Source organism: Pseudomonas sp. 43(2021) (genome assembly GCF_017490805.1).
In the GTDB taxonomy this organism is placed as follows: domain Bacteria; phylum Pseudomonadota; class Gammaproteobacteria; order Pseudomonadales; family Pseudomonadaceae; genus Aquipseudomonas.
Genome location: NZ_JAFGYJ010000029.1, coordinates 1 through 56,697, shown reverse-complemented (window position 1 = coordinate 56,697; position 56,697 = coordinate 1). Strand labels below are relative to the sequence as shown.

General features: G+C 59.8%; 52 protein-coding genes, 1 tRNA gene and 3 pseudogenes (1 of these 56 only partly in view). 36 read left to right on the top strand and 20 right to left on the bottom strand.

The window, feature by feature from the left end; translation table 11 throughout:
- From J5M71_RS22135 to J5M71_RS22110, 6 genes are all read left to right on the top strand, one after another.
- Positions 1-470: the end of a sugar ABC transporter ATP-binding protein gene (locus J5M71_RS22135; protein ID WP_207836974.1), read on the top strand. It extends 1,084 nt beyond the left edge of the window; the window shows 470 of its 1,554 coding nt (coding positions 1,085-1,554); the start codon falls outside the window, past its left edge; the stop codon is at positions 468-470.
- Positions 467-1,462 carry an ABC transporter permease gene (locus tag J5M71_RS22130; protein WP_051097705.1) on the top strand — a complete coding sequence of 332 codons (996 nt, stop codon included), beginning with the start codon at positions 467-469 and terminating at the stop codon, positions 1,460-1,462. The genes J5M71_RS22135 and J5M71_RS22130 overlap by 4 nt, the downstream gene beginning before the upstream one ends.
- A 4-nt stretch (positions 1,463-1,466) precedes the next feature.
- The gene (locus J5M71_RS22125) at positions 1,467-2,489 is read left to right on the top strand and encodes a LacI family DNA-binding transcriptional regulator (protein WP_207836962.1); all 1,023 of its coding nucleotides are present in this window, start codon (positions 1,467-1,469) and stop codon (positions 2,487-2,489) included.
- Between the two features lie 15 nt (positions 2,490-2,504).
- Positions 2,505-3,413, top strand: a complete 909-nt coding sequence (gene rbsK / locus J5M71_RS22120) for a ribokinase (RefSeq protein WP_207836960.1) — start codon at positions 2,505-2,507, stop codon at positions 3,411-3,413.
- On the top strand, positions 3,410-3,808 hold the full coding sequence (rbsD, locus tag J5M71_RS22115) for a D-ribose pyranase (RefSeq protein WP_016711344.1): 399 nt from the start codon (positions 3,410-3,412) through the stop codon (positions 3,806-3,808). The genes rbsK and rbsD overlap by 4 nt, the downstream gene beginning before the upstream one ends.
- A 148-nt stretch (positions 3,809-3,956) precedes the next feature.
- Positions 3,957-4,958: a nucleoside hydrolase gene (locus J5M71_RS22110; protein WP_207836946.1), complete on the top strand. Its 1,002-nt coding sequence runs from the start codon at positions 3,957-3,959 to the stop codon at positions 4,956-4,958.
- On the opposite strand, the gene J5M71_RS22105 is transcribed toward J5M71_RS22110, so the two are convergent.
- A complete protein-coding gene (locus J5M71_RS22105; RefSeq protein WP_063912423.1) occupies positions 4,930-5,142 on the bottom strand; it encodes a hypothetical protein in 213 nt (70 codons plus the stop codon). The two genes, J5M71_RS22110 and J5M71_RS22105, sit on opposite strands and share 29 nt — an antisense overlap.
- Positions 5,143-5,418: 276 nt before the next feature.
- Here J5M71_RS22105 and J5M71_RS22100 point away from each other — a divergent pair, with 276 nt between their 5' ends.
- The gene (locus J5M71_RS22100) at positions 5,419-5,730 is read left to right on the top strand and encodes an I78 family peptidase inhibitor (RefSeq protein WP_063912422.1); all 312 of its coding nucleotides are present in this window, start codon (positions 5,419-5,421) and stop codon (positions 5,728-5,730) included.
- A 223-nt stretch (positions 5,731-5,953) separates the two neighbouring features.
- Here J5M71_RS22100 and J5M71_RS22095 read toward each other — a convergent pair whose 3' ends face one another.
- A complete protein-coding gene (locus tag J5M71_RS22095) occupies positions 5,954-6,166 on the bottom strand; it encodes a cold-shock protein (RefSeq protein ID WP_003250656.1) in 213 nt (70 codons plus the stop codon).
- Between the two features lie 162 nt (positions 6,167-6,328).
- Positions 6,329-6,634, bottom strand: a complete 306-nt coding sequence (locus tag J5M71_RS22090; RefSeq protein ID WP_207836943.1) for a hypothetical protein — start codon at positions 6,632-6,634, stop codon at positions 6,329-6,331.
- A gap of 337 nt (positions 6,635-6,971) precedes the next feature.
- Between J5M71_RS22090 and thrS the strand changes: the two genes are divergently transcribed.
- The 11 genes from thrS to J5M71_RS22040 all read left to right on the top strand — a co-directional run bounded on the left by thrS (position 6,972) and on the right by J5M71_RS22040 (position 17,085).
- The gene (thrS, locus tag J5M71_RS22085; RefSeq protein ID WP_207836940.1) at positions 6,972-8,894 is read left to right on the top strand and encodes a threonine--tRNA ligase; all 1,923 of its coding nucleotides are present in this window, start codon (positions 6,972-6,974) and stop codon (positions 8,892-8,894) included.
- Positions 8,894-9,445 (top strand): translation initiation factor IF-3, encoded by a 552-nt coding sequence (gene infC / locus J5M71_RS22080; protein ID WP_013972005.1) that lies wholly within the window; start codon positions 8,894-8,896, stop codon positions 9,443-9,445. The genes thrS and infC overlap by 1 nt, the downstream gene beginning before the upstream one ends.
- A 61-nt stretch (positions 9,446-9,506) precedes the next feature.
- Positions 9,507-9,701 (top strand): 50S ribosomal protein L35, encoded by a 195-nt coding sequence (gene rpmI / locus J5M71_RS22075; protein ID WP_003250667.1) that lies wholly within the window; start codon positions 9,507-9,509, stop codon positions 9,699-9,701.
- A 27-nt stretch (positions 9,702-9,728) separates the two neighbouring features.
- Positions 9,729-10,085, top strand: coding sequence for a 50S ribosomal protein L20 (gene rplT, locus J5M71_RS22070; protein ID WP_003250671.1), 357 nt, complete (start codon positions 9,729-9,731; stop codon positions 10,083-10,085).
- Between the two features lie 109 nt (positions 10,086-10,194).
- Entirely contained in the window at positions 10,195-11,211 is a 1,017-nt protein-coding gene (pheS, locus tag J5M71_RS22065; protein ID WP_013972006.1) for a phenylalanine--tRNA ligase subunit alpha, read from the top strand.
- Between the two features lie 31 nt (positions 11,212-11,242).
- Entirely contained in the window at positions 11,243-13,624 is a 2,382-nt protein-coding gene (pheT, locus tag J5M71_RS22060) for a phenylalanine--tRNA ligase subunit beta (protein WP_013972007.1), read from the top strand.
- A 4-nt stretch (positions 13,625-13,628) separates the two neighbouring features.
- On the top strand, positions 13,629-13,931 hold the full coding sequence (ihfA, locus tag J5M71_RS22055; RefSeq protein WP_003250679.1) for an integration host factor subunit alpha: 303 nt from the start codon (positions 13,629-13,631) through the stop codon (positions 13,929-13,931).
- Positions 13,912-14,268, top strand: a complete 357-nt coding sequence (locus tag J5M71_RS22050) for a MerR family transcriptional regulator (RefSeq protein WP_003250681.1) — start codon at positions 13,912-13,914, stop codon at positions 14,266-14,268. The genes ihfA and J5M71_RS22050 overlap by 20 nt, the downstream gene beginning before the upstream one ends.
- Before the next feature lie 114 nt (positions 14,269-14,382).
- Positions 14,383-14,459, top strand: a tRNA-Pro gene (locus J5M71_RS22045).
- A gap of 715 nt (positions 14,460-15,174) precedes the next feature.
- Positions 15,175-15,300, top strand: coding sequence for a hypothetical protein (locus tag J5M71_RS29575; RefSeq protein ID WP_279382374.1), 126 nt, complete (start codon positions 15,175-15,177; stop codon positions 15,298-15,300).
- 420 nt (positions 15,301-15,720) lie between these two features.
- Entirely contained in the window at positions 15,721-17,085 is a 1,365-nt protein-coding gene (locus J5M71_RS22040; protein ID WP_207836930.1) for a site-specific DNA-methyltransferase, read from the top strand.
- Here J5M71_RS22040 and J5M71_RS22035 read toward each other — a convergent pair.
- Positions 17,054-17,944 carry a hypothetical protein gene (locus J5M71_RS22035; RefSeq protein WP_207836927.1) on the bottom strand — a complete coding sequence of 297 codons (891 nt, stop codon included), beginning with the start codon at positions 17,942-17,944 and terminating at the stop codon, positions 17,054-17,056. The two genes, J5M71_RS22040 and J5M71_RS22035, sit on opposite strands and share 32 nt — an antisense overlap.
- Before the next feature lie 150 nt (positions 17,945-18,094).
- Positions 18,095-18,235 (bottom strand): annotated as a pseudogene (locus J5M71_RS22030) (DNA binding protein); the annotation flags it as partial.
- A 127-nt stretch (positions 18,236-18,362) separates the two neighbouring features.
- On the opposite strand from J5M71_RS22030, the pseudogene tnpB reads away from it, so the two are divergent.
- Positions 18,363-18,722, top strand: a pseudogene (gene tnpB / locus J5M71_RS29665) (IS66 family insertion sequence element accessory protein TnpB).
- A gap of 18 nt (positions 18,723-18,740) precedes the next feature.
- A pseudogene (locus tag J5M71_RS22020) lies at positions 18,741-20,272 on the top strand (IS66 family transposase).
- Positions 20,273-20,574: 302 nt separating this feature from the next.
- Here the strand turns inward: J5M71_RS22020 and J5M71_RS22015 are convergent.
- Genes J5M71_RS22015 through J5M71_RS22005 form a run of 3 tightly spaced genes read right to left on the bottom strand, consistent with a single transcriptional unit; the run spans position 20,575 to position 24,160 of the window.
- The gene (locus J5M71_RS22015; RefSeq protein ID WP_207836924.1) at positions 20,575-20,826 is read right to left on the bottom strand and encodes a DNA-binding domain-containing protein; all 252 of its coding nucleotides are present in this window, start codon (positions 20,824-20,826) and stop codon (positions 20,575-20,577) included.
- Positions 20,799-22,082 (bottom strand): McrC family protein, encoded by a 1,284-nt coding sequence (locus J5M71_RS22010; RefSeq protein WP_207836913.1) that lies wholly within the window; start codon positions 22,080-22,082, stop codon positions 20,799-20,801. The genes J5M71_RS22015 and J5M71_RS22010 overlap by 28 nt, the downstream gene beginning before the upstream one ends.
- Entirely contained in the window at positions 22,079-24,160 is a 2,082-nt protein-coding gene (locus J5M71_RS22005) for an AAA family ATPase (protein WP_243434301.1), read from the bottom strand. The genes J5M71_RS22010 and J5M71_RS22005 overlap by 4 nt, the downstream gene beginning before the upstream one ends.
- Positions 24,161-24,545: 385 nt before the next feature.
- Between J5M71_RS22005 and J5M71_RS22000 the strand changes: the two genes are divergently transcribed.
- A complete protein-coding gene (locus J5M71_RS22000) occupies positions 24,546-25,511 on the top strand; it encodes a hypothetical protein (protein ID WP_207836896.1) in 966 nt (321 codons plus the stop codon).
- Positions 25,512-25,635: 124 nt separating this feature from the next.
- Here J5M71_RS22000 and J5M71_RS21995 read toward each other — a convergent pair whose 3' ends face one another.
- The gene (locus tag J5M71_RS21995) at positions 25,636-25,899 is read right to left on the bottom strand and encodes a DUF3077 domain-containing protein (protein ID WP_003256566.1); all 264 of its coding nucleotides are present in this window, start codon (positions 25,897-25,899) and stop codon (positions 25,636-25,638) included.
- Positions 25,900-26,063: 164 nt separating this feature from the next.
- Complete coding sequence (locus J5M71_RS21990; RefSeq protein ID WP_207836893.1) at positions 26,064-26,306, bottom strand: hypothetical protein; 243 nt, start codon at positions 26,304-26,306, stop codon at positions 26,064-26,066.
- A 542-nt stretch (positions 26,307-26,848) separates the two neighbouring features.
- On the opposite strand from J5M71_RS21990, the gene J5M71_RS21985 reads away from it, so the two are divergent.
- The gene (locus tag J5M71_RS21985) at positions 26,849-27,517 is read left to right on the top strand and encodes an HD domain-containing protein (RefSeq protein ID WP_207836891.1); all 669 of its coding nucleotides are present in this window, start codon (positions 26,849-26,851) and stop codon (positions 27,515-27,517) included.
- A gap of 547 nt (positions 27,518-28,064) precedes the next feature.
- Here the strand turns inward: J5M71_RS21985 and J5M71_RS21980 are convergent.
- Entirely contained in the window at positions 28,065-29,102 is a 1,038-nt protein-coding gene (locus tag J5M71_RS21980; RefSeq protein WP_207836885.1) for a sensor domain-containing diguanylate cyclase, read from the bottom strand.
- Positions 29,103-29,315: 213 nt separating this feature from the next.
- On the opposite strand from J5M71_RS21980, the gene glsB reads away from it, so the two are divergent.
- A complete protein-coding gene (glsB, locus tag J5M71_RS21975; protein WP_085592323.1) occupies positions 29,316-30,224 on the top strand; it encodes a glutaminase B in 909 nt (302 codons plus the stop codon).
- A gap of 39 nt (positions 30,225-30,263) precedes the next feature.
- Here the strand turns inward: glsB and J5M71_RS21970 are convergent, their stop codons facing one another.
- Positions 30,264-30,986, bottom strand: coding sequence for a FadR/GntR family transcriptional regulator (locus J5M71_RS21970; RefSeq protein ID WP_135001983.1), 723 nt, complete (start codon positions 30,984-30,986; stop codon positions 30,264-30,266).
- A gap of 1,039 nt (positions 30,987-32,025) precedes the next feature.
- Complete coding sequence (locus J5M71_RS21965; protein ID WP_207836883.1) at positions 32,026-33,759, bottom strand: IlvD/Edd family dehydratase; 1,734 nt, start codon at positions 33,757-33,759, stop codon at positions 32,026-32,028.
- A gap of 183 nt (positions 33,760-33,942) precedes the next feature.
- Here J5M71_RS21965 and J5M71_RS21960 point away from each other — a divergent pair, with 183 nt between their 5' ends.
- The 3 genes from J5M71_RS21960 (at position 33,943) to J5M71_RS21950 (ending at position 38,052) form a co-directional block, all read left to right on the top strand.
- Entirely contained in the window at positions 33,943-35,250 is a 1,308-nt protein-coding gene (locus tag J5M71_RS21960) for an MFS transporter (protein ID WP_207836880.1), read from the top strand.
- Positions 35,251-35,278: 28 nt separating this feature from the next.
- The gene (gene araD1 / locus J5M71_RS21955; RefSeq protein ID WP_207836877.1) at positions 35,279-36,268 is read left to right on the top strand and encodes an AraD1 family protein; all 990 of its coding nucleotides are present in this window, start codon (positions 35,279-35,281) and stop codon (positions 36,266-36,268) included.
- A 209-nt stretch (positions 36,269-36,477) separates the two neighbouring features.
- A complete protein-coding gene (locus J5M71_RS21950) occupies positions 36,478-38,052 on the top strand; it encodes an aldehyde dehydrogenase (NADP(+)) (protein ID WP_207836857.1) in 1,575 nt (524 codons plus the stop codon).
- Positions 38,053-38,471: 419 nt separating this feature from the next.
- Here the strand turns inward: J5M71_RS21950 and J5M71_RS21945 are convergent, their stop codons facing one another.
- The gene (locus J5M71_RS21945) at positions 38,472-39,380 is read right to left on the bottom strand and encodes a LysR family transcriptional regulator (RefSeq protein ID WP_063915112.1); all 909 of its coding nucleotides are present in this window, start codon (positions 39,378-39,380) and stop codon (positions 38,472-38,474) included.
- Positions 39,381-39,517: 137 nt separating this feature from the next.
- On the opposite strand from J5M71_RS21945, the gene J5M71_RS21940 reads away from it, so the two are divergent.
- Both J5M71_RS21940 and J5M71_RS21935 read left to right on the top strand, forming a co-directional pair.
- Positions 39,518-40,342, top strand: coding sequence for a phytanoyl-CoA dioxygenase family protein (locus J5M71_RS21940; RefSeq protein WP_207836854.1), 825 nt, complete (start codon positions 39,518-39,520; stop codon positions 40,340-40,342).
- Between the two features lie 80 nt (positions 40,343-40,422).
- Positions 40,423-41,814 carry an amino acid permease gene (locus J5M71_RS21935; protein ID WP_207836844.1) on the top strand — a complete coding sequence of 464 codons (1,392 nt, stop codon included), beginning with the start codon at positions 40,423-40,425 and terminating at the stop codon, positions 41,812-41,814.
- Positions 41,815-41,900: 86 nt separating this feature from the next.
- Here J5M71_RS21935 and J5M71_RS21930 read toward each other — a convergent pair whose 3' ends face one another.
- Complete coding sequence (locus J5M71_RS21930) at positions 41,901-42,344, bottom strand: Lrp/AsnC family transcriptional regulator (RefSeq protein WP_207836819.1); 444 nt, start codon at positions 42,342-42,344, stop codon at positions 41,901-41,903.
- Positions 42,345-42,456: 112 nt separating this feature from the next.
- Between J5M71_RS21930 and J5M71_RS21925 the strand changes: the two genes are divergently transcribed.
- Positions 42,457-43,095 (top strand): LysE family transporter, encoded by a 639-nt coding sequence (locus J5M71_RS21925; protein ID WP_207836809.1) that lies wholly within the window; start codon positions 42,457-42,459, stop codon positions 43,093-43,095.
- Here the strand turns inward: J5M71_RS21925 and J5M71_RS21920 are convergent.
- The 3 genes from J5M71_RS21920 to J5M71_RS21910 all read right to left on the bottom strand — a co-directional run bounded on the left by J5M71_RS21920 (position 43,070) and on the right by J5M71_RS21910 (position 46,273).
- On the bottom strand, positions 43,070-43,651 hold the full coding sequence (locus J5M71_RS21920) for a GNAT family N-acetyltransferase (protein WP_207836795.1): 582 nt from the start codon (positions 43,649-43,651) through the stop codon (positions 43,070-43,072). The genes J5M71_RS21925 and J5M71_RS21920 overlap by 26 nt on opposite strands.
- 436 nt (positions 43,652-44,087) lie before the next feature.
- A complete protein-coding gene (locus tag J5M71_RS21915; protein WP_025338571.1) occupies positions 44,088-45,365 on the bottom strand; it encodes a bifunctional O-acetylhomoserine aminocarboxypropyltransferase/cysteine synthase in 1,278 nt (425 codons plus the stop codon).
- Between the two features lie 107 nt (positions 45,366-45,472).
- Entirely contained in the window at positions 45,473-46,273 is an 801-nt protein-coding gene (locus J5M71_RS21910; protein WP_207836793.1) for a hypothetical protein, read from the bottom strand.
- Between the two features lie 227 nt (positions 46,274-46,500).
- Here J5M71_RS21910 and J5M71_RS21905 point away from each other — a divergent pair, with 227 nt between their 5' ends.
- The 7 genes from J5M71_RS21905 (at position 46,501) to J5M71_RS21875 (ending at position 54,709) form a co-directional block, all read left to right on the top strand.
- Positions 46,501-47,319, top strand: coding sequence for a hypothetical protein (locus tag J5M71_RS21905; protein WP_233686833.1), 819 nt, complete (start codon positions 46,501-46,503; stop codon positions 47,317-47,319).
- A gap of 103 nt (positions 47,320-47,422) precedes the next feature.
- Entirely contained in the window at positions 47,423-48,232 is an 810-nt protein-coding gene (locus J5M71_RS21900) for a ubiquinol-cytochrome C chaperone family protein (protein ID WP_207836791.1), read from the top strand.
- A gap of 27 nt (positions 48,233-48,259) precedes the next feature.
- Positions 48,260-49,408, top strand: coding sequence for a hypothetical protein (locus J5M71_RS21895; RefSeq protein ID WP_207836789.1), 1,149 nt, complete (start codon positions 48,260-48,262; stop codon positions 49,406-49,408).
- Positions 49,409-49,862: 454 nt separating this feature from the next.
- On the top strand, positions 49,863-50,705 hold the full coding sequence (locus J5M71_RS21890; RefSeq protein ID WP_233686831.1) for an ATP-binding protein: 843 nt from the start codon (positions 49,863-49,865) through the stop codon (positions 50,703-50,705).
- 21 nt (positions 50,706-50,726) lie between these two features.
- A complete protein-coding gene (locus J5M71_RS21885; RefSeq protein WP_207836778.1) occupies positions 50,727-51,998 on the top strand; it encodes a hypothetical protein in 1,272 nt (423 codons plus the stop codon).
- Complete coding sequence (locus tag J5M71_RS21880) at positions 51,995-54,028, top strand: hypothetical protein (protein WP_207836776.1); 2,034 nt, start codon at positions 51,995-51,997, stop codon at positions 54,026-54,028. Before J5M71_RS21885 ends, J5M71_RS21880 begins: the two co-directional genes overlap by 4 nt.
- A 12-nt stretch (positions 54,029-54,040) precedes the next feature.
- Positions 54,041-54,709 (top strand): OmpA family protein, encoded by a 669-nt coding sequence (locus tag J5M71_RS21875; protein WP_207836773.1) that lies wholly within the window; start codon positions 54,041-54,043, stop codon positions 54,707-54,709.
- Positions 54,710-54,847: 138 nt separating this feature from the next.
- Here J5M71_RS21875 and J5M71_RS21870 read toward each other — a convergent pair whose 3' ends face one another.
- Together J5M71_RS21870 and J5M71_RS21865 are read right to left on the bottom strand one after the other, a co-directional pair.
- Positions 54,848-55,834, bottom strand: a complete 987-nt coding sequence (locus tag J5M71_RS21870; protein WP_207836770.1) for a 5'-nucleotidase — start codon at positions 55,832-55,834, stop codon at positions 54,848-54,850.
- Between the two features lie 62 nt (positions 55,835-55,896).
- The gene (locus J5M71_RS21865; RefSeq protein ID WP_207836768.1) at positions 55,897-56,388 is read right to left on the bottom strand and encodes a DUF1543 domain-containing protein; all 492 of its coding nucleotides are present in this window, start codon (positions 56,386-56,388) and stop codon (positions 55,897-55,899) included.
- Positions 56,389-56,697 lie beyond the last annotated feature (309 nt).

Sequence of the window (56,697 nt, the reverse complement as noted above, 5' to 3'; positions counted from 1 at the left end):
ACCTCGGCGCGGTATCGCGGGCCGGTGTGCTCGATGGCGAGGCCGAAAGGGCCTTGGCCGAGCGCCAGATCCAGGCCATGCGCATTCGCAGTGCCGGCCCGCAGCAAGTGGTGGGCGAGCTGTCTGGCGGCAACCAGCAGAAGGTGGTGATCGGCCGCTGGCTGGAGCGCGACTGCCAGGTGCTGCTGTTCGACGAGCCCACCCGTGGCATCGACGTTGGCGCCAAGTTCGACATCTATGGCCTGCTGGCCGAACTGGCGCGCCAGGGCAAGGCCCTGGTGGTGGTGTCCAGCGACCTGCGCGAGCTGATGCTGATCTGCGACCGCATCGCCGTGCTGTCGGCCGGCCGCCTGATCGACACCTTCGAGCGTGACCATTGGAGCCAGGACCAGCTGCTGGCCGCGGCCTTTGCCGGTTATCAGAAACGTGACGCACTGCTGCATGACGCAGCTCCCAGGATGGATGCATGAAAACCACCCCGCTCGACAGCCAAGGCGCCGCACCGGTGCGCCGCAGTGGTACCTATTTTGGCCTGGGTACCTACCTGGGCCTGGCCGGCGCCTTGCTGGCGATGATCGTGCTGTTCTCGTTCCTCAGCAGCCACTTCTGGTCGTACAACACCTTCAGTACCCTGGCCAACCAGATCCCCGACCTGATGGTGCTGGCGGTGGGCATGACCTTCGTGCTGATCATCGGCGGCATCGACCTGTCGGTGGGCTCGGTGCTGGCGCTGGCAGCCTCCACGGTCAGCGTGGCGATCCTCGGCTGGGGCTGGGGCGTGCTGCCTTCGGCCCTGCTGGGCATGGCCGTGGCCGCGCTGGCCGGCAGCATTACCGGCGGTGTCACCGTGGCCTGGCGCATTCCGTCGTTCATCGTCTCGCTCGGCGTGCTGGAAATGGCCCGCGGCCTGGCCTACCAGTTCACCGACTCGCGCACCGCCTATATCGGCGATGCCTATGCCTGGTTCTCCAACCCCATCGCGTTCGGCATCTCGCCGGCGTTCATCATCGCCTTGCTGGTGATCGTGCTGGCCCAGTTGGTGCTGACCCGCACGGTATTCGGCCGCTACCTGATCGGCATCGGCACCAACGAAGAGGCCGTGCGTCTGGCCGGTATCGACCCGCGCCCGTACAAGGTGCTGGTGTTCGCCCTGATGGGCCTGCTCGCCGGCCTGGCCGCGCTGTTCCAGATCTCGCGGCTGGAAGCGGCCGACCCCAATGCCGGCTCCGGCCTGGAGCTGCAGGTGATCGCCGCCGTGGTAATTGGCGGCACCAGCCTGATGGGCGGGCGTGGCTCGGTCATCAGCACCTTCTTTGGCGTGCTGATCATTTCGGTGCTGGCTGCCGGGCTGGCGCAGATCGGTGCCAGCGAACCGACCAAACGCATCATCACCGGGGCGGTGATCGTCATCGCCGTGGTGCTCGACACTTACCGTAGCCGGCGTGCAGGCCGGCGGAACTGAGAACATGGCAACCATCAAAGACGTCGCGGCACTGGCGGGTATTTCATACACCACCGTGTCCCATGTGCTGAACAAGACCCGGCCGGTGAGCGAGCAGGTGCGGCTGAAAGTCGAAGCCGCCATCGCCGAACTCGATTATGTGCCCAGCGCCGTGGCCCGTTCGTTGAAGGCGCGCAGCACGGCCACCATCGGCTTGCTGGTACCCAACAGCGTCAACCCGTACTTCGCCGAACTGGCGCGGGGCATCGAAGACGCCTGCGAACGCAACGGCTACTGCGTGATCCTGTGCAACTCCGACGACAACCCGCAGAAGCAGCGCAGCTACCTGCGCGTGCTGCTGGAAAAACGCATCGACGGCCTGGTGGTGGCCTCGGTGGGCCAGGACAGCGACCTGCTGCAAAGCCTGGCTGGCGTGCGCACGCCAATGGTGATCGTCGACCGCGAACTGGACGGCGTCGATGCCGACCTGGTGCGCATCGACCACGAGCAGGGCGCCTACCTGGCCACCCAGCACCTGCTGGAGCTTGGCCACCGCGACATCGCCTACATCGGCGGCCCCGCCGAGACCGGGGTTACCCAGCTGCGCCTGAGCGGCTTCCGCCGCGCCATGGCCGAGGCCGGCGCAGCGGTGCTGGGCAACCGCGTGCTGCACTGCGACTTCACCAGCCCGGGCGGCCATGCAGCGGCAACCCGGTTGCTGGAGGGCAAGCGGCCCACGGCGATTTTCGCCGGCAACGACATGATCGGTTTCGGCGTGCTGCGCGCCGCGGCCGAACGCAACATCAACGTACCCGCCGAGCTGTCGGTGATCGGCTTCGACGACATCGAACTCAGCCGTTATGTGTACCCGCCGTTGACCACGGTGGGCCAGTCGATCCGCGCGTTGGGCGAGAGCGCCGCGTCGCTGTTGCTGGCGCGTATCGGCACGCCTCGGCAGGGCGCGGCAGAGCAACGTATCGTCGCCCCGCGCATCGTGCTGCGCGAGTCCACCGGGCCGCGCCCGGACCTGTTCAACGATTACCGCTAATGCTAAGGAAATGTCATGAATGCCAAGGTCGTGGTAGTCGGTAGCCTCAACATGGACCTGGTGGCCCGCGCCCAGCGCCTGCCCCGGGCCGGCGAAACACTCCCCGGCGAAAGCTTTTTCACCGTGCCGGGCGGCAAGGGGGCCAACCAGGCGGTGGCCGTGGCGCGCCTGGGTGGCAGCGTGGCGATGATCGGCAACGTCGGCGACGATGATTATGGCCGGCAACTGCACCGGGCCTTGTATGTGGAAGGCATCGACTGCCAGGGCGTTACCACCTGCTCGGGCGTGTCCAGCGGTGTGGCGCTGATTACCGTGGATGCCGCCAGCCAGAACTGCATCGTCATCATCCCCGGTGGCAACGGCCTGCTGACGCCGCAGTCGGTGCAGCGTTTCGATGCACTGCTGCAGGCGGCCGAGGTGATCATCTGCCAGCTGGAAGTGCCGGCCGACACCGTGGCCTGGACCCTGGCCAGGGGGCATGAACTGGGCAAGCGGGTGATCCTGAACCCGGCGCCGGCGACCGGCCCCTTGCCGGCGGACTGGTTCGCCCACATCGACTACCTGACACCCAACGAAAGCGAGGCCGAGGCCCTGACCGGCGTGGCAGTGGCCGACCTGGACAGTGCCCGGCGCGCCGGCGAGCGCTTGCTGCAGCTGGGCGCGGGCAAAGTGATCATTACCCTGGGCGCGCAAGGGGCCTTGCTGGTCACGGCCAAGGGCCACCAGCATTTCCCTGCACCGGTGGTGCAGCCGCTGGACACCACTGCAGCCGGCGACACCTTCATCGGTGGCTTTGCCGCTGGCCTGGTACGCGGCCTGGGGGAGGGCGAAGCCATCACCTTCGGCCAGCGCGCCGCAGCCCTGTCGGTCACCCGCGCTGGTGCCCAGCCGTCCATTCCCTACCTGGCGGAGCTTGCGCCATGAAGAAAACCCCACTGCTGAACGTCGCCCTGTCGCGGACCATTGCCGGCATGGGGCATGGTGACATCCTGGTGATCGGCGATGCCGGCCTGCCGGTGCCGCCGGGGGTAGAACTGATCGACCTGGCCGTTACGCCTGGGTTACCGGATTTCGCCAGCGTGTTGCGGGCCGTGCTGAGCGAGTTGCAGGTAGAGCGCCATGTGCTGGCCGAAGAAATGCAGAAAGTGGTGCCGCCGGCGCTGGTCGAAATCGAGCGGCTGAAGGGCAAGCTGGGCAAGCGTGAATGGCTGAGCCATGAAGATTTCAAAGTACTGTCGCGCAGTGCCCGTGCGGTCGTGCGCACTGGCGAATGCCAGCCCTACAGCAACATCGCGCTGATTTCCGGCGTGACTTTCTAGCCCGTCGCCCCCTGTGGGAGCGGGTTCACCCGCGAACACCGGCGAAGCCGGTGCCATCCACCGCGCTGCCTCCTTCGCGGGTAAACCCGCTCCCACAGGGATTTGCGGTGTACCAGGAATACCAATCCAGGCAACAGGAGTGCCGCCCATGCTCAAACCCCTGCTACAAGGAATCGCCCTCATGGCCGCAGCCACCACCCTCCAGGCCGCCCCCATCGACCTGATCATTGACACCGACCCCGGCGCCGACGACGTGGTCGCGCTGTTCCTGGCCATGGCCTCGCCCGACGAGCTCAAGATCCGCGCCATCACCACCGTGGCCGGCAATGTGCGCCTGGACAAAACCTCGCGCAACGCCCGCCTGGCTCGCGAATGGGCCGGCCGCGAAGACATCCCCGTATACGCTGGCGCTGCGCGCCCGCTGGTGCGCAAGCCGATCTACGCCGCCGAGGTGCACGGCGAAGAAGGCCTCACCGGCATCCAGGCTCACGAACCGAAAGCGCCGCTAGCCCAGGGCAACGCAGTTCAATACCTGGTCGACACCCTGGGCGCCGCCCAACCCCACAGCATCACCATCGCCATGCTCGGCCCGCAGACCAACCTGGCCCTGGCGCTGATCCAGCGCCCGGACATCGTCAAAGGCATCAAGCAAGTGGTGGTCATGGGTGGCGCCCATTTCAACGGCGGCAACATCACCCCGGCGGCGGAATTCAACCTCTATGCCGACCCGCATGCCGCCGAAGTGGTGCTGGCCAGCGGCGTGCAGCTGACCTACCTGCCGCTGGACGTCACCCACAAGCTGCTGACCAGCGACGCCCGCCTCAAGCAACTGGCAGCGGTGAACAACCAGGCCAGCAAACGGGTAGTGGATATCCTCAACGCCTACATCACCCACGACATGGACCTGTACGGCATGCCCGGCGGCCCGGTGCACGACGCCAGCGTGATCGCCTACCTGCTCAAGCCCGAGCTGTTCAGCGGCCGGCGCATCCATATGAGCATCGACAGTCGCGAAGGCCCCAGCTTCGGCCAGACCCTTGCCGACTGGTATGGCGTGCTAAAGCAGCCGGCCAATGTGATGTGGGTGGAGCAGGGCGATGCCCAGGGCCTGTTCGACCTGCTCAGCGCCCGTTTGGCGCGATTGGAATAGCCGTGTGCGGCGCGAAGCGCTCGAACACCTGGTCGATGAAGCTGCGTGCCGCCTCGGCGCCGCGATCGCGCACCAGCAGGTCGATGGCAATCAACAGCAATTCTTCCGGTGTGCCAGGGCTGTACGCGCTCTGGCCCTCGGCCCATTTGACCTTGATATCGGCATCGATGCTGTGGCTGCTCATGAAAGGCTCTCGCTTGGGGCCCAGGACGAAGGGGCGAACACCTGACCCTGGTGTTCGATGGAGGCGGGGTGCGCTCCACTTCTGGCACTAAATCATGACTTTGCGTCAGTGACGTTGCGGCTTAAGCATATGGCAAACGCAGCGGGTTGTGCAAAATCCGGTCACGATTGCGTTTTCGCCTCTGCTGGCGAGTTCAGGCAGACTTGGTCGGTTTTGCAACAAATGATGAGTGGAACTGTCGGATCAGACAGTTCCCGGACCGATTTAGGAGGCTTCATGTTCCGTACCCGTGCTTACCTGGCAACCCTGGCGGTGGCTGCTGTCCTGGCTGGTTGCAGCACTGGTGGCAATTCTGCTGGTGGCGCTGCGCCGGCAGGCAACGACGGCCGCTGCGAAGCCAGTGGCGCCGATTTTGCCATTGGCAAGCCAGCCAGCGCCGAGCTGCTGGAGCAGGCGCGCAAGGCCAGTGGCTCGCAGATGGCACGCATTCTCAAGCCGCACGACGTGGTCACCCTGGAGTACCGCTCCGAGCGCCTGAACCTGAATGTGGACGAGCAGGGCAAGGTGATTCGCGTCAACTGCGGTTGATACGCGGTCCTTGTGGGAGTGGCCTTGTGTCGCGATAGGGCCGCAAAGCGGCCCCGGCCATTGATGCTGCGAAGCTGAAAACCTTGGGGCCGCTACGCGCCCCTTTCGCGACACAAGGCCGCTCCCACAAAAAAAGGCGCGCCTGCATGGCCTACCCCGTCAGCCCATGCAGTACCCATAAAAAAACCCGCCACAAGGGCGGGTTTTTTTACAGCTATCCGAATTACTCCGGACGAACCTGTGCAGCCTGCATGCCCTTCTGGCCGCGCTCGGCGACGAAGGAAACAGTCTGGCCTTCTTTCAGGCTCTTGAAGCCGTCAGATTCGATGGCCTTGAAGTGAACGAACAGGTCGTCGCCGCCGCCTGCTGGGGTGATGAAGCCGTAGCCTTTCTCATCATTGAACCATTTGACGGTGCCTTGTTGGCGATTGGACATGGGTGAATCTCCAGAACATTTAGTTTTTTCAGTGGTGCAATGCGGCCGAGGCTACGGAGCACGGGACACATCATAGTCTAATTCTGCGCATCTAGCGCCTTTTACCTTCGCAGGATATTGATCCAGCGCAAAGAATGGCTGGCCTGCTCTGGCTTTAAGGTTTCAGCTCTTCGGTGCGCAGGCCTGTTTCACGACCGTCTGGGCCTTCTGCATCAGCTTGGCGTCCACGCCATCGTTGCTGTCGAGGTCGGCAATCTCCGCGTCGGTGAAATTCTTTTTGATGGTTTGCGCACCACAGTCGCAGTGTTTTTTCGCGGCCGCAGCATCAACGCCCTGGCCTTGAGCCACTTGCGTGCACTGGGTCATGTAGGCGGCTTCCTTCCCGGCCGGGAAGTTGCCGGCGTTCGCAGCCATGGGCAGCAGCAGGGCCGCAGCGGCTGCCAGGGTCAGAAGAGATGGAACTCGCATAACCAGTTACTCCTTGGGTTAAGGTCACATCAAGAGTAGGTTGCTTCCCAAGGTCTGATAGGAATTTTTCCGTGTAAGTTCAGCCGAAGTCTGTAATTTCCAAATATTTCTGCCTGCCACGCAACCTGCGTGCTAGCATGCCCGGCTTGCAGCTGACAACGTGCAGCCTGCAGCAATCTTTTTTCTTTCCAGTCACTCTGGTTCGTCCCTGACAAGCCGAAAGGCTTCTGCCACTGTGAGGCAGGCTTCCCACCGAGGAAGGCAGGTCGGATCTTGTACTGGCTCATCCCAACCCACGTGACCTTTGGTAGGGGTCACCACTAGGAGAGGAGGCGCCATGCCCGTTATTACTCTTCCCGATGGCAGTCAACGTTCGTTCGATCACGCCGTATCCGTAGCCGAAGTCGCCGCTTCCATCGGCGCCGGCCTGGCCAAGGCCACCGTGGCCGGCAAGGTCGACGGCAAACTGGTCGATGCCTGCGACCTGATCAGCAACGACGCCACCCTGCAGATCATCACCCCTAAAGATGAAGAGGGACTGGAGATCATCCGTCACTCGTGCGCCCACCTGGTCGGCCACGCGGTGAAGCAGCTGTACCCGACCGCCAAGATGGTGATCGGCCCGGTCATCGACGAAGGCTTCTACTACGACATCGCCTACGAGCGCCCCTTCACCCCTGAAGACATGGCCGCCATCGAAAAGCGCATGATGGAGCTGATCGACAAGGACTACGACGTCATCAAGAAGATGACCCCGCGTGCCGAAGTCATCGACGTGTTCAAGGCCCGTGGCGAAGACTACAAGCTGCGCCTGGTCGAAGACATGCCGGACGAGCAGGCCATGGGCCTGTACTACCACGAAGAATACGTCGACATGTGCCGTGGCCCGCACGTGCCGAACACCCGCTTCCTCAAGGCGTTCAAGCTGACCAAGCTGTCCGGCGCCTACTGGCGCGGTGATGCCAAGAACGAGCAGCTGCAACGCGTGTACGGCACCGCCTGGGCCGACAAGAAGCAGCTGGCGGCGTACATCCAGCGCATCGAAGAGGCCGAAAAACGCGACCACCGCAAGATCGGCAAGCAGCTCGACCTGTTCCACCTGCAGGAAGAAGCCCCGGGCATGGTGTTCTGGCACGCCAACGGCTGGACCGTGTACCAGGTACTCGAGCAGTACATGCGCCAGGTCCAGCGCGTCAACGGCTACCAGGAAATCAAGACCCCGCAGGTTGTCGACCGTATCCTCTGGGAGCGCTCCGGCCACTGGTCCAACTACGCCGAGAACATGTTCACCACTTCGTCGGAAAGCCGTGACTACGCGGTAAAACCGATGAACTGCCCGTGCCACGTGCAGGTGTTCAACCAGGGCCTGAAGAGCTACCGCGACCTGCCGCTGCGCCTGGCCGAGTTCGGTGCCTGCCACCGTAACGAGCCGTCCGGCGCCCTGCACGGCATCATGCGTGTGCGTGGCTTCGTGCAGGACGACGCGCACATCTTCTGCACCGAAGAACAGGTGAAGAAAGAAGCCGCCGACTTCATCAAGCTGACCCTGGATGTGTACAAGGACTTCGGCTTCACCGACATCGCCATGAAGCTGTCGACCCGCCCGGCCAAGCGCGTGGGCTCCGAAGAGCTGTGGGACCGTGCCGAAGGTGCACTGGCCGACGCCTTGAACGAATCGGGCCTGGAGTGGGAATACCAGCCGGGCGAGGGCGCCTTCTACGGCCCGAAGATCGAGTTCACCCTGCGCGACTGCCTCGGCCGTAACTGGCAGTGCGGTACCCTGCAGTACGACCCGAACCTGCCAGAACGCCTGGATGCCAGCTATATCGCCGAAGATAACAGTCGTGTTCGCCCGGTCATGCTGCACCGCGCCATCCTCGGTTCGTTCGAACGCTTCATCGGCATGCTGATCGAGCACTACGCTGGCGTGTTCCCGGCCTGGCTGGCACCTATCCAGGCCGTGATCATGAACATCACCGACAAGCAGGCCGATTTCGCCCTCGAGGTGGAAAATACCCTGAACGGTAGCGGTTTCCGTGCCAAGTCGGACTTGAGAAATGAGAAGATCGGCTTTAAAATCCGCGAGCATACTTTGCTCAAGGTCCCGTACCTTTTGGTTATAGGGGATCGCGAAGTCGAAACGCAGACCGTCGCAGTACGCACCCGTGAAGGCAAAGACCTCGGCTCCATGCCGGTGGCTGAATTCACGCAGCTGCTCAACAGCGCTGTCGCCCAGCGCGGTCGCCTAGAATCGGAGTAATGACTATTAAGCGTGAAATGAGAAACGATAAACGAACTGCACCGAAAGCCCCGATCAACGAGAATATCTCGGCACGCGAGGTTCGGTTAATTGGCGCTGACGGCGAGCAGATTGGCATCGTCTCGATTGATGAAGCGCTTCGTATCGCTGATGAAGCGAAGCTGGATCTGGTGGAGATCTCCGCCGACGCGCAACCGCCCGTCTGCAAGGTGATGGACTACGGCAAGCACCTCTTCGAGAAGAAGAAGCAGGCCAACGAAGCCAAGAAAAACCAGAAGCAGATCCAGATCAAAGAAATCAAGTTTCGTCCAGGGACGGAAGAAGGGGATTACCAGGTAAAACTACGCAACCTGGTACGTTTCCTTACCGATGGGGACAAGGCCAAGATCTCTCTGAGATTCCGTGGCCGTGAGATGGCCCACCAGGAGCTGGGCATGGAGCTGTTGAAGCGGGTCGAAGCCGACCTCGCCGAATACGGCTCCGTTGAGCAGCATCCGAAGATGGAAGGACGCCAGCTTATGATGGTCATCGCCCCCAAAAAGAAGAAGTAATCTCCCGGGCACGGCAGGCCTGATGATTATTGTGTAATTTTATCGAATGCGGAGTTCCAACATGCCAAAAATGAAAACCAAGAGCGGTGCTGCGAAGCGCTTCCTGAAGACCGCTTCCGGCTTCAAGCACAAGCACGCTTTCAAGAGCCACATCCTGACCAAAATGTCGACCAAGCGTAAGCGTCAACTGCGCGGTGCCAGCCTGCTGCACCCGTCTGACGTGGCAAAAGTCGAGCGCATGCTGCGCGTACGTTAATTCTGGTTTAGATAGAGGAAGTTACTCATGGCTCGTGTTAAGCGTGGCGTCATCGCTCGTAAGCGTCACAAGAAAATTCTGAAACTGGCTAAAGGCTACTACGGTGCACGCTCGCGCGTATTCCGCGTTGCCAAGCAGGCTGTCATCAAGGCAGGTCAATATGCCTACCGTGACCGTCGTCAGAAGAAGCGTCAGTTCCGCGCACTGTGGATCGCTCGTATCAACGCCGGTGCCCGCACCAACGGTCTGTCCTACAGCCGTCTGATTGCTGGCCTGAAAAAGGCTTCGATCGAAATCGACCGTAAGGTTCTGGCCGATCTGGCAGTGAACGAAAAAGCGGCGTTTGCTGCGATTGTCGAGAAAGCTAAAGCCGTTCTGGCTTAAGTACCCGCGACAATCACCCGGCGGCGCTAGCGCCGTCGGGCATTGAACGTCATCGATAGGGGAAGAGCCTTCAAAGCTCTTCCCCTATTTTCGTATCTGGAGTCTGTACATGGAAAACCTGGATGCGTTGGTCTCCCAAGCCCTAGAGGCCGTGGAGCGCGCTGAAGACATCAATACCCTGGAACAGATCCGGGTGAATTATCTCGGCAAGAAAGGCGAGCTGACCCAGGTGATGAAGACCCTGGGCAACCTGCCAGCCGAAGAGCGGCCGAAAGTCGGCGCGCTGATCAACGACGCCAAAGAGCGCGTCACCGTTGTGCTCAATGCCCGCAAGGCCGCCTTCGAAGAAGCCGAGCTCAGCGCTCGCCTGGCTGCCGAATGCATTGACGTCACCCTGCCAGGCCGCGGCCAGGCCACCGGTGGCCTGCACCCGATCACCCGTACACTCGAGCGCATCGAGCAGTTCTTCACCCATATCGGCTACGGCATTGCCGAAGGCCCAGAGGTGGAAGACGACTACCACAACTTCGAAGCGCTCAACATCCCCGGCCACCACCCGGCCCGGGCGATGCACGACACCTTCTACTTCAATGCCAACATGCTGCTGCGCACCCACACCTCGCCGGTGCAGGTGCGGACCATGGAGTCCACCCAGCCGCCCATCCGCATTGTCTGCCCGGGCCGCGTATACCGTTGCGACTCGGATATCACCCACTCGCCGATGTTCCACCAGGTCGAAGGCCTGCTGATCGATCGCGATATCAACTTCGCCGACCTCAAGGGCACCATCGAAGAGTTCCTGCGCGTGTTCTTCGAAAAAGAACTGGCGGTACGTTTCCGCCCATCGTTCTTCCCCTTCACCGAGCCGTCCGCCGAAGTCGACATCCAGTGCGTGATGTGTTCCGGCAAAGGCTGCCGCGTGTGCAAGCAGACCGGCTGGCTGGAAGTGATGGGCTGCGGCATGGTGCACCCGAACGTGCTGCGCATGTCCGGCATCGACCCTGAAGAGTTCCAGGGCTTCGCCTTCGGCATGGGCGCCGAGCGCCTGGCCATGCTGCGCTACGGCGTCAACGATTTGCGTCTGTTCTTCGATAACGACCTGCGGTTCCTTGCCCAATTCCGCTAGGCCCAATCGACGCACATTCTAGGAGAACAGCATGAAATTCAGTGAACAGTGGCTGCGCGGTTGGGTAAACCCGCAAGTCTCCCGTGACGAACTGGTCGCCCGCCTGTCCATGGCCGGCCTCGAAGTCGACAGCGTTACCCCCGCTGCCGGCCAGTTCAGCGGCATCGTCGTGGGCGAAATCCTCGCCACCGAACAACACCCGGACGCCGACAAGCTGCGCGTGTGCCAGGTAAGCAATGGCCAGGAAACCTTCCAGGTCGTGTGCGGCGCCCCTAACGCCCGCCCAGGCATCAAGATCCCGTTCGCCATGATCGGCGCCGAACTGCCGGGCGACTTCAAGATCAAGAAGGCCAAGCTGCGCGGCGTCGAGTCCTTCGGCATGCTGTGCTCGGCTGCCGAGCTGCAGATCAGCGAAGAGAACGACGGCCTGCTCGAGCTGGCTGCCGACGCCCCGGTTGGCGAAGACATTCGCCAGTACCTGAGCCTGGACGACGCCAGCATCGAAATCGGCCTCACTCCCAACCGCGGTGACTGCCTGTCCATCGCCGGCCTGGCCCGCGACGTCAGCGCCCTGTACGACACCCCGGTCACCCGCCCGGTAGTGCCAGCCGTACCGGCTGCCCACGACGAAGTGCGCCCGGTCGAAGTCAGCGCCCCGGCTGCCTGCCCACGTTACCTGGGCCGCGTCATCCGCAACGTCGACCTGAGCAAGCCGACCCCATTGTGGATGGTCGAACGCCTGCGCCGCAGCGACGTGCGCAGCATCGACGCCGCCGTCGACATCACCAACTACGTGATGCTCGAACTCGGCCAGCCGATGCACGCCTTCGACCTGGCAGAAATCAACGGCGGCATCCGCGTACGCATGGCTGAAGAGGGCGAGAAGCTCGTCCTGCTCGACGGCCAGGAAGTGGCCCTGCGCGCCGACACCCTGGTGATCGCCGACCACACCCGCGCCCTGGCCATTGCCGGCGTCATGGGTGGCGAGCACAGCGGTGTGAACACCGAAAAAACCCGCGACCTGTTCCTCGAAAGCGCCTTCTTCGAGCCGATCTCCGTCGCCGGTAAAGCCCGTTCCTACGGCCTGCACACCGACGCCTCGCACCGCTACGAGCGCGGCGTGGACTCGCAGCTGGCCCGCGAAGCCATGGAGCGCGCCACCCAGCTGCTGCTGGACATCGTCGGCGGCGAAGCCGGCCCGGTCGTCGAAGCCGTCAGCGAACAGCACCTGCCGCAAGTGGCCCCGGTTACCCTGCGCGCCGAACGCATCACCCAGATGCTCGGCATGGAAATGGACCCAGCCCAGGTCGAGCAACTGCTCAACGCCCTGGAACTGACCACGACTCGCGATGGGGAAGGGCAGTGGACCGTCAACGTCCCAAGCCACCGCTTCGACATCAGCCTGGAAGTGGACCTGATCGAAGAGCTGGCCCGCCTGTACGGCTACAACAACCTGCCGGTTCGCTACCCGCAAGCCCGCCTGGCCCCACAGGGCAAGCCGGAAACCCGCGGTGACCTGCCGACCCTGCGCCGCCTGCTGGTTGCCCGCGGCTACCAGGAAGCCATCACCTACAGCTTCATCGACCCGAAACTGTTCGAACTGTTCAGCCCGGGCGTAGAGCCGCTGTTGCTGGCCAACCCCATCTCCAGCGACATGGCCGCCATGCGCGCATCCCTGTGGCCGGGCCTGGTCAAGGCACTGCAGCACAACCTGAACCGCCAGCAAGACCGCGTGCGCCTGTTCGAAAGCGGCCTGCGCTTCGTCGGCCAGCTCGGCGACCTGAAGCAGCAGCCGATGATCGCCGGCGTTGTCACCGGCAGCCGCCTGCCAGAAGGCTGGGCCAACGGCCGCGACGGCGTCGACTTCTTCGACGTGAAGGCCGACGTGGAAGCCCTGCTGGGCTACTCCGGCGCCCTGAGCGACTTCACCTTCAGCGCCGGCAAGCACCCAGCCCTGCACCCAGGCCAGACCGCCGCCATCGAGCGTGACGGCAAGCTGGTCGGCTACCTCGGCGCCATCCACCCAGAGCTGGCCAAGGCCCTGGACCTGGACCGCCCGGTGTTCCTGTTCGAGCTGGTGCTGGGCGACGTGGTCGAAGGCCGCCTGCCGAAATTCAGCGAGCTGTCCAAGTTCCCGGAAACCCGCCGCGACCTGGCTTTGATCGCAGGACGTGATGTAGCTTCTAGCTCGGTGCTTGAAGTAATTCGTGACAATGCAGGCGAATGGCTTACAGACCTCAGGCTGTTTGACGTCTACCAAGGTAAAGGCATTGATCCTGATAGAAAAAGCCTTGCCGTTGGCTTGACCTGGCAGCATCCATCGCGCACTCTTAACGACGATGAGGTGAACGCCGCACTGCAAAACATCCTCACCTCGCTCGAACAAAGGTTGAACACCACGTTAAGGAAATAACGGCATGGGTGCTCTGACGAAAGCTGAGATGGCCGAAAGGCTGTACGAGGAGCTGGGGCTTAACAAGCGTGAGGCCAAGGAGCTGGTCGAGCTGTTTTTCGAAGAAATTCGGCACGCACTTGAAGAGAACGAGCAGGTCAAGCTGTCCGGTTTCGGCAACTTCGACCTTCGCGACAAACGCCAGCGGCCGGGCCGCAACCCCAAGACAGGGGAAGAAATCCCGATCACCGCACGGCGTGTCGTCACCTTTCGTCCAGGGCAGAAGTTGAAGGCCCGGGTTGAGGCCTATGCTGGAACCAAGCCATAACGACGAACTGCCCCCCATACCGGGCAAAAGGTACTTCACCATTGGTGAGGTGAGTGAGCTTTGTGCGGTGAAACCGCACGTGCTGCGGTATTGGGAGCAGGAGTTCGATCAGCTCAATCCCGTGAAGCGGCGGGGGAACCGGCGGTATTATCAGCGGCAGGATGTGCTGATGATTCGCCAGATTCGTGCGCTGCTTTATGACCAGGGGTTCACCATTGGGGGGGCTCGGTTGAGGCTTTCCAGTGATGAGGCCAAGGATGAGTCTAGCCAGTACAAGCAGCTGATTCGGCAGATGATTGTCGAGTTGGAGGATGTGTTGGTGGTTTTGAAGAAGTGACCTGAGTTGCTGGTGAATGGAAAATTTTTTGAGAAAAAGCTTTCATTTATCAGGAGGTTAGGGTACATTCTTCAACGTTCTCGGTAGTATTGAGAACATGCTTCAAAGCCCAGTCGGGGCGTAGCGCAGCCCGGTAGCGCACTTGCATGGGGTGCAAGGGGTCGAGTGTTCGAATCACTCCGTCCCGACCAAATAAATCCAAAGAATCCAGTCATTTAGCAGTGACTGGATTTTTTCATGGCTAGTTATTTAAGGGGCGTGATATTTAGGGGCCACATAGGGTCCATCATCCGTTAGTGGCCGGGCGTTGAATCAGTGGCCACCGATCATGCGCCCATTCCAGTCCTGGCGGGGGTTCCGGCGTGTTCACATAGACCCTTTGCTGTTCACCTTCTCCGATCACTAGTCCCTGAATAAGCTGGCCATCTGCTAGCTCGAACCTGTGACTCGTTTTTCTTCGTCCTTCTCCATAAATTGCTGAGCTGGGATGCGCACCTGAGCCGGCCCGTATTTCTCCCAACGACCCTCTTCGATTGAGCTGTGTCGCGTCCATCCACCACAGGTCCTATCCCACCAGTCTGTTCACGCCTGCGCCTCCATCGCACCCACACCCCATCACCGTCGCCACCCAGGGCGGGAAGGGCTGCGCTAGGATTCGGGAAATAGATCTTCAACCTCACCAGTCCTAGTGTATCGCTCCGAAATTTCAACGCCGCCGCACATCGTTGCCCCCTCGGCTGTCAGAAAAATCTTAATACACTGGTTATAAATACAGTATTTTATAGCGTCTTCATGAATACAGTATTTTCGACCTCAGGCCGCCCCATCGAGCGCATGTGCCTTTCTTCCGAAAAACTGAAGATCACAGGCTTTCGATCGCCTGCAGGTGATCACGGGCAAGGGCCGTTGAGCATCGACGAATTCGTCGGCCTTGGCGCCCCGCACATCTGGTTGTGGATCTCTGGCAGCGATGCGCTGGCAGGCCTCGGGATCCACCAGCACGATGTACTAGTCGTCAACCGGGTTGGCTAGGCTGCTCCATCCTGCCCCATCCCACCAACGACACACTGCTCATGACGCAGGCGGCGAACCAAGCCCTGTCACGCATTTTCAGGAATGGGTGCGCGTATTCGAAAGTCGGGGTTTTGCTGAGAAACCTGGTGCAAGCGTATGGGTACACGCCGGATCCGTTTGCGGAGCCGCCGCGTCGGAACAGTGCGAAGCTCATGGAGACGATTGATCTGCTCAGCAAGCGGTTCGGAAGGGAGTATTGAGGGTAGGGGTCGTGTGGCTTGGCGGAAGGGCATGGGAGATGAAAGGGAGATGCTGTCGCTTGCGTATACGTCCAGCTGGCGGGAGCTGCCGAGGGTGGGCTAAGGAATTTTAGTTTGATCCCCGATCTTTGTGCAGCTAGAATCAATTTTTAGGTATCCTGGTTACCGGAATTTAATCATGGCAGTGGGACTGAACAAAAAAGAAATCGGTGGGCCTGACGCTCGGAAAGCGGAGGCGTGCGAGCTTACACCAGCTCTCCCACCTAGAGGGGCTCGGGTGACATTTAGCTATCCAGGAAGGATGGATGAAGAAGATATTCTACAACCTCGTGATGTTCCCTTTGTGAAGGTTGATGAGAATGGTGCCCTTGAAGAGGCACCGATTCAGGAAAATAGTTTCGTCTGGTCTGACAACTGGCTTGCGCTTAATCGTCTTGTGCAAGATGGAGTAAAAGCGAAGCTGATTTATCTCGATCCGCCCTATGCGACTGGGTTAGGCTTCGCGTCGCGCTCAAGTGAGCATGCATACAGCGATTCTCTAACGGATGCCGCTTACATTGAGTTTATGCGTCGCAGGTTTGTTTTGCTACGTGAGTTGCTCGACGATGATGGCAGTATATACGTTCACATTGGACATCAAATGGTTAGTGAACTGAAGCTCATGCTTGATGAAGTGTTCGGTAGGGAGAACTTCATCAATCTAATTACTCGCAGAAAATGTAGTAGTAAAAATTTTACAAAAAATCAGTACTCCAATCTGAATGACTATATTCTTTTCTATGGTAAGGGTAAGAATTATATCTGGAACAAACCGGCTAAAAAACCAGATCCCGAGTGGATTGCCAAAGAGTATCCTAAAGTCGATGCAAAAGGACAATTCAAGCTGGTACCTGTACATGCCCCAGGCGTGAGGCATGGTGCCACAGGTGGCGAGTGGCGTGGGATGATGCCTCCTCCTGGTAAGCATTGGCAGTATGTGCCAGAAAAACTCGAGGCATTGGATGCGAATGGTGAGATTCACTGGTCTAAGAATGGAAATCCCAGAAGGAAAGTCTACCTCACAGAGTCCAAGGCCATTGGGTATACCGACTACTGGGAGGAGTTTCGAGATGCACACCACCAAGCCATTCTCGTTACCGGCTACCCTACTGAAAAGAATTTCGACATGATGAAGTTAATTGTCGAGGCGAGTAGCAATCCCGGTGATTTGGTTATTGATCCATTCTGCGGTTCAGGGAGCACTATCCATGCAGCTAGTGTTCTGGGAAGAAAATGGATTGGTATAGATGAGTCTTTCACGGCAGCGAAAACCGTGATTGGACGGTTAAAGAAAGGCCGAGCGCCTATGGGGGACTTTGTCCAGAGGGACAAGGCTATACAGGAAGAGCTGCCGCTGTTCAGTGAGCCAGCGGCAGAGAAACACGAAGAAACTTTGGAGAGCATGAATCTCTACATTGATGCTTCGACTGCCACAAGGGCCAAGGGTGAGGTGTTAGAGCTATTCAATGCCCTCAACTGCGCCCCAATAGCCACTCGGACGTAATGCGCTCAGGCGCGGTTTTTAGGGTGGTTACCCTGACCGCGCCATTCCATGCACCATCTAGCTTGCAGGCTTCGTACCAGGTATCTCGATGGGCAAGGCCTGGGCCGTCGGCGAGGAAAACGAGTCGAAATTGATGACCGAACTCTTGGCAGAACGCCATTGCTTTTGCAACCTTGTCAGAATTACCTCCAGTGCGATCATCTGACTGTGCCCCACCACGGGTTGAGTCATAGCGGGCAAAGCCAATCGCACATACGTGGCCACTGGTGTCCTTTATTACGAAATCACAAGGATAGTCGCCATCAAAGTTTTGGAAAATAGAGCTTAGTTCGATGTCGCGACCAGCTCCACGAGGCCCCTCGATAGTGAACCCTCCATGGAATGTGTTCTCAAACCACGAGAAAAAGCGGTCAGTGAGCTTGTAGCCTAGTTGGCCGCGAGTGTCGTATTCGCCAACCAGCGCTGCTAGAGCTGCTTCTTCAAGTGGCGTGAAAGAGTTGAACTGGTCGCGAATGGTCTCGATGTGTTTGAAAGTGTCGCCGTAATTGTCAACCAGGGTAGAGGTCGGAACACGTATCTTCCTGGCCATTTCTGTGTCAATGATGGGAGACACACAGCGCCGGAAAATCTTAAGTAACGTTATGCGCTGGGTAGCGTTGAACTCGCTAGTTCGAATCCGGGCTAAGAGGTCATAGGTCGAACTGGCTTCGTTTGCAAGCTGCTTGAAGAGCGAGATGTCGCTTTGATAACGCGACTGACTATTGCTGAGCACCTCCGGGAAGCGAGCTGCTAGGTCAATGGCTGTGATGATGCTGTGAGGCGACTCGATATGAGTCAGGAATTTGTGATCGCCAGACATGCTGTCCTCCGTTTCAGATGCTGGAAGAGGATAACAATAATTTCTGGCAAATGGCCATTAAACGTTTGTGGTACTGACAATGGCCTTGTCGAGAGGTGCCTGGTCTGCAAGGGGGCAAAAAATCACCGGCCTTGACCGGTGTCGGGGAGGCTACTGGAGCCAGGATTCTACGGTTTCGGCGCCATACTGCGATTTCCAGGCTTTCAGCAGTTTGTGGTTACCGCCTTTTGTTTCAACCCGCTCGTTGTGGTGCGGATTGATGTAAACCTTCAGTTGGCTCTCACGGCGCGGCTGGCGGACAGCAACTGGAACGGTTCAACGCTGAGATCAAACGTAAGCGCTCCATGAACCCCACATTCAAAGCGCTTACCTGATCCCTGATGCTGTGCTCCCGATTTCTTTCTGGAGCTCGCCGACCATGATGCGACCCGACGCCAAAGTCGAAAAAGTGTACCTCTATCCCAAGTCCGTCGACTTTCGAAAATCCATCGATGACCTGGCCGCGCTGGTTGAACTCGATATCAAGGTGGCGGTGTTCGACCCGGTGCTTCTCGTCTTCCTCAACAAACCACGCAACCGCGTGAAGATCCTGTATTGGGAGCGCAACGGCTTTTGCCTCTGACTCAAGCGCTTGGAGTCCGAACGTTTCAAAACCTCGCCGGATGTCACTGACGAAGTCATTGTCCTGACCGTCCAGGAACTGGACTGGCTACTCGATGGCTTCGACCTCTGGCGTAACCGTCCGCATCAGGTTTTGACGCCTCGATACGTCGCCTGATTCGGTATAATCCGCGGCATGATTTCCATGCCCGAAGACCTCCCTGACGATCCTGTTCTGCTCAAGCAACTGCTTGAGCAGATGATCAACGAGCGCGCGTCTGACAAGGACAAGATCGTTCATCTCGAAGAGGAAGTTGCGCTGTTGCACCAGCGCTTGTTCGGACGTAAGTCTGAGCAGTCAGCTGATCCGCTGACGCCGCAACTGGCCCTGTTCAATGAAGCGGAGAGTGTTGCAGAACCGGCCGCCGAAACGATGGAAGAAGAAGGCGTTGCACCAACAGCGCGACATGGAAAGCGCAAACCACTGCCCGCAAACCTACCACGCATCGAAGTTGTTCATGAGCTGCCTGAGCATGAATTGACCTGCACCTGCGGTTGCCGAAAGCACACCATCGGCGAAGAGCTCAGTCAGCAGCTTGAGATCGTGCCGATGCAGATCCGCGTCATCAAGCATGTGCGCAAGGTTTATGCTTGCCGTGATTGCGAATCAGCGCCGGTGACAGCAGACAAGCCAGCTCAATTGATCGAAAAGAGCATGGCCAGTCCGAGTGTCCTGGCGATGCTGCTGACCACCAAGTATGTGGATGGTTTACCGCTGCATCGTTTCGTGAAGGTGCTGGGCCGCCACGGTATTGATATCCCTCGGCAAACCTTGGCTCGCTGGGTGATCCAATGCTGTGATCACTTCCAGCCGCTGCTGAACTTGATGCGTGACAACCTACTGAGCGGCCCCGTTATCCACTGCGATGAAACCCGCGTTCAGGTATTGAAAGAACCTGGCCGTGAGCCGGGTAGCCAATCCTGGATGTGGGTGCAAACGTGCGGTCCACCTGAAAAGCCGGTAATTCTGTTCGACTATTCCAGCAGTCGCGCGCAGGAGGTACCCACACACCTGCTTAGAGGCTATCGCGGCTACTTGATGACTGACGACTACGCCGGTTACAACGCTTAGGGTGCACAGGCCGGCATTGAACGTCTGGGTTGCTGGGCGCATGCACGGCGTAAGTTTGTCGACGTGCAGAACCTGCAGCCGAAAGGCAAGACGGGGCGTGCGGATATCGCCTTGAAAATGATCGGTAAGCTATATGGCATCGAGACCGCTTACCGAGAAAAAGACGATGGACAGCGGAAAAAAAACCGCCAGGATATGAGTGTCAACGTCATGGGGCAGCTCAAAGCCTGGATGGAAAAAAAGCACTTCCGTTCGTGTCTACCCAGAATGCACTGGGTAAAGCGGTTACCTACCTGGCAAACAACTGGAGCAAGCTGGAGCGTTATGCCGAGGAGGGCTACTTGCCCATCGACAACAACGCTGCCGAGCGTGCTATACGCCCCTTTGTGATTGGCAGAAAGAACTGGTTGTTCAGCGCCACACCTAAAGGCGCTGTGGCCAGTGCGCAGCTTTACAGCCTGGTTGAAACGGCCAAAGCCAACGGCCAGGAGCCCTATGCGTGGCTACGCCACGCCCTGGAGCGCCTGCCACTTGCTTCGTCGGTTGAAGATTACGAAGCGCTGTTGCCGTGGAACTGCAAACGGGGGAAGCCATAGTAAGCCACGGCCCCATCCTACGGCAGGTGGGGTTTATGGATCGCTTACCATGCTTTTGACGATTTGAAGCTTAGGGTAAGGCCAATTTCCAGACGTTCGTACGTGCAACCTGGCGTAAACGAGGCTTCATTGCTGAGCGTCGCCTCGATGCAATGGTGCGACTGACCGGAGCGCTCATACCTGACGGGGTAGGTGCTCTGTTGCCATTTCCAGCTCGTTTAGCACTTCACTCAACCTGAGGGGCCAGTGTTCCCACAGTTGCCCTTTCGACTATGATGGCATGTCGCGACCATAGGGCAGCGTTAAGTGTTCTTTAAAATTGACATGGTCAACGAGAGAAATGGGTTATCAACAGGCGGTGCATTGGCAAGGCATTTCGCTTCGCGCAGAAGGTACCCGTTGAGTGAGCTGGTATTGCGCAGTCCTTGTGCTTTACAAGCCCAAATGTTCCGTCCATTAGGCATCTTCTGATGTAGATTCAGCTTCTCAAAATGACGTTGAACTTTTCGCCAAGGTTCGGTCGTACCTAGTTTGGCATCCGAATGGGAACACAATGCCGCTCATCCACGACCAACCGCCCGGCTTCCAGGTCAAACGGCAATACCCACAACCGCAAGCCTCCCCCGTAATCGAAAGCAGGAAGCCCCACCTGCAGACCCGACCAACACGGGTAAACTAAAAAGAGGTTAGGTACGCCCTCATCTGTCCGGTACTGATGGCCGTAGGCAAAAAGCTGATAAAAATCCGCTTGGCTCAGATGATAGTTTTTCTCGTGTTTCCCCGCGTCGATCCGCTTCCACTTCGTATCCAAAATCCACCGCTGCGCAGGCAGATCGATCAAAATATCTGGTCGCAGGCAAAACATCTGCCGATCATCATGCTCGCACAGATATTTGCTCCGCGATTGGGCGGTCATCTTGGCTTCAAGTATGAGGTTACGTTGTAGCCAATCCTGCACATAGCGCTCGAATAGCCGTTCCATTGGGAACAGCAAGCTCATGCCGGCGGTTCGACCAACCAGTGCTAGGGGAACGTGCTGACTAAGGATCAGTTCGCACCAGGGTTTAACCGGTCTGTAGTGACTCATCAACCGATCATCGCTCCAGGCCCGTAGGTCTTGAGCGATATTGCGGCTACCTCGAATGCTTGCCGTGAATGCCTGTAGTTCAGTTGCAAGTCGCCAGTTTCGGGGGCTAGTCGTGAGTTTCGCAACCTGGTCCAGCGCAAGCTTAAGCAGGCGGTTCTCAGCACGGTCCGGTAAGAATATGTCATGGCGAATCTGAAAGTGGTGCTGTCGCCCCGGTGGCTGGCGCATTTGCGCTACCACATTCAACTGACCTCTGAGGTAACGCTGCTCTTCCTCGACCCGTTCGTAATCAAAGCGTATGCCGCGCTTGAGCAACAAATCGAGCTCGTTTAGGAACTGCTCCATCACCCACTCGCTGAGTGGTGCATCAAACGTTTCGACGTTTGCAGCTCCTGCTTTTCGCGGTTTCAGTTGAAGCGCGTTTTGAATCAGCTTACGTAGCAACTGGCGACTTTTTGCTACGCAGCCATCCTCCTCGTGATGCTTAGGGAGGATTTCCAAACGGGTGCCACAGGGGGTTTCCAGCACCCCGACATACGAGTCCCACTTCAAAGTGCGCCGATTTGTAAGCTTTAGGACGCTTGCGCCACTGGCTTCCAAGCACCCGCTGAAGTCACACAGCCAATCGAACGCGCTTTGTGAAACCTGGGCTAAATCGAGCGAAGGCTGCACTTCTTGTGTCGTGAGGCGTGCGTATTCGCGGATCGTGACGGTTGTTTTCACGATTCTTGATTCTGCAGGTGGCTAAGTAGCTGACGCCCCAAGCGACGGGTGTTTAATCTATTGCCGGTCTCTCCGTGCATGCTCAACCCGATCGTGTTCGCCAATTCCCGTAGCGCTGGGTATGTGGGTTGTTGTCGCTGTCCTTGGCGTAGTACTTCGATGGAGCCACTGGCGAGTTCTCGCAAGACCAAATCGCCCGATGAGGCTTCGCGCTTTACGGCTTGTACGCTGCTCGGCAGCTGGGCGTCGAGAATGCTGAGGTAGGCTTCCAAGCGTTGAAAGGCTTCGTCGTTTAATTCCCAAGACGCTTTCTCAAGGCCGAGAGCGATTTCGCTACCAAACAAAGCTTCCGCTTGGCTCGGGCGCTGTTGGACGAATTGATCACAGCTTGGCTTGCGATGGTCATTGAGGACCCAGGCTATGCGTTGCCAGTCCTCGAAGAAGTACTCCTGCAGCAATGGAAGAATCTGATTGTGAAAAATCTCTTCCAGCCGCGTGATCGAATTGTCGTTTTGCAACGGCATGAAATAGGCATGACCCAAGCGGTGATCCCTATCCAGCAGCGCTTCTATCCGCTGGTTCATCACGCGCAGCAGTTGTCCGATGTTCAGCTGATCATTAATCACCACATCGTCTAGCAGCTCGGGTTTGGGTGGCATTTCTCGGAAAATAAAGCGGCGTCGTAGAGCAATATCCAAACCTGCCAGCGAGCGATCGACAGTGTTCATTGTGCCGATCAGAAACAGGTTGCTGGGGACGCTGAACGGTTTTTTCGAATACGGCAGTATCACGGAGAGTGCTTCATCGGCATCGGCTCGCTTGCTCGGCTCGATCAAGGTGATGAGCTCGCCGAATATTCGAGACATATTGCCGCGGTTGATTTCATCGATAATGAGCACTCGCGCATGGTTGAGCCTTGGCGCCTCGGTCGGCTGAAGCAGGCGCTCAACCAGCGCCGCGAAAAGGTTCTGATAGCCGTTGACGAGGTACTTCTCTAGGTCGGACTCGGCTACCCGCTCGAATACCCGTTTCTGTCGAATGTCCTCAACCGTTATGCGGCCGTCCTGAACGTAGGTGAGGAGTTGGCGGATGATGCTCAACGGCAATGGCAGGCTGCCCCCGCTAGGCTTATCGAATTCGATTTGTTCGCTGCCAACTTTACGCACTACATAGCTGCCGAAACGTTGATCGACTTGCAGAGCGAGCTCTCCGCTACTGGCTACGTTACCGAGAAGCCCGGCCAGCTTGTCCCGGTCCAAGGTGGTGCTGCTCATCTCATACAAGGTCATTTGGCTGAACTGGCCGTTGAGCAACTCGGTGTGCGGCAGAGAAGGGGCGTACTCACGCAGCCACTTCACTGAGCGCATCTGCGAGTAGCCGGCATCGAACTCTGGGTGAGGCTTGTACTGGTAATCGCCGGTCACCTCTGCGATCGCGCGGAATTTGAAGTTGCCATCGGATACGACGATCAAATCACCAATCTTCATTCGAGTAACGAAGGCTGTAACGCTGGTGATGCCATAGTCATTGGCCGGGTTGGCGGGCATTACGCCAGCTGAAGCGAAACGTTGTTGCACGTCCAGGCGGCTGGTACACCCGGAAAAATCAATAGCCTCGCCATACCCGAGCAGCACGTAGCCGCCCTGTAGGCACTCCTGATAAACGTGGGAGTCATCCCCTAGTGTATTTCCGAGGGACATCTTCCAGACACGTCGTCCCCTAAGGTCACTTGGGCCTTGAGCTTGGTGCGTCACCTTGGCTGCTGCGGCTTCACAGATTGATTTGAAAACACCATCCACGACTTCATAGCGCAATTGTTGGGTGTTTTCATCGGTCGTGGCGCGCAAGCCCTCTACGAAGTCTTCGTAGCTGAAGCTTTGGTGGAATGTGACGAAGCGAATCCGTTCTTGCTGGACGAGTTCATCGAACCGTCGCTTTAGGGCGGCGCGGTTTTTCGAGTGCTCCTGCAGCGTCTCAGGGTCCAAAATCTCCAGAGCTAAGTCGATAGTCGCATAGGTTTTCCCGGTACCGGGTGGACCAAAGAGGATCTGGTTAAGTGCCACGCCGCGTTGCTTCAATGCAAATACTCCATGCCAGTGGATCCGCTCGAGAGCGCGCCGAACGCTGGCGTTCTCCGAGACCTTCGACCCAGATGCGATGGCGAGCGCCGTGGTTTGCTGCTCTGTAGCGCGGGGTGAAGGCGTAAGGTGTGCCAATCCTACACCGGGATCGGCCCTTTCCTACAGACGTAGGTTTGCATTGGATGGGGGACGCGCCGAAGATGAACAGCCTGACCTTAATCCAATCCTCCATGAGCCTGCTGCTAATGCATTCCTGATCATCACTGAAAATTTGATGGAGGCGTAAAGGCAGGGCGAGTCTTGTGCGAACCGCTTATGTTTTGAGGTCTAACTAGGTAAGCTTGGCGGTTGGGTTGAAAAACATAGGAAAGGAGTGCAAGGGATGTCTGAGCAGAATAAGGAGTTGCTGGATAAGATTCACCGCCAGCTAAGCGGGACTGAATCGGATCTGTCGTCAAACGGGAGGAAATCGTTAAATTATCATATATCTAACATTGCTGCTGATCTTAGGAAATGGTCGCGGGAGCGTAGGGATGATCGTGATAGTCGGACAGAAACCACTACGTGGGCGCTGGGTATTCTGGCCATATTCGCGTTTGCTCTGATTCAGCTTGGCGGGCAGGAAACTTCTGACTTCGAGTGGGTGCAGCAGAACCGAATCGCAATTAAGATTTGGGGTGTAGTACTGGCCGCGGTTTACATTGGTGTGTCGGTCGAGCGTTCAGAGTTGGTGAAGTCGATCTGGATGTTCTCATTTACCAAGCTCGTTGCCTCCCTTGCGGCTTCAGGGTTGATCGTATATTCGACGGGTAAGGCTGCAAGCGCTATCAATGGTGTGTTTGGCGTTGATGCCTCGGTGTTCCCTGTCACGCTAGTTTTTACGACTGCAATTATCCTATTTCATTTGGTGGCGCCTTTTTTACTTGGCATTGCAGTGGCAGCGCTTGTTCATCTTTTCAATTTTATCGGGTGGGTCAAAGCACAATTTGATGGCCCGAATTATCGGTTGCCTCCTTTTCACTCAGCCATGTTTCTGGTGGTTGCTGTTATTCTTATGTTTCAGGGGTGGGCGTGGTCGAAGAATGAGCTGAGCATGGAGCGACTTCCCGAAAAGATCTATCTAATTGCCTACAAGCTAGATTTTAACGAGAGGCATCAGTGTGGTGACTTGAAGAAAGATGTGTCTGTCGTCTATTTAGGGGCAGATCAGCAAAGCGTGCTTGCGAACCCTACAAAACTGAGGGATTTTGATTTTTCTGACTTTTTCTCAGCGACGGTTAACGTGCCAGCACATTTCTTTAAGATGAAGTGTGAATATCCTAGCTATGATCAAGCTGAGAAGACCTAAAGCCATGGACCCTCTACCGACGCTCTTCACCGACCGCCTCCCCTTCTGAAGATGAGTAGCTGGAGCGCCTTCAAAACGGGGGATGGAGTTAGGCTTTAAAGGCGTCCAGTGAGGGGAGGGTGATTCAGCGCATCATGCCCAGCTCGGCATCATCCATCAGCGCCTTAGCCAATGCGCAGAGGTAATGTGAAGCCCAGATCAGCTGGGGTTTGTCTTCCATCAAGCCGTCCAGGGTCATATCCCGTGCGTAGCCCATAAGCTCCGAGGCTTGTTCGCGGGCGCTCTGGCAGGGGATGCCTGCTTCGATGCGGAACAGCGGATGGGTCTGGTTTTCACCTTGGTAGAAGGTGGTTTTGCCGACGGTGAATTTGGTTTCTTCTGTGGTCATTGTTCAATCTCCCCGAAATCTCTAGTGCCTGGCCTGGCCTCATCGCCGGCAAGCCAGCTCCCACAAATACCGCATAGGCCTCGAGATCTGTGTGCAGCTCAGATCCATGCGGGAGCCCGGCTTGCTGGCGATAGGGGCAGCCCAGGCGACACATAAATGAAGCCTTAGTGCAAAGTCCTAGGCTCAGTGGGCATCTGCACCTGGATCAGTGCGGACTCAAGCAAAGCTCGCAGCGTCTCCAGCTCATGCATCGAGGCCATCATCAGAATCGACGCTGGCGACTTGGGCTGCAGCAGTATCGCCTGATGCACAACGGTCGCCGCGCATAGCGCGTAATCCGTGGCCTGGATCAGGGTGTCTTCAAGGGATAGAACATTGTGGGGTGGATCAGGGACTATCTTCAGCATAAACCCTCTCAGTGCCTTAAAGGGCTGCCGCAGATCCGCTGTCAAACGGAAGGGTGGCAGCTGTTTGTGGGTTGACAGACCGGGGGCACTGAGAATCCCGGCGCACACAAAGGTGCCCCACGCACAGCTGCCATAACTGGCATTGCACATGCTCTCAGTGAACCACGGCCTGTCAAAACCGTGCCGCCAATTGGTAGCGGCAGGTCGAGACTATGGTTCACGATTTCCATGTGCAACGAAAAACAGGCGCAGGGAGTATCTTTGGGAAATGGCCTACAAGGAAGGGGCTAATTCTGACTTTTTGTGCCCATTCACCCTCACAGCATGCAACGCCGGCTGCTCTGTTAACGGTTTGTGGCTCACAAAAAGCTTTCCACTCACGAATCCCTGTATCCAGTTATGTCGCGATGCCAACAAACGGTCCAGCATGGACTTTCACCACTCAAGCCTTGAAACTGACCCGCTCGCATCTGGACCAAGGCTGGTCACGGGCCCGCCCCCTGCAAAGGACGCCAAGTAACAGCCCATGGAATGCACCGAAGATGACTATCGAAGCTTTTGCCCCTTTCCAGCGCTTTGCCACTGACCTGCTGAAGTATCTACCAGCTGACCAGCCAGATGGCTCCCACGACCTGTCCCACATCCATCGCGTATGGGTCAACGCGCAACGTATACAGCGCGTAGAAGGCGGCGACCTGGAAGTGCTGCTTGCAGCGACTGTGCTGCATGATTGTGTCGCAGTAGAAAAGAACTCGCCCTTGCGTGGGCAGGCGTCAACGCTATCCGCACAAAGGGCGGCGTCGATCCTGGCTGATATGGGCTGGCCATTGCAGCGCATCGAACAGGTGGCGCATGCAGTCAAAACCCACAGCTACTCGGCTGGCTTCGAACCACTCACCCTTGAGGCCAGGATTCTTCAGGACAGCGATCGCCTGGACGCCATAGGTGCAGTGGGTATCGCCCGGTGTTTTTACATTTCCGGGCGAATGGGGTCGGCGCTGTACGATTTCGAGAACCCCGCGGCGTGGGGGAGGGAGTATCAGGACAAGGCGTATGCGGTCGAGCACTTTCATACCAAGCTGCTCAAGCTTGCGTCAGGTTTTAAAACTGCTGAAGGGGCTCGGCTGGCTGCTGAACGCCATGCTCGGCTTGAAGTGTTTCTTGCGGATTTCATGGATGAGGTCGGGGCTGGCGGGGTAGGGATGCAGTGACGGGGCTTGGGGCGATTGGCAGGTCGTTTTGGGCGTTGGCTAGTTGTCCTGGAACTGCATATGGCTGATCGATTTGGCAGGTGCCTTTGGGCAAGGTGCCAGGCCTTGGGTTTTGGAGGCGGGTAGCTGTGGTCTCATGGCCCTGATTATTGCGTTTGGGCGGGGAAGAATCTGGCGTGGGCATGGCACCGGCTGCGCCGGTGTTCGCGGCTGAAGCCGCTCCTACAGGGGGGAACTGCTAGGTCATGGAGATGTGGGCAGTTTTGAGGGCGGATTTGTTCGTGGAGACTTTTTGTATGCGGTTCTGCTTATTGATGAGTGGCTTGCAGCTTTTTTAGCGGGTTTATCGTGGATGGCACGGGCTGCGCCCGTGTTCGCGGGCGCGCCCGCTCCCACAGGATGCGTGCAGGGTTTGAGCGCTGTGTTGGGGCATTCAGATAATCCAGCATTGGCGGAACGGGAGTGTCGAGCGGGGCGGGGTCTGGGGCAATGAATAGGCGGGCTGAGAGGCGAGAAGAGATGCCGCACAGCCCGGATCGTGCTCGTCTCAGAGAGGTGGCGCTATGTAGACAACCCGGTTTCGTCCATTCTGTTTGGCGTCGTAAAGCCCTTTGTCAGCGCGTTCCAGTGCGTCATCCAGCGTTTCTCCCTTGGCAAACAGGGTGCACCCGATGCTCAGGGTTACGTTCAACTGGCCACAGGGCAACTGCATCGGTCCGGCACCCACCTGTTCGCGAATCCGCTCAGCAATCCGGGTCAGCTCTTCGCTGTCCTTCACCTGCAAAATTGCAACAAACTCCTCACCCCCATGGCGCACCACCAGGTCATCGGGGCGCAGTGCAGCGCGCAGGCGACGGGCAGTTTCGCAAAGCACTTTGTCACCGCCGCCATGGCCGTACTTGTCGTTGATGGCCTTGAAGTGATCCAGGTCGGCATAAACCGCACCCAGTTGTAAGCCGTTCACCTCTGCCAATCGCCGTTCATGGTCTTCAAACGCCGTCAGCGCGCCGCGATTCCATAGTTGCGTCAAAGGGTCGAGCAGGGCCTTGCGCTGCTCGCGATCCATTTCAAGCCGCAGATCGCGGTTCACCTGTGCCAAGGTGCGCAGCTGCAGATACCCCTCGGCGAGCGTGGCCAGGTCCCTGAAGTTCGCTTGCTGAGCCTCGCTGAGCACGCGGGGACGCGGGTCGAACATGCACAGCGTACCGATGGCTTTACCGTTCCCGGCGCGCAGGGGGTGGCCGGCGTAGAAGCGGATATAGGGCGCGTTCAGCACGAGCGGGTTATCGACGAATCGCCCGTCGCACGTGGCGTCGGGCACCATCAGGGTATCCTCGCCGAGAATGGCGTAGCCGCAGAAGGAAATACTGCGCGTCGTCTCGCTTGCCTCAAGCCCTATGCGGGCCTTGAACCACTGTCGGTCCTGGTCGATGAGGCTGATAAGCACAGTATCCACATGAGCCAGGTCCTGGGTGAGCCGCACCAGGGTATCGAGGTAAAGCTCGGCTGGCGTATCGACCAGGTTCATGTCATCGAGCGTGCGCTGGCGAAGCGCTTCGTCAGCGGGAAAAGGGCAAGCGGGCATTCTTGATACTCCGGTCCTTGGTTAGTTGCTTCTGCACCTGGCGGGTGCATGTACTCTATCTGTCAAAGCAAGCACAGCATAGGTGATGGCGAGAAGCCACGGGTTACAGGATTGGCTGGGCATTTCTTGCCGAGTGTGTGATTTCTTCCGCTCAAGCTTCGTCAAGAATGCTACCCCTTAGCCGTCGTCTTGGGGACTGATACAGGGCCTTCCATGCAAACGCTGTTGAACGAGATTCTCGAAGAAGTACGTCCCTTGATCGGCAAGGGCAAAGTGGCTGACTACATTCCTGCGCTGGCCGATGTGCCGGCGAACCAGTTGGGCATCGCGGTCTATGGCAACGATGGCAGTTATTACTGCGCAGGCGACGCGCTGGTGCCGTTCTCGGTGCAGAGTATTTCCAAGGTGTTCAGCCTGGTACAGGCGATTGGGCACTCCGGGGAAGCCATTTGGGAGCGGCTTGGCCATGAGCCATCCGGCCAGCCGTTCAACTCGCTGGTGCAGCTGGAGTTCGAGCGTGGTCGGCCGCGCAACCCGTTTATCAATGCGGGTGCGTTGGTGATCTGCGATATCAACCAGTCGCGCTTTGCGGCACCCACGTTGTCGATGCGCGATTTCGTTCGGCGGCTATCGGGCAATCCGCACATTTCCATTGATGCCCGCGTTGCCGATTCGGAGTATCAGTTCCGCGCGCGCAACGCGGCCATGGCTTACCTGATGCAGTCGTTCGGTAACTTCCATAACGAGGTGGAGACGGTGCTGCGTAGCTATTTCAGTTACTGCGCGCTGCAGATGAACTGCCTTGATCTGGCTAGGGCATTCTGCTTCCTGGCTAACGATGGGTTCTGCAAGCACAGCGGTGAGCAGATTCTGACCCGGCGCCAGACCCAGCAGGTGAACTCGATCATGGCTACCAGCGGGCTGTATGACGAAGCAGGGAATTTCGCCTATCGGGTGGGGTTGCCGGGCAAGAGCGGCGTGGGGGGCGGGATTGTGGCGATCGTGCCGGGGCAGTTCACCGTGTGTGTGTGGTCGCCAGAGTTGAATGCTGCGGGTAACTCCCTGGCTGGGATGGCGGCGCTTGAGTTGCTCAGTTCACGGATTGGGTGGTCGGTGTTCTGATCGGCGGGCTCGGTGGCTGAGGTAGGCCCGGTTGATACCTCAGCTCGTCGGGTCCTGCCCCAACACCTTGGCCAGGGCCACCCGGGCATCTTCAAGCTGTACCAGTGAAGCATGCCGTGCCCCCAGCGCGTCGCCGTTCTGGATAGCGGTCAGAATCGCCTTGTGCCGGGGCAGGGCGAGTTCGTCGAAATTCGCCCGCTGGTTGGAGTAGCGCACCGACTCGCGCAGCGCCATCGACAGCATGTTGCACAGGTAGGCCAGCAGGTCGTTGTGGGTGGCGTCGGCGATGCGGGCGTGGAAGTCCAGGTCGGGTTGCAGGCGTTCTTCGTGGTTGCGTGCGGCTTCCATGCGCTGGTAGGCCTCGGCGATCGAATCGACGTCGTCGGCGCTGGCGTTGGTGGCGGCCAGTGCGGCGGCGGCGGGTTCGATGACCCAGCGTACGCTGCTCAGCATGTTGAAGAATTCTTGCTGTGGCGTGGCCTGCATCAGCCAGTGCAGTACGTCCGGGTCGAGCATGTGCCAGTCATGGCGCGGCCGAACCAGGGTACCCACCCGCGGGCGGGCCTCGACCAGGCCCTTGGCAGTCAGGGCGCGCATCGCCTCACGGAACACCGGCCGGCTGATCGCGTAGGCTTCGCACAGGCTGGCCTCGGAGGGCAGCTTCTGCCCGGGTGCGAGTTGGCCGGATACGATCTGTACGCCAAGGTCCTGGACCAGGGTGGCGTGCATGCTCTTGCGCGTGGTGGGTTGGCGGTAGTTCATGTGGGGCGGGGCGGATCCTTCGGGCGGGGGCAGCATCATAGCATTAGCGCGTTGACGCGGTGCATGGCACCGGCTGCGCCGGTGTTCGCGGCTGAAGCCGCTCCCACAGGTGTAGTGTCAACTCGAAGCCAGCGCAGTACCTGTGGGAGCGGGCGTGCCCGCGAAGCAGGCGACGCGGAGGATGGCACCGGCTTTGCCGGTGTTCGCGGCTGAAGCCGCTCCCACAGGTGTAGTGTCAACTCGAAGCCAGGGCAGTACCTGTGGGAGCGGGCGTGCCCGCGAAGCAGGCGACGCGGAGGATGGCACCGGCTTTGCCGGTGTTCGCGGCCACGGCCGCTCCCACAGGTGTAGCGTCACCTTGAAGCCAGCGCAGTACCTGTGGGAGCGGGTTTACCCGCGAAGCAGGCGACGCGGAGGATGGCACCGGCTTTGCCGGTGTTCGCGGCCACGGCCGCTCCCACAGGTTTAGCGTCAACTCGAAGCCAGCGCAGTACCCTGTGGGAGTGGGCGTGCCCGCGAAGCAGGCGACGTGGAGGATGGCACCGGCTGCGCCGGTGTTCGCGGCTGAAGCCGCTCCCACAGGTGTAGTGTCAACTCGAAGCCAACGCAGTACCTGTGGGAGCGGGTTTACCCGCGAAGCAGGCGACGCGGAGGATGGCACCGGCTTTGCCGGTGTTCGCGGCCACGGCCGCTCCTACAGGTGTAGCGTCACCTTGAAGCCAGCGCAGTACCTGTGGGGGCGGGTTTACCCGCGAAGCAGGCGACGCGGAGGATGGCACCGGCTTTGCCGGTGTTCGCGGCCACGGCCGCTCCCACAGGTGTAGTGTCAACTCGAAACCAGCGCAGTACCTGTGGGAGCGGGCATGCCCGCGAAGCAGGCGACGCGGAGGATGGCACCGGCTTTGCCGGTGTTCGCGGCCACGGCCGCTCCCACAGGTGTAGTGTCAACTCGAAGCCAGCGCGGTACCTGTGGGAGTCCGGCTTGCCGGCGATGGGCTGCGCAGCAGCCCCAATGAGGCTAACCGAAAGGCTTCAGGCCTTAGTGCGAGTGCTTGGGCACCGCCGCCCCGCGGCATCCGACCAGGAAGTCGAAGTCGCAACCTTCGTCGGCCTGCATGACGTGGTCCAGGTACAGCCTGGCGTAACCACCGCTGATCAGCTGCGGCGGGGCTTGCAGGTCGGCCAGGCGGCCGGCCAGTTCCTGGTCGGAAATGTCCAGGTGCAGGCGGCCTTCCTTGCAATCCAGCTCGATCCAGTCGCCTTCGCGCACAGCGGCCAATGGCCCGCCAGCTGCCGCTTCCGGCGCCACGTGCAGTACCACGGTGCCGTAGGCAGTGCCGCTCATGCGGGCATCGGAAATGCGCACCATGTCGGTCACGCCCTGGGCCAGCAGCTTGGCCGGCAGGCCCATGTTGCCGACCTCGGCCATGCCCGGGTAACCCTTGGGCCCGCAGTGCTTCATCACCAGCACGGAACTGGCGTCCACCTCCAGCTCGGGGTCGTTGATGCGTGCCTTGTAGTCGTCGAAGTTTTCGAAAACCACGGCGCGGCCACGATGCTGCATCAGCGCCGGGGTGGCGGCTGACGGCTTGAGCACAGCACCCTTGGGCGCCAGGTTGCCGCGCAGGATGCAGATGCCGCCATCGGCCACCAGCGGCTTGTCGATCGGGCGGATCACCTCCTCGTCATACAGCGGTGCGGCCTGGCAGTTGTCCCACAGGCTCTTGCCGTTGGCAGTCAGCGCGGCAGGGTTGGGCAGCAGGCCGTGTTCGCCCAGGCGGCGAATGACCGCAGGCAGGCCGCCGGCGTAGTAAAACTCTTCCATCAGGAAACGGCCCGAGGGCTGCAGGTCGACCAGGGTTGGCGTACCGCGGCCGATGCGGGTCCAGTCTTCCAGCTGCAGGTCCACGCCGATGCGCCCGGCAATGGCCTTGAGGTGAATCACCGCGTTGGTCGAGCCACCGATGGCGGCGTTGACGCGGATGGCGTTCTCGAAGGCTTCGCGGGTGAGGATTTTCGACAGGCGCAGGTCTTCGCGCACCATGTCGACAATGCGCATGCCCGACAGGTGGGCCAGCACGTAGCGGCGTGCATCCACCGCCGGAATGGCGGCGTTGTGCGGCAGCGAGGTGCCCAGCGCTTCGGCCATGCAGGCCATGGTCGAGGCGGTGCCCATGGTGTTGCAGGTACCTGCCGAGCGCGACATGCCGGCCTCGGCCGAGAGGAACTCGTTGAGGTCGATCTGGCCGGCCTTGTAGGCCTCGTGCATCTGCCAGACGATGGTGCCGGCGCCAATGTCCTTGCCTTTGTGCTTGCCGTTCAGCATCGGCCCGCCGGTAACCACGATCGCCGGCACGTCACAGCTCGCCGCGCCCATCAGCAGCGCCGGGGTGGTCTTGTCACAGCCGGTCAGCAGCACCACGGCGTCCACCGGGTTGCCACGGATCGCTTCCTCCACATCCATGCTCGCCAGGTTGCGGGTGAGCATGGCGGTGGGGCGCAGGTTGGACTCGCCGCTGGAAAACACCGGGAACTCCACCGGGAAGCCGCCAGCCTCAAGCACCCCCTTCTTGACGTGTTCGGCAATCTTGCGGAAGTGCGCGTTGCACGGGGTCAGCTCCGACCAGGTGTTGCAGATGCCGATGATCGGCTTGCCCTGGAATTCGTGGTCCGGAATGCCCTGGTTCTTCATCCAGCTGCGGTACATGAAACCGTTCTTGTCAGCGGTGCCGAACCATTGGGCGGAGCGCAGAGGGCGTTTGAGATCAGACATGGGGATACCTAATTAGTATTACTATTTGTCGTTGTGTTGTCGAATGTACTGAGAAAAATGGCCTATGTGAAGGCTTGTTGATTTAAATAGTAATACTATAAGATCGTTCACCCAGGTCAGAGGTCTGCCAAAAAGTCCCCGGCCGGTGCTGTACCCATTACAAGAACAATTGGAGACATCGCCATGATTCAGGAGCAGCGGCTCGTCCGCCTGATCACACTGAAACTCATCCCTTTTCTGGTACTGCTTTACCTGGTGGCCTATGTCGACCGTTCCGCGGTGGGCTTCGCCAAGCTGCACATGGGCGCCGACATCGGCCTGGGTGACGCTGCCTACGGCCTTGGTGCCGGGCTCTTCTTCATTGGTTATTTCCTGTTCGAGGTGCCGAGCAACCTGTTGCTCGACCGCTTCGGCGCGCGCCGCTGGTTCGCCCGCATCCTGGTCACCTGGGGCGCGATCACCGTCGGCATGGCCTTCGTCACCGGGCCCAACGGCTTCTACGTGATGCGCTTTCTGCTGGGGGCGGCCGAGGCGGGCTTCTTCCCGGGCGTGCTGTACTACATCACCCAGTGGTACCCGGTGCGCCATCGCGGCAAGATCCTCGGCTTCTTCATCCTCTCCCAGCCGCTGGCAATGCTGATCACCGGGCCGCTCTCGGGCGCGCTGCTGGGGCTCGATGGCATCTACGGCCTGCATGGCTGGCAATGGCTGTTCATCTGCATCGGTACCCCGGCAGTGCTGCTGGCCTGGCCGACCTTGCGTCTGCTGCCGGACAGCCCGGCCAAGGTGCGCTGGCTCAGCGACGAGCAACGCAGCTGGCTGCAGGAACAACTGGCCAACGACCTGCGCGAGTTCGGCCAGACCCGCCATGGCAATCCGCTGCATGCCTTGAAGGACGGCCGGGTGTTGCTGCTGGCGCTGTTCTATCTGCCGGTGACCCTGAGCATCTACGGCCTTGGCCTTTGGCTACCCACGCTGATCCATCAGTTCGGCGGCAGTGACCTGGTTACCGGTTTCGTTTCGGCCGTGCCTTACCTGTTCGGCATCATCGGCCTGCTGATCGTGCCGCGTAGCTCCGACCGCCTGAACGACCGCTACGGCCACCTCGGCCTGCTTTACGCCCTGGGTGCAATCGGCCTGTTCCTCAGTGCCTGGTTGAGCGTACCCGCCATGCAGCTGGCGGCGCTGTGCCTGGTGGCGTTTGCGTTGTTCTCCTGCACCGCCATTTTCTGGACCTTGCCGGGCCGGTTCTTCTCCGGGGCCAGCGCCGCAGCCGGCATCGCCTTGATCAACTCGATCGGCAACCTCGGCGGCTACCTGGGCCCGTTCGGTATCGGCGCGCTCAAGGAGCACACCGGGCAACTTTCGTCGGGGCTGTATTTCCTGGCCGTGGTGATGCTGTTCGGGCTGTTGCTCACCGGGGTTGTCTACAACCGCCTGGAGCGCCGCCAGCGCCTGGCTTCCACGCGGGCAGCCGAGGCCTCCCGCTAATTTCCGCAACCGAGAAGCGAGCACAAACATGCGATTGATTCAATTTGAAACCGCCACCGGCGAGCGCTGCGTGGGCGTGGTGGAAGGCGATTACGCCCTGCAAGTGCAGGGCGCTGGGAGCACCCGCGAGCTGGCCCTGCAAGCCATTGCCGCCGGCCGTGACCTGGCCGCTGAAGTGCAGGCTGCCGGCCTGGGCGAGCGCCACGATTACCTGGCCCTGCTGGCCGAAGGCCGCGTGTTGCCGCCACTGGACCACCCGGACCCGGCACACTGCCTGGTCACCGGCACCGGGCTGACCCACCTGGGCAGCGCCGCTACGCGCGACAAGATGCATCAGCAGCAGGCCGAAGGCGCGGTGACCGACAGCATGCGCATGTTCCAGTGGGGCCTCGATGGCGGTCGGCCGCCGGCAGGCGAAGAGGGCGCCCAGCCGGAGTGGTTCTACAAGGGCGACGGTGGCATCGTCGTGCGCCCTGGCGCCGACCTGCCGCTGCCGGCGTTCGCCGAGGATGCCGGCGAGGAGCCGGAGCTGGTCGGGCTGTACCTGATCGGTGCCGACGGCACGCCCTACCGCCTTGGCTACGCATTGGGCAACGAGTTTTCCGACCATGTGATGGAGCGGCGCAACTACCTGTACCTGGCCCATTCCAAGCTGCGCGCCTGCAGCTTCGGCCCAGAGCTGCGCCTGGGTGCGCTGCCGGCCCACCTGGAAGGCACCAGCCGCATCCTGCGCGACGGGCAGGAGCTGTGGCGCAAGCCGTTCCTGTCGGGCGAGCAGAACATGTGCCACAGCTTCGAGAACCTCGAGTTCCACCACTTCAAGTACACCCAGTTCCTGCGCCCCGGCGATATCCACGTGCATTACTTCGGCACCGCCACGCTGTCGTTCGCCGACGGCATCCAGGCGCGGCCGGGCGACACCTTCGAAGTCAGCCTCGACGCCTTTGGCCAGCCGCTGCGTAATGGCATTGCAGCAGCACCCGCGCAGGTACGCCCCGGGGTGGTGAAAAGCCTTTGAGCAGTCAGGCGAGCAGTGTGTCAGGTTCGCCCGCATACCTGTGGGAGCGGCTTTAGCCGCGAAGGGCCCGGCGCGGTGCATGGCACCGGCTGCGCCGGTGTTCGCGGCTGAAGCCGCTCCCACAGGGGCCCTGCTGACAGGGCGGGGCATGTGCACTCCATGGCTGACATGAACCTTTGAATCTTCTTTCCTCATTACAGGAGCCAACCATGACCGGATGCAATTTCATTGGCGGCCAGCGCAGCGCTGCCGGCAGCGTGCGCCTGCAAAGCCTCGATGCGCGTACCGGCGAAGCCTTGCCGCAGGCCTTTGCCCAGGCCACCCCGGAAGAGGTGGACGCCGCCGCGCAGGCTGCCGAAGCGGCCTTCGCCGAATACAACGCCCTGGCGCCGCAGCGCCGTGCGCAGTTCCTCGATGCCATTGCCGACCAGCTGGATGCGCTGGACGACACCTTTGTCGCCACCGTGTGCCGCGAAACCGCACTGCCGGCCGGGCGCATCCAGGGCGAACGCGCGCGTACCAGCAACCAGATGCGCCTGTTCGCCACGGTGCTTCGTCGTGGCGACTACCTGGGGGCGCGCATCGACCGTGCACAACCCCAGCGTCAGCCGCTGCCGCGCCCCGACCTGCGCCAATACCGCACCGGCGTCGGCCCGGTAGCCGTGTTCGGCGCCAGCAATTTCCCGCTGGCCTTCTCCACCGCCGGCGGTGACACCGCCGCAGCGCTGGCCGCCGGCTGCCCGGTGGTGGTGAAGGCGCACAGCGGCCACATGGCCACGGCCGAGCAGGTGGCCGAGGTGATCGAGCGCGCAGTGGTCGCCACCGGCATGCCCGCCGGCGTGTTCAACATGATCTACGGTGCCGGTGTCGGCGAAGCGCTGGTCCGCCACCCGGCGATTCAGGCGGTGGGCTTTACCGGCTCGCTCAAGGGCGGCCGTGCCCTGTGCGAGCTGGCTGCGGCGCGCCCGCAGCCGATCCCGGTGTTTGCCGAAATGAGCAGCATCAACCCGGTGCTGGTCTTGCCAGCGGCGTTGCAGGCCAGGGGCGAGCAGGTGGCCAGGGAACTGGCCGGTTCGGTGGTGCTGGGCTGCGGGCAGTTCTGCACCAACCCCGGACTGGTCATTGGTATTGCCGGCGAAGCGTTCAGCACCTTCCTCAGGGCCCTTGGCGCGCAACTGGCCGACCAGCCCGGGCAGACCATGCTCAATGCCGGCACCTTGCGCAGCTATAGCCAAGGTGTGCAACGCCTGCACCAGCACCCGGGCGTGCGCCATCTGGCCGGTGCCGAGCAGGCGGGTGACCAGGCCCAGGCACAGCTGTTCCAGGCCGATGTGAGCTTGCTGCTGAACGGTGACGCACTGCTTCAGGAAGAGGTCTTCGGGCCTGCCACGGTGGCCGTCGCAGTAGCCGACGAAGCTGAACTGCGCCGCGCCGTGCAAGCCTTGCATGGGCAACTGACCGCAACCCTGATTGCCGAGCCGGAGGACTTCCAGCGCTTCGCCGCGCTGGTGCCGGTGCTGCAACGCAAGGCCGGGCGCCTGCTGGTCAACGGTTACCCGACCGGCGTTGAAGTGTGCGATGCGATGGTGCATGGCGGGCCGTACCCGGCCACGTCCGATGCTCGTGGCACGTCAGTCGGTACCTTGGCCATCGACCGCTTCCTGCGCCCGGTTTGCTACCAGGACTACCCGGACGCGCTATTGCCCGATGCCCTGAAAAACGCCAACCCGCTGGGCCTGCAACGCCTGGTCGACGGCCAGCACAGCCGCGAGGCGCTGGCCTGACGCCAGCCCTGTCGAGGAAGAGATGCAGGACGTGGAGGCCAACAATTCGGTTTCTGCCGAGCATCCGCAACCTCGCTGAGGCGACTTGCCCGGAAACGAATGCGGTTCACAGCTTTCTTGTGAGGTATGCAGCCACGAGTTCCGATCCCACTTCACCAGACCCGGCCCTGACGACCCGCTCATGAACGAGGAAAAGGGTGGTGCTTGGCAAGAGGACGACAGCCTGGCTGATGACGGCAGGCAGAGCGTGGAGCAGCCAGCAGTGGACCAGGTTCAGCGCAGGGAATGACCATTGACAGGCCAACGCCCCTGTGGGAGCGGGTTTACCCGCGAAGAATCCAACGCGGTGTATGGCACCGGCTTCGCCGGTGTTCGAGGGTGAACCCGCTCCCACAGGGCGCTTTCTTGAGTGAGCGACCTCAGGTACCGCCACTGGCTATCTCCCGAGCAACCCAACCCTTGAACGCCTCCGCCACCGGCGATGGGTGCATCGCACCTGATTGGGCCAGCACCACTTTTTGCGGTGATACCTCTTCCAGTAATGGCCGGCACAACAGCGGTGTACCGTCATAGCAGTGGTCCCCGGCGGGCCGGGTGCATGACAGGGCAACCCCGTAGCCATGCGCGACCAGGCCCCGTTGCATCTCGAAGGTCTGGGTAAATTGCTGAGTGCGCGGTTGCAGGTTATGCGCCCAAAACAGCGAAAGAAAATACTCACGCGTTTGTGCGATGTCCTCAAGAATCAAACACTCTTGCGCCAGCTCATGCAGCGGTATCGCTGCCAGCTGGGCCAGGCGATGGTCAGTAGCGATGAGTGCGTAGGGTTTCAGCTCAGCCAGTACCTGGCGCGGCAGCGAGGGATCGAGGCCTATGTCATACGTCAGCGCGAGCTCGGCCTTGCCGGCGCTCAGGTGGCGGTGTACGTCTGCCAGGTCAGTCTCGAACAGCGTGACCTCCACATCGGGATACTGCTTGCGAAAACTCGATAGCAGCCGCGGCGCGTAATAGGGGCCCAAGTCCTGAAAGCAGATAAGCGACAGGTTGCCGCGCAGCGAGCCTCGCGTGGCATCCGCGTTTTGATTCATGGCAATGGCCATGCCGATGATATCGCGTGCCTGGGCCAGTAAACGCGTGCCTGCTGACGTCAGCTCCAGCCCGCGGCTGACCTGGCGCCGGAACAGCCGCTCGTTCAGCGCCTCTTCAAGCTGGGCAATCGCAACCGAAACCGATGGCTGCGAAACGTGCCGGGCTCGCGCCGCAGCGCTGATGCTGCCGTGTTCGGCCACGGCGACGAAGTACTCGAGCTGTCTGAACGAGAACCCTATCATCTTTTCCTATACTCGGGATTAGGAAATATATTCTTTTCCTATCGTAGCTGAAAAGCAATACTCGCGGTGCACCTTGCTTGTTCCGCTTGATACTTGGCAGTGGTGCTGTTGCCCAATAAAAAGACCAAAGGGTGCTTATGAAACAGACCGCCGAATTTCAATTAAGTGAAGAAACCATCGAGGCTTTCCAGCGCGATGGTGCCGTCTGCGTACGTAATTTGTTCACGCCGGAAGAAGTTGCACTGCTCGAAACCGGCATCGAACAGAACCTGAAAGCCCCAAGCGAGCGCGCTAAAGTGGCGAGCCGCCCTGATGACCCGGGTTGGTTCTTTGAAGACTTCTGTAATTGGAGTGATATTCCGGCCTATCGCCAGTTCATCTTTGAAAGCCGGGTGGGTAGCGTTGCAGCGCAACTCATGAACAGCGAGACAGCCCGGCTTTATCACGATCACCTGCTGGTCAAGGAACCCAACACGCGCCAGCGAACGCCCTGGCATCAGGACCAGCCCTATTACAACATCGACGGGCGCCAGAACTGCAGCATGTGGATGCCCGTCGACCCGGTCTCGAGAGCGTCCACCCTTGAATTCGTGGGGGGCTCGCACCTTGGGCCATGGCTGATGCCACGCAGCTTCCTCGACAGCCAGGCGCAATGGTTCCCCGAAGGCAGCCTTGCGGACTTGCCGGATATCGAGGCCGATCGCAGCGCCTGGAACATCCTCGGCTGGGCGCTCTCCCCAGGCGACGCGGTGTTCTTCCACATGCTCACCTTGCACGCCTCTGGCGGTGTCGGGGGCAATCGCCGGCGTCGAGCCTTCTCGGTGCGTTTCCTGGGCGATGACATCACTCACGCACCGCGCCAGTGGAAAACCTCGCCACCGTTTCCTGACCTGGAAACGCAACTGGCCAGCGGTGCCGAAATGAACCACGAACTGTTTCCGGTGCTGTGGCCAAGGGCTTGATGATTGGAATAATGCGTGCCTGATAAAACCGCACGGCATTAGCGTTGTGCGGACCTGATAATAAAACCAAGAAGGTATCTATGAGCGCTCAATCTTCACATCAGTTGAAGCGGGGTCTCTCTACCCGGCATATTCGTTTCATGGCGTTAGGTTCTGCTATCGGTACCGGGCTGTTTTATGGCTCGGCATCGGCAATCAAATTGGCAGGGCCTTCAGTTCTGCTGGCCTATATGATCGGTGGCGCAGCCATTTACATGATGATGCGCGCCCTTGGCGAAATGGCGGTTCATAACCCGGTGTCAGGTTCGTTCGGCCACTATGCCAGCCAGTACCTGGGGCGCTACTTTGGCTTTCTGACCGGTTGGAGCTACGCGTTCTCGATGTTGGTGGTGTGCCTGGCAGACGTGACGGCCTTTGGCGTTTACATGGGGCTGTGGTTCCCTGAAACACCCGCGTGGATTTGGGTACTTGGGATCGTCTTCTTCATCGGGGCACTGAACCTGTGCAGCGTGAAAGTGTTCGGGGAGATGGAGTTCTGGCTGTCGTTGCTGAAGGTGACCGCGATCGTTGCCATGATTGTGGCAGGCGCGGCAGTGCTGCTACTGGGTATCCAGTTGAATGACGAGGCAGGCACGGTTGCCGGAATCTCGAACCTGTGGAGCCACGGCGGGTTCTTCCCTAATGGCGTCAGTGGAATGATCGCTTCCTTCACTGTCGTGATGTTCGCCTTTGGCGGGGTCGAAATGATCGGCATCACCGCAGGCGAGGCAAGGGACCCGAAGCGCGTGCTACCCAAGGCTATCAACTCGGTGCCTCTGCGTATCCTGCTGTTCTACATTCTTACCCTGTTCGTACTCATGGCCATTTACCCTTGGACCAGCATTGGCAGCCACGGTAGCCCGTTCGTGCAGATCTTCAGTGGTCTTGGCATCAGTTCAGCGGCAACCGTGTTGAACATCGTGGTCATTTCAGCGGCTGTTTCGGCAATCAACAGCGACATCTTCAGCGCTGGGCGCATGATGTACGGCATGGCTCAGGACGGCCAGGCACCTGCCGGTTTCGCATCGTTGTCGCGTTTCGGTGTGCCGTGGATGACGGTTGCAGTGATGGGCGTTGCGCTGCTTCTGGGCGTGGTATTGAACTACCTGGTGCCAGAAGACTTGTTCCTGGTGCTCGCTGCGGTGGTCACGTTCTCCATTGTCTGGGTCTGGTTGATGATCCTGCTTTCTCAGGTGGCCATGCGGCGCGGCATGAGCAAGGAGGAGGCGGCTGCACTGGATTATCGTGTGCCACTGTGGCCGGTAGGGCCGGCTTGCGCGATTGCTTTCATGGTATTCATTTTTGGCGTGCTCGGTTGGTTCCCGGCCAGCCGCACAGCCATGTATGTCGGGGTTGGCTGGTTGGTGCTGCTATCCCTGGGTTACTGGTTGTGGGGTGTGCGTGCGCCACGACAAGTGTCGGCCAACGCTTGAGGCATTGAACCGTCAGCGTCCGGCAAGGGACTGCCGCGACGCGTCTCCGATGCATGGCCAGGCGTATACCTTCAAACCACTTCGGGTCACGATCGAGTGGGGCGTTCAATTGCCCGTGCGGGGATCGGGGTAGACATCACGATGGACGTTCGCGTCTCTCCATAGATGTTGATCTTTTCGATCAGCCGCTCCAAATCGCTCATGCTGGCGGCGACCACACGGAAGATGTAGGAGTCTGCCCCTGTTATGTGATGGCACTCCAGCACTTCCGGTATCGACCCTAGCAGCTTGAGGAATTTTGCCTTGGCCGGTTGGGGTACTGTCATGGCCAATATGGCCCCGACCAGATAGCCCGCTTTTATCGGGTTGACCCGCGCCGCATAGCCCTCGATCACTCCCTCTTCCTCAAGGCGCTTGACTCGCTCGGTGACGGCTGGCACCGAGAGGTGGACGTGCCGTGCAAGCTCTGTATAGGTCATGCGACCGTTGCCCTGAAGGCGATCAAGGATTTTCCAGTCAATGTCATCCATGTGGCTTAATTCCTTAGGTAAAAGACGAATCTTCCTTAGAAAACCCATTCTGCCCCACCCAAGCCATGCCTACCATGCCTCCATGATCGACGCGTACCGTATGGAGGGGCTCATGTTGTTCATCAAGGCGCTTGTCATTGGCTTTTCAATCGCTGCACCCGTCGGCCCGATTGGCCTGCTCTGCGTCCAGCGGAGCCTGAAGCGTGGCTTTCGTTCAGGACTTGCGACAGGGTTGGGGGCTGCAACCGCCGACGCTCTCTATGGGGTGCTCGGGGCAGTCGGTATTACCGGGGTGGCCCTGTCTGCTCCGTCGCTGGCAATGCTTCTGAAGGTGGTTGGTGGTGCGTTCCTGATGTGGCTGGCCTGGGGTATTGCCCGCGACGCGCTGAAACCCAAGCATGCAGCAGTGGTGGCAGCCTCTACGGCAGTCACTCGCGACTTCCTGGCAGCGTTCGGGTTAACCCTGTCCAACCCCATGACAATATTGGCCTTCATTGCCATTTTTGCGGTACTCGACCCGCTGTCCGGCGAGCCGCAGGCGGGTGAAGCAATGTGGTTTGGCACCTGCTCAATGCTGGCTGGAGTCTTCTTGGGATCTGCTGCGTGGTGGCTGTGCCTGAGTGGGCTGACGGCGGCTTTACGCAAGAAGATGTCCGTCTCGTTCATGCGGGTCATCTCTGCAATGTCTGCAGTCGCTATCGGCACCTTTGGCTTTGCCCAGGTGGTCATCGGGTTGCGCCTGGTCTTGTAGCAGATGTCGAACAAATGCCTGCAAGCCACTCAGCCCGTGTCATCTCCCATATTTCGACGCGCATCTGCCCGCAGACAAAATCACCGTCCCGCACGCCCACCATGCGCATGCCTTCATTCTCTGAGACCCTGCGGGACGCGTGGTTGGCAACCGCTTTGGGGACCTGCATGAGCGGACGCGACAATGTCTCGAACCAATACGCGTTGATGACCCGACATGCTTCACGCATATAGCCTTTTCCCCACCACTGGGGCGCAAGCCAGAAGCCTCTGTTGTTTCCAGGCTGTTTAAACAAACTGATGCTGCCAATGGTGCACTCGGCGTCGTTGCGCAGGCGGATCATCCAGTGCCATTCACGACACGCTGCCATGGCCGGCAGGGCGACATCACGCACATAGACCAGCGCGCCATCCTCTGGATACGGCCATGGGACACGACGATCCAGATAGCGCACTACCTCCCATTGGGGGAACAACTCCTGGATGATGGGGGCATCCTGCAACTGGAGTGGCGAGAGAACAAGACGATCGGTGAACAGCGTCGGAAGGCGATCCATGGCATTCGTTCCTGGGCATCCGTTTGGCTTTTAATGGTCTGTGATGGATTCGTTGGTGTCGAGCGTTCACTGCCCTTTGGACTGCGCTGTCGCCTGGAGAACTGAATTCGCAAGCGGTCCGCGTACCTGTGGGACCAACTGTCTTGTGCAAGCTTTAAAGGCTTGCGCAGTTTTTGTGGGAGCGGGCGAGCCCGCGAACACCGGCGGAGCCGGTGCCATACACCGCGTTGGCTGTTTCGCGGGCACGCCCGCTCCCACAAGGGAAAGTGACACGCTCTCGAACATTGTTCCCTGTGCGACGGCGCAGTCCAAAGGGCTGGGCAATCTCCCACAGTGTCCCTGCCAATCCAATGAGTCATGTGCAGCGCCATGACAACTGGCTTGCCTGCAATCAGCAGGTGCGCCCGCCGTCGGCACTGGGTAGGGCGCAGGTGAATCAGCCGCGGCTGGCCTCCAGTGCCTGGGCCAGGTCGGCGATGATGTCGTCGCTGTGCTCGATGCCGATCGACAAACGCACCATGTCCCGTGGCACGCCGGCCTTTTCCAGTTCCTCGTCGTTGAGCTGGCGGTGGGTGGTGGAGGCGGGGTGGCAGGCCAGCGACTTGGCGTCGCCGATGTTCACCAGGCGCACCACCAGCTGCAGCGCATCGATGAAGCGCGCACCGGCCGCCTGGCCGCCCTTGATGCCGAACGACAGGATCGACGCCGGCTTGCCACCGGTGTAGCGCCGGGCCAGTTCATGCTCGGGGTGGTCGGGCAGCCCTGCGTACTTCACCCAGGCCACCTGCTCGTGGGCTTGCAGGTAGCGGGCAACCTTCAGCGCGTTCTCGGTGTGGCGCTCCATGCGCAAGGCCAAGGTTTCCAGGCCTTGCAGGATCAGGAAGGCGTTGAACGGCGACAGTGCGGCGCCGGTGTTGCGCAACGGCACCACGCGGCAGCGGCCGATGAAGGCGGCGGGGCCGAAGGCTTCGGTGTAGGTGACGCCGTGGTAGGACGGGTCGGGGGTGTTGAGCAGGGCGAAGCGTTCCTTGTTGTCGGCCCAGGGGAACTTGCCGGAGTCGATGACGATGCCGCCGATGCTGGTCCCGTGGCCGCCGATGTACTTGGTCAGCGAGTGCACGACGATATCGGCGCCATGCTCGAACGGCCGGCACAGCACCGGGGTGGCCACGGTGTTGTCGACGATCAGCGGCACGCCGTGGCGGTGGGCGGCCTCGGCCAGCGCGGCGATATCGACGATATTGCCGGCAGGGTTGCCAATGGACTCGCAGAACACCGCCTTGGTGCGCGAATCGATCAGTGCTTCGAGGGCGGCGATGTCGTCATGGGCGGCGAAGCGGGTGTGGATGCCCATGCGCGGCAGGGTGTGGGCCAGCAGGTTGTAGGTGCCGCCGTACAGCTTGGCCACCGAGACAATGTTGTCGCCGGCCTCGGCGACGGTCTGGATGGCGTAGGTGATGGCCGCCATGCCCGAAGCCACCGCCAGCGCGCCAACCCCGCCCTCCAGGGCGGCCATGCGCTGTTCAAGCACATCGTTGGTGGGGTTCATGATGCGCGAGTAGATGTTGCCGGCCACTTTCAGGTCGAACAGGTCGGCGCCGTGCTGGGTGTCGTCGAAGGCGAAGGAGGTGGTCTGGTAGATCGGTACGGCTACTGCCCGGGTGGTCGGGTCGGGGCTGAAGCCTGCGTGGATGGCGAGAGTTTCCAGCTTCATGCAATCGTTCCTTGAGCGTGGGTGGAAGCGACCAAGCATGCGGCGGTGGGTTGAAGCGGGTCAAGGGCGTCGTGATGGCACCCTTGACCCGTATTTATCCTGCCGTTTCACTGGGCCAGTATGTCGACATACTGACGGTAAAGCGCCTCTTTCTGCGCCGGCGAAAGGTTTTCCGCTGGTACGTACTCGCTGAATATGACCCCGGTATAGTCCGGGAAGCTGGCCTCTGTCAGGCGCTCCAGCGGCAAATTGAGCAGGGCCTCGTCTACGGCCTCGATAAACCTCTCAAGGCTGACTGGCTCGCCCTCACTGCTCAGTTCTACCCACAAGGCGCCCTCTTCAAAGACGGTGCTATCCCACGCGCCCCTGAACAGGTACTGGGCCAGCAGTTGTAGTGCGTGGTCATTCCACAGGCGGTAGGTTTTGTAGTTTTCCTCATACTCATCACACACACGACCGACGATGTCCTGGAATGTCAGCCCCAGCTTGCCGGTGTCGCATCGCAGGCGGAAGCTATCCTCTTCTTGCGCAAACCCGACTTCGTTCTTCACGGGATAAGAGGTGCACAGCTTCAGCGCCACTGCATACGAACTACCGATCAGGCGATCATCATTTCGCCCCATGGCGGCAACGTTTCGCACGATGAGCTTGGCGAGGTAGTCGAGCAGTTCCTTGAAGACATAGTCCCGCTTTTTCCTGGCCCAGGCCTCATCGTAAACAGGCTGGCGACCGTCATACACCACGTTGCCTGGAATGCCAGGCTCAAGCAACCGCTCGAAGCGAACCAGCGGCAAGTCAAGGCCGTAGGCGTCCTCGAAATTGCGCAGCCCTTGTTTGATGCTCTCGATCAGTTGGTCGCGTTCGGCGATCTGATACTCGTCCAGGCCATGATCGGCGCCATGTTTCATTCCATTGCCTCGGTTGTCGAAGGGGCCAGAGTTGGTCGTGCGGCAAAATACTATCACTGAGCCGACCGCGGCAGGATAGCCCTTCAGCGTTGGCAATGCTGCTATCGCAGCCCTTACGTACGCTTGCCGAGGCTGGCATAAATTGGCAATCTGCGTCGCAATATCAAAAAGACATCATGCAGTGCTCCAGGCCCTGTGCATGGACGCTTCGATAAAAGGGATTTCCCATGCCGCACGCTGTAAAAACGATCACCCAGGCGCTGGACGAAGCACGCGCCTTGATGGCCGATTGGGTCGTACCAGAAGGGGCCAGTGACGCTGATACATTGGGTGAGCTCGTCGGGGTGCTGGATAACCGTACCCTGAACAATGCAATGCGCACGCTGTCCGCGCCGTTCCACCAGGGCATCAACCGCAGGCTTCTGGCCCCGCGCTATAAAGTCGCCTTCGACCTGCTGCACAAATACGGGGTGATGGTTGACCCAAGCTCGCTCAGCGATGAAGTCATCGAGCGCCTCTATCCGCGGGTCAACTACCCGCGCTTCAGCTACGGGCAGACCTTGCGTGAATGGAGCGACGCGGTGCTGGGGGAGGGCGAGCAGGTGCAGTTCTTCCTGCCGCAGGCTCCGCGGCGCAATACGCACCTGGCTACCGTGCAGTTCCTCAGTGATGACATTCGCGAGCTGACCGATGCGTTGGTCAAAGCCGCCTGCCCGGCTGATGAGGCAGAGGTGGAAGCCGTTGTCGAAGACAGTGCCTATGAGCCGGAAGTGCGAACGGCAACACCTTCGGATTTCGCCGCCGAGGCACAGGACATTACATCGGGTGCGCGGCGTGGCATCAACACCCTTATTGCTTTGGCTGAGGAAGCCGAGGAACGCTGGTCGCCCGCCATGCGTGAATGCATTGCTGCAGTCAGGAGGGATCACGAGCGGGATGATGAGGCCGACACGCTGGAGGTGATGGTCGAGTTGGTCGACCGCCTCGACAGGCTGGCACGCGAAGCCCGCAGGCTTTTGCAGGAGCGCGGCACAGCCGCAGGGTGATAGCTCATCGTCGTGGAATGTCGTAACGGTGAGCCCGGCAAACCGGTAAATATTTGCACAGTGATACCGACAGCTTGGTTGAACAGATTTAGAGGAATGTTTGATGGAAAGCGAGATTGACATCAACGGGGACACCGAGCTTTTGCAGTTGCTCAGTGACGCCGATCCCGCCGATGTGTCCGTTCTGGTCGACTTCTTGACCGACTCCGGCAAGGGGCGGTTGTCGATGGCAAGTGAAGTCCGAGCAGCACTTGAGTCGGCGAAAAGAAAGAGCAAGTTTTCCCGAGGCGTGCTGTTGCTACTGATTCGTGAGCTTCAGCACTATGGCGGGAACAGCATCGTCAACCTGTTTCGCCGCAATGGGGTTCCTTATGCCGAGATCGTTGCCGATGTGCTTAGCCATGTGGGCGGAACGAGCAGCAAGGACGAGCCGGCGGCGAGCCTGGAACTCAAGGTGCTGGAGAAATTGCTCTCTCAGGCCTGGGAGAAGATGTCGCCGCAAGAACAGGCCGATTTCTCCAAGGGCTTCCAGAACGACACAGGTGTGCTGGGCATATCGTACGCCGCGATTCAGGCAGCCATACGGCGCGGCGGGCCTGCCGCCGTACAGGCCGCGCTTCTGGCAAACAATGCGTTCGCCCGGTTGGCAATGGGCGGGGCTTTGGCCGCTGGTGCCAACATCATCGCGGGGCGTGCAGCCGGGTTGGCATTTGGCCCTGTGGGGGTGGCGCTGACGGGTATTGCAGGGGCTCACACACTGGCGAGCCAGGCCTACCGGGTAACGGTGCCGTGCGTGGTGCAGATTGCCTACATTCGGCAGAAGAATGCACAGGTCACTTGCCCCGCTTGCCATGCGGGTAGTGTCCGGGGCACTAAATTCTGCAGCGAATGCGGCACAGCCTTGGTGCAATGACCGATCCAAACTGAACTGGAGCCCGTGATGGAAAACAACCTCCCAATGCAAAGCGCTCCCACTAGCGAGCCAGCGACCTGGTTGATAGGGCGATCTGCCGAGCAGCCCCTGATGAGTGTCAATCTTGTCACGGAACAACTTGTTCCCGCCGGCGCCGAAAAGGTGGATGCCAGCAAGTTGGGCATCGACCGATTGGCTCCATTGCTGCAAACACTGCCCAATCTGGTCGTCGCTCAGGACGTTGCCCAGTCTCGTTACATGCAAGTGGTCATCGATGGCCCGCTCGCCGCCGCAGCGAATGGGGAGGGCTTCCGGGCCTTCTCGATTCAGGGTGGAAGGATTCGTGAGCATGCGACTTTGTTCGAGCCTGAACGGCTCCAGCAATTGGTCAGCTCTGCTGCGATGTTCCAGATCGCCTCTGCAGTCGTTGCACAAAAGCATCTGGCAGATATCAGTGCCAAGCTCAGCGAGATACAGGCAGGGGTGGAAGGCATTGCCACGTTCCTGGTCGAGGAGCGCAAATCCAAGGTTAAAGGGGCCCTAAAGTACCTTCGACAAGTCACCCCTCTGGTCCTGGCAGGTGAATTGAACCCTGCAATCAGGCAGAAGCTGGAGGACATCGAACTGGATTTGGAGGTGATTAATGACCACGTGGAGGATGAGCTGACCAAGTTGGCCCAGAAGGCCGTGGAACATAAGGCACCAGGCCTGTTCGAGACGACGGCTGGATTGACGGCTGCCTTGAAAAAGATGCAGAGCGAATCCGATGCGCGAGCAGAGGAATGGAAGCTGTGTATGGGAACTCGTCTCGTTGCCTGCCGGCTGTTGAGTTCATTCCCTGGCGAAGCTGCTGTGGTCAAGCACCGTCAGGCGACGCTGGAAAAGGTTGCGGCTGACTTCCTGGGGGAGCGTGGGCAATTGTCCAATTTCAAGCGTGCTGTCCAGGCTCGGGTCAAAGGCCTTACCTCCTACCTGGACTCCCAATCCACAATCCAGGCAAACCGCTTGTCGTTGAGAGAGTGGGAGGAGGATGCGCTGCCATTGTTCATGGCAAGTACGAAAAGCGATATCGGGCAGATGCAGCAATTGCTGGTTGAGCAGCAGTCGCCCGTCGTATTGACGATCGAGATGCGGGGTAATGACGTGGTTGGGGCCTATCAGTCCCCGGCCGCATAAGCCACAACAGTGCGTTCGAAGTTATCGAACGAAAGCCTTGCTGAAGATTGAAAAGGGTGGTGGCAAATGGCTATTTATCATAGTAATCTCGCCATCACTTTGACGTCAAAACGCCATGGGTTTCAAGGATGATCAAGCATTGGATGCGCCAGCGAGGCACTTTGGTAAGCGTGGCTGCGAACACCGCAAGGTCCAGCTTCAAGCACGCCACCTCAGCCATGCGTGCCTGCGACGTCGCCCGCAGTTTGCTCTCGGGCACCTTTCACGTTTCGTTCCCCATCGCATTTTCATCTGAGCACGGCTCCAGTCGGTAAAACGGTCTTCCCCCGCGCTCCATGTCTCTCAGGCTAAATCCATGCACGATAACGCCCCCGGCCAGATTCCGGTGCCACCACGCGCGGCCGATCCATCTTGCAACGCCCCTGCTTTCACCCTGAGGCCCACACGTTTCAGCTTGAAAGATGACCTGGTGCTGTCGGCCAAGACACGGCTACAGCTGGACGAATGTCTGGCGCGCCTGCGCTTTCATCGCACCATCTACCAGGATTGGGGCTTCGCCGCAGTCGACCCGATGGGCATGACTGCCATCCTCAACTTCTATGGCCCACCGGGTACAGGAAAAACCCTGTGCGCTGAAGCGTTGGCGGGTCAGCTTGGGTTACCGTTCATGGCGCTGGGCATTGCCGAACTGGAAAGCAAGTTCATGGGCGATACCGCACGCAATATCCAGGCTGCGTTCGCCCAGGCGACCGAGACCGGCGCCCTGTTGTTTTTCGATGAGGCCGATACCTTGCTCGGCAAGCGTTTGTCTTCGGTTACCCAGGGTGTCGATAACGAGGTCAATGCGATGCGCTCGACGCTGTTGATCGAGCTTGAGCGCTATGAAGGGATTGTTGTTTTCGCCACCAACTTTGCTGGCAATTACGATGAGGCATTTCGCAGCCGAATCGGCTATCACATCGAATTCAACCTTCCAGACCTGGCCGCCCGCGAGCAGTTGTGGTCGCGCTTTCTGGTCGAGCAGATCCCCTTGGGTTCACCCCGCGATTTGCTGTTGAGCGAAGCGGCCATGCAATCCGAGGGGCTGTCCGGACGAGAGATCCGCACCTGCATGCGCCTGGCGTTACCCAAGGTCCTGCTGGCTGCTGAGCAGGAAGGCGGTCCGGCGCAATTGCAGATGGCCCATATTCAGCAGGCCATCGACGAAGTGCAGACCGCCCAACGGCAGGTCGCCATCCCGAATACCCACGCTACCAAGGATGCCAAGCGGGCCAAGGCCCTGCTGGGTATCGACTGACGACATCACGAGGATTGAACAATGGGCTTTTTTTCGGATTGCTGGAGCGCCATCAAGAGCGTTGGTTCAGCGGCGGTAGAGGTGGTGCGCACAACGTTCGACAACGTTCGTGAAAAGGCCAGGGACGCCCTGGACTGGATGGCAACCAAGGCAGAGTCCTTTGTTGGCAAGGTCAAGGAGGTATGGAGCAAGGTCAAGCCCTTCATCGCTAATGTGGTCAGGCCAGCGCTGAAAATTGCTGCCGAATGGGCGACCGTTGCACTGCCGACCTTCCCTTGGGTGGCGACTGCCATACGGGCCTTCGACAAGGCCCTTGAAGCGTTGCTGAACTGGGAAAAGAGCGCGCTGGCCAAGCAGGTAAAAGCTGCTGTCGAGTGGGCCATTGCCAAAGCGAAAATGCTGCGCGATATCTTCTTGAACGACAAGGAAATGGAGCAGGCTGCGGCTCACGAGGAAGTGTTGCGCGAAGCCCGTGAGGACGTGCGCGGCGAAGCTGGCCGTGCCCTCGACCTGGCAACCCTGATTACCCAGTATGCCCAGTTGAGCACGCGTATCCAGCAAGTGCTGGAAAACAACAACATCAGCGATTTCGACCATTACCTGCGCCTGCGCGCTTCGCAAAAGTTGCTCAAGGATACCGAGCAGCGCCTGATTCATGCGCAGGACCTGGAGGCGATCAACCGTGACGATCTGTTCCTGGTAGAGATTGGCGCAGAGTTGCTCAAGGCCAACCCCCTGGTCAGCGATGACCAGGCGGTGCGCCTTGATGAAGTGATCCATGCACGTTTCGGCAAAAAGCTGATTCCGTTCGTCTTCGAAGAGCTGATCATGGCTTGGGGTTGCAACCTCGAACAGCAGGAGAAGGACTGGAAAACGCTCAGTGAGTCGGTGGCCAGGCTCCAGGTTCAAGAGCGCCAGTTGAAGATCAGCCAGAACCTCGGTGAACCCTCTGCCGAAGACAAGGCGACCTTGGCAGAAATTCAAGCTCGCCTGCCTGCCCTCAAGGCACAGATGGATCAGCTGCGCAAGCGCAACCAGGAAATGCGCAACTACGTCTATGCCGCCGAGGGCTTCCTGCAGGTGCTGGAAAAGCAGCCTGAAGACTTTGCCGATGACGCTTACCTGCTCAGTGACAGCCAGGAGGTCGGCATGATCATCATCGACTGCGCTCAACATGGCAAACGCTGGGAAGAACTGACCGAAGATGAGCAGAGCCTGATCATCGACTTCGCCAACATCTTCGAAGAAGCCAGCCGTGAGCGTGCTGGCCGCCTGGTCGAGGTGGCAGCGTGAGTTTTCAGGAGATCCTTACTTTCCTGCTGCCTTCGACGGACCCGCTACAGCTGTTGTTCGCCGGGCTGATCGGCGTACTTTCGCTGGTGACAGTGGTCGCCTTGCAGCTTGGCGCACGGGAGCGGACCTGGGAGCGCAAGTGGAATGGCGGCGGCCAGAATGACCTGGACGTCGAGCACGGCTCGCTGAATGAAATCAGTGCTGCTGTGGCCAGCCCTGGTGAAAAAATGGCCGAGTTCATGCCCGGGATCTTGTTGATCCTGGGGTTGCTGGGTACCTTCCTGGGCCTGGGTATCGCTTTGAACAAGGCGTCGACGATTCTGGTCGAAGCCAACGCCGGGGGTGGCATGGATAACGCCATGGCCAACCTCATGGGCATGATGGAGGGCCTTGGCACCAAATTCAAAACGTCCACCTGGGGCATTCTCGCCTTCTTGCTACTCAAAGCCTATGCGGCCAGCAACGGCTATGAAGAGCGGCGTCTTCGCTGGTGTGTCGGGCAGATGAAGCGTGCCTTCGACAGCAGCCGTCTGCAACGTCAGGAAGAGCGCCAACATGTACAGACGAGGCTGTTTGAGACATTGACTCGTTTTGATGTCAATCTTGCCAGCCAGAACGAGAGCCAGCGGCAGTTGCTGGAGTTGCAGGTACGTCTGCTCAAACTGCATGCCGCAACGACCCAGCAGGCGCTTACGGACAATCGTGCCAGCATCGATGCCTTGCTTGTGCCACTGCAAGCGTCGCTGCACGAACAGCAAACCGGTAACAAGACCCTGCAAGGGCTGTTACAAGAGCAGCAGGCAGCCAACCACAACGTGCTGAAACTGCAAGAGGATCAGTTGTCTGGACACCAGGTTCTGCAGACCCTGGTACAGGAAACCCAGGCAGGTAACCAGATCCGGGATGATGTCCTGCAGGCGCAGCAAGCTGGCAATCAAACACTGCAGGGGCTACTCCAGGAGCAACAGGCAGCCAACCACAATCTGCAGAAGCTGCAAAAGGACCAGTTGGCAGGCAACGAGGTTCTGCAAAACACCGTGCAGGTACAGCAAGTAAACAGCGACTTGCTGAAAACTGCCCTCCCTGTGTTGAGTACCTTGAACAGCACCAGCGAACTGGCGCTGACTACGTTGAGCGGCATCGATACCCGATTGCAACAGCATGGTGAGCAGAATCAGCAGCAGCTTGAAGACGGTCGGGCCACCCGCCAGGCGATGGAACACTTGATTGACAGCAACAGCCGCAACCTCGCTGCGATTTCTGGTGCAGCTGAACAGATGGCCAGTGCCGCCAGCATCATCGGTGCTTCGGCAGGTGACCTGCAGCAAGCCATTGGTGATTTCAAGGAGGGTGTGGCTGGCGTGCTTGGTCACCTCAAGCAAGACCTCGGCGAGACCATTGGCCTGATGGGTAGCAGCTTCACCAACAACATGACACAGATGTCTGCCAGCCTGTCCGAAGCCACACTGGGAATCTCCGCCGCGGTCAACAGCCTGTCGAACAACGTAGGCCAGACCATGGAGGGCATGAAGAAGTCTAACGAGGAGTCGCTGAACCTGCAGCGTAATGCTCATGCCAGCTTCCAGGGCTCCAGTGAAACCTTGCAAGTCAATGTGGAGGGCATGACTCACCTGGTGGGCGACCTGCGTGAGAAAATCCTCTCTGGCCTCAAGGCTGTTTCCGATAGCGGCCGACGAATGGTGGCCCTTGACAGTCGTTACGAATCGATCACGCAGCAGGCCGAATTCGCCGCCAGCGAAATCAAGGAGTTGGTCGCGCAGCTCATGACGATGCAGCACAGCAGTCCGTTGCAACCGGCCATGGATGCATTGACTGCGCGTGTCGACATGATCGGCCGCAATCTGCAAGCGATCGATCAGCGTCTGGATGAGCTGAGCAGTCTGGCCCAACACAGTCAGCAGCGCAGCACCGGCAGTGAAATTACCCAGTCGCTCAGGAAGATCATTGACCAGCTTCATGCCCTCGACCGCCCGCAACCCGTTGCGGCACTGAACGAGGTGGTCGAGTGAAGGTAACCGGCGATGAAAGATAAACCGAATGAATGGGTTTCCATTGCCGACCTGATGGCTGGGGTCATGGCCGTGGTCATGTTGTTGCTGGTGATGGCGGTGTTGCAGAAGAGCTATTCGGACCTCAAGTATCAACAGGAACAGGCTCAGAGCAGTGCCAGCCAGCGGCAGAAAGTCGAGCAGTTGCTCGGCGCGCTGCAGGACTCGCTCAATAGTACTGCCGGTGCCAGCCTGGTGGCCCTTGACCTGGGCGCACAGAAACTGACACTGCGTGACGGGGTGTTCGGTCGCGGCAGTGCATGCATCACCGAGCAGTCCCGCGAAGCCTTCCAGAGCATCGAGGCGGCGGTAACGCAGTTTCTGGCACAGTTTCGGGGTGCGCAGGTGTACATTGAAGGCCACACCGACAACTTGCCAGTGCTGCGACCGGTGACAAACTTCGAAGCCAATTGCACGGTCTACGACGACAATTTCACGCTTTCTGCTGCCCGTGCTCGTGAAGCGCGCAAACTAATCGTCGGTAATCTTGATCCTGTTACTGCAAGACGTGTGGTAGTGGCAGGTTATGGCGACTCACAGCCCATCCCGGGCATAGCGCCGGAGGATGCACAGCAGCGCCGTATCGAAGTCCGCTGGATTACCCCGGAAGAGCCAAAGCCCGGGCCCAATCTGGCGAAATGAAGAAAGCCGGGGTGGCGATGCGAATCGCCAGCCCAGAGCCCTAATGCCAGCCAGCTGAACAGATTTGGGCCGCTTTGCGACCCTTCGCGGCGGTTCGGTGCCCCGACTTGCCCGCTCCCACAGGTACTGCACATCACATCAAATCGGTGCGATCGAAGTGGGAGCAGGCACGTCGAGCGCAGAGTCCGCTGCCGAGCGCTCGCGATTCGCCACCCCAAACGGCACGTGCACCATCGGCAAATCCCCCGCCGGCGACTGCAAATGGCTGCGCTGGTCATCAAAGAACACATGCGGCTTCAGGATCGACAACACCCTGGGCTTTTCCATCCCGCCCAGAAAGAAGCACTCGTCCGGCGATACGCCCCAGTCCTTCAACGTCGTCACCACCCGCTCATGCGAAGGCGCATTGCGCGCTGTCACGATCGCAATCCGCAGAATCCGTTTGTACGCCGGGTCCTCGGCCAACTTGCGGTCCTCGAGCATGCGAATCAGCGAAAGCTTGCGGTACAGGTCCGCCAACGGCCCCGGCGAATGCGGGATGCCCTTGCGCGCCCGCTCGTGCTCCTGAAACTCGTCCAGGTTGTCGTCGCGCTTGTACACGCGCTCGGCCTCGTCATCGGCAATCACCCCGTCAAAGTCGAAGGCCACCCGCAGTTCGGTGTCGATCTCGTCATCGTAGATGCGTGTCGGCAGTACCCGCCCGGCCGGGTAGTCGGCGTCGATGGCTTTCTGCACATCCTCCTCGTTGGCGCTGAGGAACAGCGAGGCATTGAACGCCGGGATGTACTCGTAGGGCGAGCGGCCCGACATGAACGCCGCGCGGGTGATGTCCAGCTGGTAGTGGCTGATCGAGCGAAACACCCGCAGGCCGGTTTCCGGCGAATTGCGCGACAGCAGCACCACCTCCACCGGCAACTGCTCGGGGAAGGCCTGGTTGATGCTCAGGAAGCGGCGAATGAACGGGAACGCCACGCCCTTGGGGAACGGTTCGTCCAGGTTCTGCTGCTGATGCTGGCGGTAAGCCTCGACGCCCTGGGTCTGGTAGATGTCGTCCGAGACGGTGAGGTCGAACAGCGCACTCGAAGCAACGCCAATGACCAGTTTCTGTTCGATGGGGTAGGGCATGAAACAACTCCTGAGCGTGAGCTGAAGGCAAGTGTACCGCGCGCTTCGCGGCGCTGTCGGCGTCAGATCAGGATGTAGTCGTTACGCACCACCACCGGCTCGTGTGCGCCTTCGACCAGGTGCACGAACTGGCCGGCCACCTGGTCGATCGCCAGGCAATCGTCGACATCCAGCAAGGCATCGGTATGCGGCTTCAGCCAGTCCGCCTGCATGCGTTGCTTGCCCAGGGCCTTGGCCTCGGCCTTGTTGTGGGCGGTGACCAGCAGGTAGCGGTGGGCCTCGCCGAATACCTCGCGTTCGTAGCCACCGAGGTTGATGAAGTACAGGCGCAGCGCACCGGGGGCAGGGGGCTGCTGGCGCAGTTCGATGCGTTGGCCGTCGATACCGTGCACTTCCAGCCACGAATCGATATGCAAACCTCGCGGGCTGCCGAACCAGGCCTGGCGCAATTGCGGGTAGGCCTGTTCGAAGGTGTCGGCCTGGGCGAACACCACATCGTGGACTTCGATCTTGGCGCCGGGGTGGCGGCCTCCGAGCATGACGACGTAAAGCATGGGCGGTCCTTTGCATGGCTGATGTAAAAGTGCGTCATTGTACTGCCTGATTCGCGGATGCCGCTTTCATGGAACTGCACATGACTCATTGAATTGGCAGGGACCCTGTGGGAGCGGCTTTAGCCGCGAACACCGGCGCAGCCGGTGCCATGCACCGCGTTGGCTTCTTCGCGGCTAAAGCCGCTTGTGTCTTGAGAGGGGATTAGAATCTGGAGTGAGAGCGGTGAATGGCAAGCTGAATGCCAGAGGTGCCTTGAGCACGTGTGGGAGCACAAGCTGCCATTCACCGTTCCACTTTGGCGAGAGCCC

Coding starts and splice junctions, on each gene's coding strand:
- J5M71_RS21950 (WP_207836857.1), top strand. CDS start 36,478: ATGACCGGATGCAATTTCATTGGCGGCCAGCGCAGCGCTGCCGGCAGC.
- rbsD (WP_016711344.1), top strand. CDS start 3,410: ATGAAGAAAACCCCACTGCTGAACGTCGCCCTGTCGCGGACCATTGCC.
- J5M71_RS21945 (WP_063915112.1), bottom strand. CDS start 39,380: ATGATAGGGTTCTCGTTCAGACAGCTCGAGTACTTCGTCGCCGTGGCC.
- J5M71_RS21985 (WP_207836891.1), top strand. CDS start 26,849: ATGACTATCGAAGCTTTTGCCCCTTTCCAGCGCTTTGCCACTGACCTG.
- J5M71_RS21865 (WP_207836768.1), bottom strand. CDS start 56,388: ATGCTTTACGTCGTCATGCTCGGAGGCCGCCACCCCGGCGCCAAGATC.
- J5M71_RS21970 (WP_135001983.1), bottom strand. CDS start 30,986: ATGAACTACCGCCAACCCACCACGCGCAAGAGCATGCACGCCACCCTG.
- J5M71_RS22090 (WP_207836943.1), bottom strand. CDS start 6,634: ATGCGAGTTCCATCTCTTCTGACCCTGGCAGCCGCTGCGGCCCTGCTG.
- J5M71_RS22130 (WP_051097705.1), top strand. CDS start 467: ATGAAAACCACCCCGCTCGACAGCCAAGGCGCCGCACCGGTGCGCCGC.
- J5M71_RS22095 (WP_003250656.1), bottom strand. CDS start 6,166: ATGTCCAATCGCCAACAAGGCACCGTCAAATGGTTCAATGATGAGAAA.
- ihfA (WP_003250679.1), top strand. CDS start 13,629: ATGGGTGCTCTGACGAAAGCTGAGATGGCCGAAAGGCTGTACGAGGAG.
- thrS (WP_207836940.1), top strand. CDS start 6,972: ATGCCCGTTATTACTCTTCCCGATGGCAGTCAACGTTCGTTCGATCAC.
- J5M71_RS21905 (WP_233686833.1), top strand. CDS start 46,501: ATGCCGCACGCTGTAAAAACGATCACCCAGGCGCTGGACGAAGCACGC.
- J5M71_RS21915 (WP_025338571.1), bottom strand. CDS start 45,365: ATGAAGCTGGAAACTCTCGCCATCCACGCAGGCTTCAGCCCCGACCCG.
- J5M71_RS21870 (WP_207836770.1), bottom strand. CDS start 55,834: ATGCCCTACCCCATCGAACAGAAACTGGTCATTGGCGTTGCTTCGAGT.
- J5M71_RS21925 (WP_207836809.1), top strand. CDS start 42,457: ATGTTGTTCATCAAGGCGCTTGTCATTGGCTTTTCAATCGCTGCACCC.
- J5M71_RS21990 (WP_207836893.1), bottom strand. CDS start 26,306: ATGCTGAAGATAGTCCCTGATCCACCCCACAATGTTCTATCCCTTGAA.
- araD1 (WP_207836877.1), top strand. CDS start 35,279: ATGCGATTGATTCAATTTGAAACCGCCACCGGCGAGCGCTGCGTGGGC.
- J5M71_RS22050 (WP_003250681.1), top strand. CDS start 13,912: ATGCTGGAACCAAGCCATAACGACGAACTGCCCCCCATACCGGGCAAA.
- J5M71_RS21980 (WP_207836885.1), bottom strand. CDS start 29,102: ATGCCCGCTTGCCCTTTTCCCGCTGACGAAGCGCTTCGCCAGCGCACG.
- J5M71_RS22100 (WP_063912422.1), top strand. CDS start 5,419: ATGTTCCGTACCCGTGCTTACCTGGCAACCCTGGCGGTGGCTGCTGTC.
- J5M71_RS21900 (WP_207836791.1), top strand. CDS start 47,423: ATGGAAAGCGAGATTGACATCAACGGGGACACCGAGCTTTTGCAGTTG.
- J5M71_RS22040 (WP_207836930.1), top strand. CDS start 15,721: ATGGCAGTGGGACTGAACAAAAAAGAAATCGGTGGGCCTGACGCTCGG.
- J5M71_RS21940 (WP_207836854.1), top strand. CDS start 39,518: ATGAAACAGACCGCCGAATTTCAATTAAGTGAAGAAACCATCGAGGCT.
- J5M71_RS22110 (WP_207836946.1), top strand. CDS start 3,957: ATGCTCAAACCCCTGCTACAAGGAATCGCCCTCATGGCCGCAGCCACC.
- J5M71_RS21895 (WP_207836789.1), top strand. CDS start 48,260: ATGGAAAACAACCTCCCAATGCAAAGCGCTCCCACTAGCGAGCCAGCG.
- J5M71_RS21995 (WP_003256566.1), bottom strand. CDS start 25,899: ATGACCACAGAAGAAACCAAATTCACCGTCGGCAAAACCACCTTCTAC.
- J5M71_RS21930 (WP_207836819.1), bottom strand. CDS start 42,344: ATGGATGACATTGACTGGAAAATCCTTGATCGCCTTCAGGGCAACGGT.
- J5M71_RS22000 (WP_207836896.1), top strand. CDS start 24,546: ATGTCTGAGCAGAATAAGGAGTTGCTGGATAAGATTCACCGCCAGCTA.
- J5M71_RS22125 (WP_207836962.1), top strand. CDS start 1,467: ATGGCAACCATCAAAGACGTCGCGGCACTGGCGGGTATTTCATACACC.
- J5M71_RS21875 (WP_207836773.1), top strand. CDS start 54,041: ATGAAAGATAAACCGAATGAATGGGTTTCCATTGCCGACCTGATGGCT.
- rplT (WP_003250671.1), top strand. CDS start 9,729: ATGGCTCGTGTTAAGCGTGGCGTCATCGCTCGTAAGCGTCACAAGAAA.
- J5M71_RS21910 (WP_207836793.1), bottom strand. CDS start 46,273: ATGAAACATGGCGCCGATCATGGCCTGGACGAGTATCAGATCGCCGAA.
- rpmI (WP_003250667.1), top strand. CDS start 9,507: ATGCCAAAAATGAAAACCAAGAGCGGTGCTGCGAAGCGCTTCCTGAAG.
- J5M71_RS21920 (WP_207836795.1), bottom strand. CDS start 43,651: ATGGATCGCCTTCCGACGCTGTTCACCGATCGTCTTGTTCTCTCGCCA.
- glsB (WP_085592323.1), top strand. CDS start 29,316: ATGCAAACGCTGTTGAACGAGATTCTCGAAGAAGTACGTCCCTTGATC.
- rbsK (WP_207836960.1), top strand. CDS start 2,505: ATGAATGCCAAGGTCGTGGTAGTCGGTAGCCTCAACATGGACCTGGTG.
- J5M71_RS22105 (WP_063912423.1), bottom strand. CDS start 5,142: ATGAGCAGCCACAGCATCGATGCCGATATCAAGGTCAAATGGGCCGAG.
- J5M71_RS21885 (WP_207836778.1), top strand. CDS start 50,727: ATGGGCTTTTTTTCGGATTGCTGGAGCGCCATCAAGAGCGTTGGTTCA.
- infC (WP_013972005.1), top strand. CDS start 8,894: ATGACTATTAAGCGTGAAATGAGAAACGATAAACGAACTGCACCGAAA.
- J5M71_RS21960 (WP_207836880.1), top strand. CDS start 33,943: ATGATTCAGGAGCAGCGGCTCGTCCGCCTGATCACACTGAAACTCATC.
- J5M71_RS21935 (WP_207836844.1), top strand. CDS start 40,423: ATGAGCGCTCAATCTTCACATCAGTTGAAGCGGGGTCTCTCTACCCGG.
- J5M71_RS22035 (WP_207836927.1), bottom strand. CDS start 17,944: ATGTCTGGCGATCACAAATTCCTGACTCATATCGAGTCGCCTCACAGC.
- J5M71_RS21965 (WP_207836883.1), bottom strand. CDS start 33,759: ATGTCTGATCTCAAACGCCCTCTGCGCTCCGCCCAATGGTTCGGCACC.
- pheT (WP_013972007.1), top strand. CDS start 11,243: ATGAAATTCAGTGAACAGTGGCTGCGCGGTTGGGTAAACCCGCAAGTC.
- pheS (WP_013972006.1), top strand. CDS start 10,195: ATGGAAAACCTGGATGCGTTGGTCTCCCAAGCCCTAGAGGCCGTGGAG.